Raw genomic sequence first — 55465 nt, 5'->3', positions numbered from 1 at the left:
AGCGTGTACGGCGTCCCGCTGGTCGGAGCGGCCTGCGCGGCCGGCACGGCGAGAGCGGAGAGGGCCAGGGCGCCGGAGACGGCGGCCACGGTGGCACGAATGCGCATGTGCGTTCCCCTGGGGGAGAAGTGATCGTGGAGTCGGTTGACTCGAGCGATCAGATCCGTGAGGGGTGCAACTGGTTGTACGGCAAGAGCGCTTCCCGGCCAGATTTTGGCCGTGCATTGCCAGGCCGTGACACAAGTGAGAGGAAACGTTCCGGCCCCGGAGGCACATGGCTCCGGGGCCGGAACGGCAGCGCTTACTGCACGTCGACGAAGTCACCCGTGGCGTTGACCGCCGGGGTGGTCGAGGTGCCCGCGAAGGAGTAGCGGTAGTAGCCGTCGACCGACGCGGTGGTCGTCGTCTTCAGGTTGCCGTACGAGTCCGACTTGATGGTCTTCAGCGTGGTGTAGGTGCTGGTGCCCTTCTTGCGGAACTGGAGCTTCACGTACTGGTTCGTGTAGCCGTGGTACGCGTGGTCCTCCCAGTTGGCCCGGGACAGCTTGCCGTAGACCGTGATGGTCTTGCCCTTCTTCACCGGCTCCGGGGTCGCGTTGACCGTCAGCTTGGAGTAGCGCTGGACCAGCGTGGTGCCAAGGGAGCCCTGGTCGGCGTAACCGACCTTGGAGATGTCGAAGTCGGCGCTGCTCGGGTCCTGGCCGTTGAGCGCCATGGCCAGAGCCGCACCGTGCCAGGTGCCGGCGTCGGAGTTGAACAGTTCGTCGTCACCCGGGTAGATGTCGATGAGGCCCTTGCAGGTCTCGGTGGTCGACGAAGTGGGGGCGCAGGTGGCCGGCTCGTTGCCGAACAGCATGTTGTCCGGCGCGTCGAAGGAGCCCTTGTAGATGTAGGGCCCGGTGAGGAAGTCATCGGCGGTGACGTCGACGTCGGCGCCGTGGGTCAGCGTGTAGGTGACCGCGGTGGAGACATGGTTGGTCGTACCGACCTTGACGGCCTTGGCGATCTTGAAGTCGGAGAAGGTGACGTCCATCGCGTACGGGGCGCCGTCGGCCGCGGTGGAGGCGCTGAACGCGGTCTTGCCCGACGTGGCGGCGTGCGCCGCCCGAAGAACCTTCGCGGTCTCCGCACGATAGGACGAACCGGCGTCGGCGGCCTGCGCGGCAGGCATGGCGAAGGCGGAGAGAGCCATGGCGCCGGAGACGGCGGCCACGGTTGCACGAATGCGCATGCGATCCCCTATGGAGAGTCGGGTCCAGCGGCGGTCGCACCGCACGGGTGCAACCGGCGCCGGACCCAAATGATCTTGGGAGCCTGCTGGCTCGCCTGATCAGATCCGCTACGCGCGGGAATGGTTGTACAGAATTTAATTATTTCGTGAGAGGTCGCGGGTGGTTCAGTCGAACCACCGGTCCCGCGCCAGCTCCGCCGTCCGCGACGGGTCCTCCAGCAGGGCCGCCACCTCGAAGCGGCGCGGCCACTGGCCCGCCGCCCAGGCGAGGCCCGCGGCGACGCCCTCCAGGGTGGCCGCGTGCAGGACGCCGTCGCCGGTCACCCGCCAGTCGATCTCCACGCCGTCCACGACCAGTTCCTCGTGCTCGACGTAGGTGCCGGGCGTGCGCGGCCCGAGCAGCACCCGCACCGGGTCCGGTACGTCGTGCTCGGAGCCCTCGGAGGTCACCTCGCCGGTGACGGACTCGCTCAGCCGCCGCACCTGGAACAGTTCGGCCAGCTCGGCGGCCCGGGACGGGCGCACCGGCAGCAGCGGGACGCCGGAGGTGAAGGGCAGCAGGTCGGGCGAGTCGACCACGACCGCGTCGGCCGCGTCCACCACCGTCACCCGCCCGTCGGCCACGGCCCGCAGCTCGTCCGGCAGGGTCACCTGCTCCGGGTCCAGCTCGGCCAACGCGCCGTACAGGGCGTGCAGTTGGGCCGCGCTGACCGGCCGCTCCGGGTCGGCGAGGCGGTCCAGCAGTTCGACGGCGCCGCCGGGCTCGTCCAGCAGGGCGGCCACGGAGGTCCGCACGCCCAGTGCGCGCAGCACCTGTTCGTCGTCGAAACCGGTCGCGTCGGCCTCGTCGTACAGCCCGCGCAGCAGCGGGTCGCCGCCGGCCGCGAGCAGACCGGCGGGCCGGCGCCCGTCGAGGACGGGGTGCCCGCGCAGCCACCACGCCGCGTACGGGCGCACGACCTCGTGGGTGCCGTCGGGCAGCAGGATCCGCACCGGCTGGGTGAGGGCGTCGCGCAGCGGCGGCCGGGCGAGCAGGGCGAGGGCCTCGGGCCAGTGGTCGTCGTCGACCAGGTCGAGGTCCCGTACGGCGACGAGTTCGGTGGCGACCGGGGGCACCGGGCTGTCGGGGAAGCGGTCGAGGATGTCCTCGCACCACACGTCGACGGCGTCCAGCAGGCCGGCGTCGTCCGGCTCGGCGAAGTCGCCCTCCCGGGGTTCCAGTTCGTCCGGGTCGAGGACCACGTCCGTGGCGCGCACCAGCGCGAAGTCCGCGAGGACACCGCAGGCGGTGAGGGGCTGTTCGCCCCATTTCTCCGCCAACTCGGTGTCCACCGCGGCCAGTTCGCCCTCGCGGATCACGCGGGCGAAGGGGCTGCCGGGGAAGACGAGTTCGCCCGCCGGGGCGAGTTCGCCGTCCTCGTCGGGCAGCGCGAGGGCACCCAGCCAGGGCTCGTCACCGGGCTCGAGACCCGCGTCGCGCACCAGGGCGAGGACGGTGTCGGCCAGCTCCTCCGCGTCGGGAGCGTCCTCCTCCCACAGCGCCCCGCCCTCGTCGTCCAGGGAGTTCGCCACGGCGGCCCGCACCTGCGGGGTGGTCAGCACCGCGCGCGGGGACGCGGGCAGCGCGCCCAGCTTCTCCAGCAGCGGGTGCGCGGCGTCCTCGTGGGCGACCTTGAGCCCCAGTCGGCCGAGGATGTCCGGGTCGAGGTGCGCGGCGTCCGGGGCGGGGAGCAGGACCTGCCGGGGACCGATGGTCGTACGGCCGTCCGCGAGGGGCACCGGAAGTCCCGAGAGCCGGTCGGGGTCGACCCCGGCGAGGCTGTCGTAGAGCCGCCACCACCAGTCGGGGTCCTTCTCCAGGCCGGCGAGGCGGTCGACGGCGTCGGCGAGCGGGATCCGGGCGACCCCGAGGGTGCGCAGCTCCACGCGCCGTTCGAGGCCCGCGGGAAGGAGCGTCGGCAGCACCTCCGCGAGGACCCGTACGGTGTCCGCCCCGGCGCCCTCCACCACCTCGGCGTCCCGCGGCCGCAGCGCCTCCGGAAGCTCGTCGTCACTCCTGGAGTCGACGGCCGGAGGCAGGAACGCGGTGCGCGGCAGCCGCTCCAGGACCGCCTGCCGCAGCGCGCCGTCCAGCTCGCCCTTGCCCAGCGGCCCCGGTACGAGGTCGATCACGCCGTCCGTCACCGGCCGCCACTCGGCGAGCAGTTCGGCGTAGGAGTCCGCCGCCCGCTGCACCAGGAAGTCGGTCAGCGGACCGGGGGCCGCGTGCCGGCGTGTGGTGTCCAGCGGGAAGGAGGCGATGAGCAGGGCGGGGACGCCGAGGGGCTCGTCGCTGGGGGTGGGGGCGTGCACGACCGGGCTGGTGCGCGGCCGGACCGGGCGGCCGTCGGCGTCCGTCGGCACGGCCCAGGTCAGCGACCAGTGCGGGCGCAGGCGCTCCTCGACCGGGCGGTCGGCGAGCAGGTCCGGGGTGAGCGGCCCGTGCGCGGAGACGGTACGCCAGCTGGTGGTCCCCTCCCGCGAGTCCTCCACGACGGTGACGGCGCCCTCGGTACGGCGGCGCAGGGTGCGCGGGGCGGCCCCGTCGATCTCCACCACCACTTCCTCCAGCCCGGGCAGGGCGAGGAGCAGGGCGTCGTCGACGGCGTCGAGGAGGCGTTCGGCGAGGTCGGCGGCGGCGGTGTCCCGCAGGGGCAGGATGACGGCGGTGTCGTACGGCTCCGGGGCGGAGCCCTCGGCGGCGAACGGGAGGCGGAGGAGCGGGACATGTCCGTCACGGCGGCGGATCTCGTCACCGAGGCCGGGGCTGTGCCGGGCCGTGTCGGCCGCCAGCTCGCGCGCCTCGGCCAGGGCCCAGCGGACGCCCCCGTGGCGGCCGACGATCGCGGGCTCGTCGGTGACGGAGAGTACGGCGGCGAAGCCGACACCGAACCGGCCGACGGCGCCGTGGGTGTCCTGCGCGTCGCGCTTGGCGGAGGCCCGCAGGGTGGACAGCGACTCGACACCGGTCGCGTCCAGGGGGGCGCCGGTGTTCGCCGCGACCAGGACGCCGTCACGGAGGGTGAGACGCAGCCGGCCCGGTGTCCGCGCACGGGCGGCGGCGTCGGCGGCGTTCTGGGCCAGCTCCACCACGAGCCGGTCCCGGTAGCCGCCGAGGACCAGGTCCTCCTCGGCGTTGGCGTCCTCACGGAACCGGGCGGGGCTGGTGGCCCAGGCGTCGAGCACACCGCGGCGCAGACGGGCGGTGCCGAAGGGGTCGGCGCCCTCGGCCGCCGGCCGCACGAACTTGCTCACGTTCACTCTCCTCATCGACGTGAGGACGAAGGTACAGCGAGTGCGGCAGGGAGACCGAAGGCACAGGTCAGGCCCGGAGGCGAACGAAAGGGGCGCCTGGACCGCCCGGGCTACGAGTGGCCGAGTTCCGCCGTCTCCGCGTCGCCGGCCTCCGGGACCGAGCCCGAGTCGCGGGCCGGGCGGAGCGGGAAGACGTCGACCTTCATCTCGTCGATCACCGGAGCAGGGGGCTGGGGCGGCTTCGGCATGACCGCCGCCTCCGAGTGGCCGCCGCAGCCGTACGCCAGCGAGACCACCCGGCCGTCGGCCGGGGAGAACTCGTTCGCGCAGACGCCGAAGGCCTGGCCCAGGGAGCCGCCGATCGGGCTGAGGAAGCCACAGGTCAGACAGGTCGCCGGGGCCGCCTGGGCCATCGGCGTCTTGGGGCCGAAGCCCTCCTCCCAGCGGTCGGCCGCGGTGTGCAGGCCGTAGCGGGACAGGACGCGGGCGCGGCGCAGGCCCAGCTCCTGGGCCACCGAGGCGATCGAACCACGTGCGGGGACCGTTGCCTGGGTGGCGGGCGTACCGGGCGTCACGTCGGCGTCCTCGGCGTCCGCCAGTTCGACCATCTCGTCCGACACCAGGGAGTTCGGCGGGGGCTGCTCCTCGCCCGTGTAGCCGGGCTCCAGGCGGAGGTCCTCCTGGTCGGTCGGGAGCAGGTCGCCGGGGCCGAGGTCGCCGGGGCGCAGGCGCTCGCTCCAGGGGACCCACTCGGGGGCGAGCAGGGCGTCGGGGCCGGGGAGGAGGACCACCTCGTCCAGGGTCACGATCTTCGCGCGGGAGGCACGGGCCACCGTCGCCGCCCAGCGCCAGCCGCGGTAGCCCAGTTCCTTGCACTCGAAGAAGTGCGTGACGACTCGGTCACCCTCCGACACCAGGCCGACGTGCTCACCGACAACTCCGGGCGCGGCTGCCTCCTCGGCGGCGGCACGGGCGAGGTCCACGGCCTCGGCGCACAGACGGTCGGGGGTGCGGCTTCGCGTTGTCGCTGCGCTCACAGGTATCGCTTCTCTCCTACGCCGTCTGCAATGAGTGCGGCTGCCTCCGGCGGTCAGGCGGGACGGAGCGGACCAGGGGACCGCATCGACGTCTGCATCCGACGCGCGCTCGGGCGCACCTCTGCCATCCATTCTGCGTTATGGCTGAGATACGCACGCTACCCCGTTGTCGGTGGTCGGGGACAGTCCGCCGCTTCGCGGCGATGTTTCCCACCCACCCACCCGTCTCGGTCGGCTACGAAGTCACCCCCCACGTTCCGCCTCGGTCGACTGCGACACGCCCCCCGGCGTTACGCCTCGACCGCCCCGCGAAGTCACCCCTGCATCCCCCCTCGATCCGCCACGAAACCCCCCGGCATCCCGCCTCCGCCCGCCACAAAGTCGCGCCGCCATCACGCCTCCGCCCGCCACAAAGTCGCGCCGCCATCACGCCTCCGCCCGCCACAAAGTCGCGCCGCCATCACGCCTCCGCCCGCCACAAAGTCGCCCGGGCATCCCCCTCGGCCCGCCACAAAGTCGCCCGGGCATCCCCCTCGGCCCGCCGCAAAGTCGCCCGGGCACCCTCTCGGCCCGCCACAAAACCGCCCCGGCATCCTGCCTCCGCCCGCCGCAAAGTGACCCCGCATCCCCCCTCGGCCCGCCATGAAGTGACCCCGGCATCTCCCTCCGCCCCCACGAAGTGACCCCGGCGTCCCCCTCCGCCCGCCACGAAACCGCCGCTGCGCCCGACTCGCTTGGGTTCAAACCGCACTATCGGGCGGCGTCTCGGGGCACTATGAAGCACGTGGCAGCCGGGGACAGGGGGAGCGTTCGAGGTGGCGGTTCGGGCCGGGTCGGCGGTGCCGTCCGCGCGGTGGGGCGTGCCCTGCACTTCCCGGTGACCGGTACCGCGCGCGGGATCCGGAGGGCCACGCACGCCCATGGTGCGGGCGAGTCGGGGCTGGGCAAGCTGATCGAGCTGCACGCGGTGAACGGCGCCGGTGACGTCATGATCACCATCGCGCTGGCCTCGACCGTGTTCTTCTCCGTGCCGACCGACGAGGCGCGCGGACGCGTCGCGCTCTATCTCGCCATCACCATGGCCCCCTTCACCGTCCTCGCCCCCGTCATCGGGCCGCTCCTCGACCGGCTGCCGCACGGGCGGCGGGCCGCGATGGCCGCGGCGATGCTGGCCCGGGCGCTGCTCGCGCTGATCATCTCGGGGGCCGTGGCCAGCGGGAGTCTGGAGCTGTATCCCGCCGCGCTGGGGGTGCTCGTGGCCTCCAAGGCGTACGGGGTGGTCCGCAGCGCCGTCGTACCGCGGCTGCTGCCGCCCGCCTTCTCGCTCGTGAAGGCCAACTCCCGGGTCACCCTCGCCGGCCTCCTGGCCACCGGCGTGGCCGCGCCGATCGGGGCGGGGCTGCATGCCATCGGGAATGCCTGGCCGCTGTACGGCGCCTTCGTGATCTTCGTTGCAGGGACGTTCCTGTCGTTCTCCCTGCCGCGCAAGGTGGACTCCGCCAAGGGCGAGGACGTGGCCCTGCTCGCCGCCGACGAGGAGCATCTGCACGGGCCGCACCGCAAGCAGACGATCAAGCGACGGCCGGGGCTGCGGACGGTCGGGCCCGCCGTCACCCATGCCCTCGGCGCCAACGCCTGTCTGCGCTGCCTGTCCGGCTTCCTGATCTTCTTCCTCGCGTTCCTGCTGCGCGAGCAGCCGCTGACCGGCGAGAGCGCGGCGGTCTCGCTGGGGATCGTGGGTGTCGCGGCGGGGGCGGGGAACGCGCTGGGTACGGCTGTGGGGGCCTGGCTGAGGTCCAGGGCCCCCGAGGTCATCATCGTGACCGTCGTCGCCGTGGTGCTGGGTACGGCGATCGTGGCCGCCCTGTTCTTCGGGGCCTTCCTGGTGGCCTGTCTGGCCGCCGTCGCCGGGTTCGCGCAGGCGCTGGCCAAGCTGTCCCTGGACGCGCTGATCCAGCGGGACGTGCCCGAACTGGTGCGCACGTCGGCGTTCGCGCGGTCGGAGACGCTGCTCCAGGTGGCCTGGGTCTTCGGCGGCGCCGTCGGCATCGTGATGCCCCTCAACGGTTCCCTCGGCCTCATGGTCGCCGCCGCCATCGTGGCCGTCGGATGGCTGACCACGCTGCGCGGACTGCTCTCCTCGGCACGCCACGGCAGCCGCTCGCGGGCGCGAGTGGCGTAACGAACCGGGCACGCCGCACCCCACATGGGCGGCGGACTCCGGGTGCCCGATAGCCTTCGGCCATGACCACGCTGCAATCCGTTGTGCGACGCCGCCGCGCCGTCGCCGCCGCCGTCGCCGTTTCCGCCGGACTGCTCGTCCTGTCCGCCTGCGAGAAGCCGACTCCCGTCGCGACGGTCACCGTAGGCCGGAACTCGGTCAACTCCGAGGCCCTCTGCTACAACGACGGCAATCCCCTGGACGCCAAGTCGCTGGCTAAGTGCGCCAAGAAGGCCGGCGACATCGAGTCGATCAAGGTGGACCCGGACCAGACGATCCGCTTCGGCGTCGACCCGAAGATCGCGGACGCCGGCTGGATCCTCCTGGTGAACGGCCGCCAGTTCACCGACGTGAGCAAGAAGACCTACACCACCATCCCCGGCAGCGCGTTCTTCAACGCCCAGTACGGGACCCAGGGCACCAGCAACACCGTCTCCATCCAGATGGGCCAGCAGCCGGCCAAGGGCCTGTGGTCCTTCAAGCTGAAGAAGGCCTGACCACGCCCTCCGTACGCGTACTCGTGGCCACCGCGGTCCCGGCCGAACGGGATGCGGTGGCCCGGGCGTTCCCGGATGCGGGTGCGGAGGTACGGCTGCCGGGGGTCTCCCTCGTGCGGACCGGTGCCGGGTACGACCTGCTGGCCGGCGGTGTCGGGCCCGCCCTCGCCGCCGCCTCCACCGCCACCGCGCTCACCGCGGCCGCCCTCGACGGCAGCCCCTACGGTCTCGTCGTCTCGGCCGGGATCGGCGGTGGCTTCCTGCCCGAGGCCCCGGTCGGCTCACTCGTCGTCGCCGACGCGATCACCGTGGCCGATCTGGGCGCCGAGACCGCCGACGGCTTCCTCCCGGTCACCGAACTGGGCTTCGGGACCGTCACCCACCGGCCGCCGCCCTCGCTCGTACGAGGCGTGTCCGAGGCCACCGGCGCCCGTCCCGGCGCCGTCCTGACCGTCTCCACCGTCACCGGCACCGCCGCCCGCGCCGCCGAGCTGCGCGCCCGCCACCCGCAGGCCCTCGCCGAGGGCATGGAGGGGTTCGGCGTGGCCGAGGCGGCCGCCGCGCACGGGGTACCCGTGCTGGAGATCCGGGCGGTGTCCAACCCGGTCGGCCCACGCGACCGCGCCGCCTGGCGCATCGGCGACGCGCTCGCCGCCCTCACCGAGGGCTTCGGGAAGCTCGCGCCCGCATTGGAGAGTTGGAACACGCATGACCAGTGATGCGATGCAGATCGCGTACTCGCCCTGTCCGAACGACACCTTCGTCTTCGACGCCCTCGCCCACGGCCGCGTCCCCGGCGCCCCCGCGCTGGACGTGACCTTCGCCGACATCGACATCACCAACGGCATGGCCGAGCGCGGCGAGTTCGACGTACTGAAGGTGTCGTACGCCGTGCTGCCCTACGTCCTGGACGAGTACGCGCTGCTGCCGTGCGGCGGTGCGCTGGGGCGGGGCTGCGGGCCGCTGGTGCTGACCCGGGAGACCGGGACCGACCTGACGGGCCGTACGGTCGCGGTGCCGAGCGAGAGGTCGACCGCCTACCTGCTGTTCCGGCTCTGGGCGGCGGACACGCTGCCGGACGGGGTCGGCGAGATCGTCGTCCTGCCGTTCCACGAGATCATGCCGGCCGTGCGGGACGGCAAGGTGGACGCCGGACTCGTCATCCACGAGGCACGCTTCACGTACCGGAACTACGGGCTGCACAAGCTCGCCGACATGGGCGAGCACTGGGAGCGCAGCACCGGGCTGCCGATCCCGCTCGGCGCGATCATCGCCAAGCGGTCGCTGGGCGCCGAGACCCTCGGCCGGCTCGCCGACTCCATCAAGGCGTCCGTCCGGGCCGCCTGGGACGACCCCGAGGCTTCCCGGCCGTACGTCATGGAGCACGCCCAGGAGATGGACCCGGCCGTCGCCGACCAGCACATCGGGCTGTACGTCAACGAGTTCACCGCCGACCTCGGCGAGGACGGCTACGCGGCGATCCGCGGGCTGCTCACACGCGCGGCGGCCGAGGGGCTGCTGCCGCCCCTCGGTCCGGATGCGCTCGCTTTCCCCTGAGGGTCACACGTCCAGCTGGTCGGCGACCGCGCGCAGAAGGCCGGCGATCTTCTTTCCGGCGGCCTTCTCCGGGTAACGGCCCCTCTCCAGCTGCGGCGTGATGTTCTCGAGGAGGGTCGTCAGGTCCTGCACGATCGAGGCCAGCTCGTCCGGCTTCTTGCGCTGCGCGGCCGCGACGGACGGCGTCGGGTCGAGCACGGTCACGGAGAGGGCCTGGTCACCGCGCTGACCGGCGACGACGCCGAACTCCACGCGCTGTCCCGGCTTGAGCACATCGACCCCGTCGGGGAGAACCGAGGAATGGACGAAGACGTCACCGCCGTCGTCGCGGGAGAGAAAGCCGAAGCCCTTCTCACTGTTGAACCACTTGACCTTGCCGGTAGGCACGTCTGTCCTCGTCCTCGTACTCGTCGGGAAAACTACTTCGGAAACGGCTCTTGATAGCACTAGAGCGGGTCGACCATGACCCGCCGACACCAAGGCTAATGGTCTTCGGGCGGGTGACAAGACGTCCTCGGGTTGTTCTCTTGCGCTGGGAACTACCCTGGTCCGGTGCGTGACAAAACCCAAACGAATTCCGCCGGGCCCGGTGACCGACTGATCCGCGCCGGTGCCGTGGTGTTCTTCATCGGGGCCGTGGCCACCCTTGTCACGGTGGCCCCGCTGTTCCTCGGTGCGAAGCCTTTTCCGACGTACATGTTCGGTCTGAGCATGCTCATGGCCGTCGGCTTCCTGGTGGCCGGGGCCGGTGTGCTGCGTTCCGTCGCCGCCGGGCGGCGTCAGGCGCGGGGCGCCTCGCGGTAGGCGGCCAGCCAGGCCGGGAAGGCGGAGAGGTCGTCGAGCACGACGTCCGCCCCCGCGGCGCGCAACTCGTCCCCGTCGCACGGTCCGGTGACCACGGCGACGGACAGCGCGCCCGCCGTACGGGCCCCGCGGACGTCTCCGACGTGGTCACCGACGTACACGGCCGCGCCGTACTCGCGCAGGGCCTCCGCCTTCCGCTCGGCCCACAGGTCGCCCACGACCACGTCGGGCGCGATGCCCAGGTGGTCCAGGTGCAGTTTGGCGTTCGGCTCGTACTTCGCCGTGACCACCATCGTCCGGCCGCCGGCGTCCCGCACCGCGTCCATCGCCTCCCGCGCGCCCGCCATCGCGGGAGTCGCGGCGATGGCGATCGAGGGGTACATCTCGCGGTACAGATCGGCCATGGCGGCGACCTGCTCCGCGGGGAACCAGTTGACCAGCTCCTCCGCGAGCGGCGGCCCCAGCCGGGTGATCGCCAGGTCGGCGTCGATGAACGTCCCTGTCCGCTCCGCCAGTGCCCGATAGCAGGCGTGGATGCCCGGCCGGGAGTCGATGAGCGTCATGTCGAGGTCGAAGCCGACGGTGAGGGCGGGGGCCGGGGTGACGGTCATGGGGGACATTCTGCCGGGTACCGATGACACCGGGTCCGGAGGGCTAGCGCTTTCTCTGTGACCGCCACACCAGGAACAGGGCCGAGGCGACCGCCGCGCCGCGCACCACCCAGGGCCAGGTCTCCGCCACGGCGTCGTTCATGTGGCCCTGGGCGACGGGGGCACCCCAGCGGCCGGTGTCACGGCCCCACAGCCAGAGCAGCCCGGACGCGAGGGCCAGGCCGGGGACACCCAGTACGGCCCACTTGGTCTCCGCGGGGCTGAGTCGGCGGGAGCCGTAGGCGATCAGCCAGCCGAGCAGGAGCGCGAACCAGTTCCCGAGCACGGCTCCGGCGACCAGCGCGGCGGCGGCCAGCAGGAGGAGGGGGTTGCTCCAGCCGGCGGCGGGGCCCGGGAGCAGGCGGCGGGCGGCCGCCGCGGGCGCGGGCGCCTTGCGGGCGAACAGGCGGCGGCGCGGGGCGACTGCCTGTTCCGCCGCCTCCGGCGGCTCTGCCTGCCCGGGCTCCGGCTCCTTCGCCTCCGTCTCCTTCTGCGGGCGTCTGAGCAGGTCGGGGATCTCCACCCCGCCCACGAACCCCGGGACGACGTCACCGGTGGGCGTACCGAACGGGCTGCCCTCCACCCGCCACCAGTCGGGGTGCGTCGCGCTGTCCCCCAGCTCGTCCGGGGCGGCGAGATGCGGCGGGGACGGGACGTCACGCGGCTTCGACTCCGGCTCGGCGGCACGCGGCCGCGGTACGACCCTGCGCAGCCCCTTCGGCCGTTCCTTCGGCTCCGGCTCCCGCTGTACGGGCACGGCGGCGGGCGCCGGCCGCGGCACCCCCGCGCTGTCGCCCGCGGCCTCGACCACCTCGTCCGGGGTGCCCAGCCGCTCCAGGATGCGGCGCACGGCGGCGGGGCTGTCCACCGCCGCCTTCGCCCGGTGCCGGTCGATCTCGTTGCGCAGCTCCGACACCAACCGCATTCGCGCGGACGACGGCAACTGCCGCTGGTGAGCGATGTCTCCGACGCGGCTCAGATACTCGTAGACGACCTGATCGCTTTCGATCCCCACGGAAACCCCTCCGGGGCAACGGCGATGACACCCCGTTGGACGACGGTACCGCGTGGGTGCGGGTGCCCGACGCCATGACCTCTCATCCTGAGCGTGACCTGCTCACCGGCCACCGCGGCTGCGAAGCGAAGAGAGGAAACCTGTCTTGACGACCAGACGGAGAGCGCGCCGCGTCGTGCCGGCCCTGCTGGCCGCGCTCGCGCTGAGCCTGGGCGTGGGCCTGCCCCAGGCGACCTGGGCGTCCGCCCACCCCCGGGCGGAGGGCAAGCCGCTCCCGGCGCCCCACAAGGTTCACCTGTCCGAACCGAAGGTGGTCAACCCTTCCGGGCACGCCGAGCCGAAGGTCCGGAAGAACCGGAGGAACCAAGGGCCGCTGCCCACCATCCCCCGCGAGAAGCTCGCCGAACTGAAGGCCGAGGCCGCGAAGCACCCGGCGCGGCAGCGGCCCGGGCGGACCGGCGGGAACAGGGCCGGGAAACTGGCGCCGCCACCCAGTCAGGGCAGCTTCGACGGGCTCGGCCAGCCCTGCTGCCTCATGCCTCCGGACACGCACGGCGCCGTCAGCAAGGGCTACTTCGTCGAGGTCACGAACGCCGGCATCGGCGTGTTCAACAAGTCGGACGGCGCCCTGATCAAGAACGTGTCGTTGGCGAGCTTCTTCGGCTACGACACGCAGGAGATCTTCGACCCCCGGGTCGTCTACGACAGGACGTGGAACCGCTGGGTCGTCTCGGCCGAGGCGTTCCCGGAGGACCAGGACGTCCAGAAGGTGTTCTACGCGGTGTCCACCAGCTCGAACCCGACCGGTTCGTTCTCCGTCTACACGTTCGACCCGCCGGAGGAGCCCGCCACCGGAGACTTCTACGACTTCCCGCAACTCGGGCTCGACCAGGACGCCGTGATCGTCACGGCGAACGTCTTCCGCCCCACGGAACTCGGGTACGACTACATCGGCTCCCGCGCCTTCGGCATGGCCAAGGCCGATCTGTACAACGGCCGCTTCACCGACTTCCGGTACTTCGACCTGGGCCTGTCGGGCACGGTCGCGCCTCCCGTCGTGGAGGACGACAACTCCAGCGCCTTCCTGGTGGCGGCCTACCCCATGGCCGACCGTCTGAGCCTGTTCAAGGCCACCGGTCTCGGCCGCAGCGACGACACCGTCGTGCGACAGCCCGACGTACCGGTGACCGCCTACACCGTGCCGCCGAGCGCCCGCCAGCCCGGTACGAACGCCGTGCTGGACACCCTGGACGCCCGGTTTCAGAACAACAGCACGCAGATCGGCAACCAGTTGCTCAACGTCCACACCGTCAACGACGGGGGGTTCCCGACCCCGAAGTGGTACCAGATCAACACCGACACCAGCACGGTCTCCGCCGGCGGTGAGGTGACCGAGTCCCCCGACTCGGACGACTTCAACCCCTCGGTGGCCGGCTCGGCCGTGGGCGGCACCCTGGACAACCCGATCGGCCGGATGTTCTTCACCTGGTCCTCGACGAACGTGACGAGCACCCCCCACCAGGTGCGGGTCAAGAGCGGCGGCCGCCTCGGCACCGACGCCCCGGACGTCCTCGGGGGCAACACCCACAGCACGGCCTCGACGTTCTACGCCCCGTTGGGCGAGAACCAGGTCCAGCGCTGGGGCGACTACTCCGCCGTCACGATCAACCCCTCCGCGACCGGCACCTGCGTCGCCGGCAGCCGCGCCTACGTCGTGAACGAGCGTCAGACCGGCACCGATTCATGGGGATCGCGCATCGGCAGGCTCGGCTTCTGTTAGCCGACGCGACCGGACACCACTCCAACGGCCGTTCAGGTGGACTTGGCTGAAATGTTCGTTACGTCGCCAAGTTCCCGAATGCGCTTTCCCACATGCTGTGGACGACCTTTCAGCCGGCCACCCAGGCCGCGGAGGCGAAGAGAGGAAATCTGTCTTGACGACCAGACGGAGGGCGCGTCGCGTGGTGCCGGCCATGCTGGCCGCGCTCGCGCTGAGCCTGGGCGTGGCTCAGGCGACCGGGGCGTCCGCTCACCCCCGGGCGGACGGCAAGCCGCTGCCGGCGCCCCACATGGTGCACGTGTCCAAGCCGAAGTTGATCAACCCGAGCGGACACGCCCAGCCGAAGGTCCGCAAGGACCAGGGCCCGCTGCCCACGGTCTCCCGCAAGAAGCTCGCCGAGTTGAAGGCCGCCGCCGCGAAGCACGCCACGAAGCAGCGGCCCAGGATGACCGGCGGGAACAGCGCCAGGATGGCGAAGCAGCCGTCCCAGGGCAGCTTCGAGGGGCTCAGCCAGCCCTGCTGCCTCCGGCCGCCGGACACGACCGGCGCCGTCGGCAAGAGCCAGTTCGTCGAGACCGTGAACGGCGCCGGCTTCGGCGTGTTCAGCAAGTCGGACGGCAGCCTGCTCAAGAACGTGTCGTTCGCCAGCTTCTTCGGCTACAGCGCGCAGACGATCTTCGACCCTCGCGTCGTCTACGACAGGACGTGGAACCGCTGGGTCATCTCGGCCGAGGCGTTCCCGGAGAGCAGCACGGTCCAGAAGGTGTTCTACGCGGTGTCCACCGGCTCGGACGCCACCGGCTCGTTCTACCTCTACACGTTCGACCCGCCGGAGAACCCGGGCGACTTCTACGACTTCCCGCAGCTGGGGCTCGACCAGGACGCCGTGATCGTCACGGCGAACATCTTCAACTCCGGGAACCTCTACGTCCGCTCGCGCGCCTTCGGTATCGCCAAGGCCGACCTGTACAACGGTCGCAACTTCAGCTTCCCGTACTTCAGCCTGGGCACGCCGGGCACGGTCGCGCCTCCCGTCGTGGAGGACAACAACGCGAACGACTTCCTGGTGGCGGCCGCCTCGTCCGACAACAAGCTGAGCCTGTTCAAGGCCACCGGCCTGGGCCGCAGCAACGCCACGATCGTGCAGCTGCCCAACGTCCCGGTGGCCGCCTACACGGTGCCGTCGAGCGCCCGCCAGCCCGGCACGGCCAGCCTGCTGGACAGTTCGGACTCCCGGTTCGTGAACAACAGCACGCAGATCGGCAACCAGCTGCTCAACATCCACACCATCGACGCCGGCGGGTTCCCGACCCCGACGTGGCGCCAGATCAACACCGACACCAGCTCGGTGACCGCCGGTGGTGTCGTGGTCGAGTCCGCCAACTCGGACGACTTCAACGCGTCGGTGGCCGGCTCCCCCGTGGGCGGCACCGCTGCGAACCCGATCGGCCGGATGTTCTTCACCTGGACCGCGACCAACATCACGGCCGGTTCCACCCACCAGGTGCGGGTGAAGAGCGGCGGCCGCCTCGCGGGCGACCCGCCCAACGTCATCGGCGGCAACACCCACAGCACGGCCTCGACGTTCTACGACCCGACGAGCGACGCCGTGGAGCGCTGGGGCGACTACTCCGCCGTCTCCATCAACCCGTCCGAGACCAGCACCTGCGCCGTCGGCAACCGTGCCTACGTCGTGAACGAGCGCCAGATCAGCACCACCTCGTGGGGCTCACGCATCGGCAAGCTCGGCTTCTGCAGCTAGCCGGCGGGACCGGACACCGCTGACACACCCCAGGGCGGAGGGAGTGGCCACCGTGCCACCCCCTCCGCCCTTTCGCGCTGCCTGTGCCCACGCCCCGCTGCCTACAGTGGAAACGTGCTCCCGCAACGCCGCCGCAACGCCCGGCGGCCGCCGGCCGGCCTGCTCCTCGCGCTCGTGGCGCTGACCGTGCCGGTGGCGCTCGCCGCGTGCTCCGCAGCGGCCCCGAACGGGTCGGGCGGCGCCCCTGCGGACGCCCGGTCCGGGGTGAAGGGCGTCGTCGTCCGGTGGCCGACCTGTCCCGTGGAGGGCGCTCCCGAGAGCCGGGACTGCAGCAGGCCCGCCGAGGCGACCGTGCGGGTGCGCGACCGGTCCTCGGACACCGAGGTGGCGAGCGTGCACACCGGTCCGGACGGCCGGTTCCGGGTGCCGCTGCGGACCGGCGTCTACGAGGTGCGGGCCCAGGCCTCCGGCACCAGCCACTGCAAGCCGGTCGACGTCACCGTCCGCCCCGACACGTACACGGAGATCACGGTCAGGTGCGACACGGGTCTGCGCTGACCGCGTAACGGCGGACCCCGTCCTGCACCGCTGCGTCCGGCCACCCTCCGGGTACCGTGGTCGGGATGAGCGCCCACACGCCCCCGTCGGCTCCACGCTCCCTCGCGGAAGCACTCCGCGCGCGCGACGACGCTTCCCTGGCCGCGCTCCTGCGCAGCCGGCCCGATCTCATCACGCCGGTTCCCACCGACCTCACGCAGCTCGCCACCCGCGCCGGCACCCGCGCCTCGGTCCTGCGTGCCCTGGAGCGGCTGGACCGGTTCGCGCTGCAGACCGCCGAGGCCCTGGCCGTGGCCCCGGAACCGACGTCGTACGAGATTCTGCTCGGCCTGATGGCCGGGTACGCCCGGGACGAGACCGTCGCCGCCGCGCTGCCTCGCGCGGTGGCCACCCTGCGCGAACAGGCCCTGGTGTGGGGCGACGACGAACGGCTGCGGCTGGTGCGGACCGCACGGGAGCTGCTCGCCCCGTCCGCGCAGCACCCCTCCCCGACCGGGCTCGGCCCGAGCGTGCAGGAGGCCACCGCGGGCATGTCCCCGGGGCGGATCCAGGAGATCGTCGGCGCCGCCGGGCTGGCCTCGACGCACGACTCGGTCTCCGCCGCGGCCGCGCTCACCGACCTGTTCACCCACCGGAAGAAGATGGCCGCCCTGCTCGCGAAGGCCCCGGAGGCCGCCCGTGAGGTGCTGTCCCGGCTGATGTGGGGGCCGCCGTACGGACAGGTCACCGCCGACCCGGCCACCCATCTGCGCTGGCTGCTGGACCGGGGCCTGCTGCTGCCCACCGCGCCGGGCACGGTCGTCCTGCCCCGCGAGGTCGCCCTGCACCTGCGCGAGGGCCGCGCGCACCGGGCGCCCGAGCCGCTGCCGCCCGCCGTCGAGCCGGCCGCGACCCACGCCCCGCAGATCGTGGACGCCACCGCGGCCGGGCAGGCGTACACCGCGCTGGCCACCGTCGAGGAGCTGCTGAAGGACTGGGACGAGGGCGGCCCGGCCGTGCTGCGGGCCGGCGGGCTGAGCGTGCGGGACCTGAAGCGGACCGCCGTCGCCCTCGACGTGTCCGAGCCGGTCGCCGCCTTCTGGGTCGAGCTGGCATACGCGGCCGGGCTGCTCGCCTCCGACGGCGAGGCCGACGAGCGGTACGCGGCCACCCCCGCCTACGACGAGTGGCTGGAGCGGCCACCCGCCGAGCGCTGGGCCCTGCTCGCCGAGGCCTGGCTGCAGGCCACCCGGACCGCGGGGCTGGTCGGCGGGCGGGACGCGAAGGACCGTACGTTGTCCACGCTGGGGCCGGGACTCGACCGGTCCGCCGCGCCCGAGGTACGGCAGCGGGTGCTGACCCTGCTGGCCGGGCTCCCGCAGGGCGCCGCCCCCGGCGCCGAGTCGGTGCTGGCCCGGCTGCTCTGGGAGCGGCCGCTGCGCGGTCCCCAGCGGGACGTCGACAGCGCCGACGATCTGCGCTCCCGGCTCGCCCGCTGGACCCTCTCGGAGGCGGAGCTGCTCGGCGTCACCGGGCGCGGGGCGCTGTCGGCACAGGGGCGGGCGCTGCTCGGCGCACCGGCGGCCGCGCACCCCTCGGCCGCCGTGGAACCCTCCGGGCCCGGTGACAAACTCCCCGTCCACCACCGCACGGGCGCCCTGCCGGAACCCCTCTCCCCCACCGAGCAGACCGTCGCCACGGCCGCCGCGGCCCGGCTCCTCGCACCTCTGCTGCCCGAACCCCTGGACCACGTCCTGCTCCAGGCGGACCTCACGGCGGTGGCCCCCGGCCCGCTCCGGCGTCCGCTCGCCGACATGCTCGGGATCCTCGCGGACGTCGAGTCCAAGGGCGGGGCGACCGTCTACCGCTTCACGCCGGCCTCGGTCCGCCGTGCCCTGGACGCCGGCCAGGCCGCTGCCGACCTGCACGCCTTCCTGACCGCGCACTCCCGCACGCCGGTCCCGCAGCCGCTGGCCTACCTGATCGACGACGTGGCACGCAAGCACGGCCATCTGCGGGTGGGCGCGGCCTCGGCGTACGTCCGCTGCGACGACGACGCCCTGCTGAACGAGATCCTCGCCGACAAGCGGGCGGCCGCCCTGCGCCTGCGCCGGCTGGCCCCGACCGTCCTGGCCGCCCCGACGGACCCGGCCACACTGCTGGAGGGCCTGCGCGCGATGGGCTACGCGCCCGCGGCCGAGTCCGCCGAGGGCGACGTCCTGATCACCCGCGCCGACGCCCACCGCACCCCGCCGCGCACCGCGCCCGAGCCGGTGCCGGACGGACCGCCGCCGCCCGACGGCACGCTGCTGGCGGCCGCGATCCGCGCGATCCGGGCCGGCGACCTGGCCGCCACCGCCCCGCGCAAGCCGTCGGGCAGCGCGCTCACGGGCGGCGAACTGCCCCGCACCAGCTCCGCCGAGACCCTGGCCACCATGCAGGCCGCCGTCCTGACCGGCGAGTCCCTGTGGATCGGCTACGTCAACGCCGAGGGCACCGCCAGCCAGCGCGTCATCGCCCCGATCCGGGTCGAGGGCGGTTTCGTGACGGCGTACGACCACACGGCCGACGAGGTACGGACGTATCCGCTGCACCGGGTCACGGGGGTCGCGGAGTTGGCGGAGGACTAGGCGCGGGCCCGGTCAGCAGTCCTTGACCGGAGCGTCCGCGGGCAGGCCGAAGTGCTTGCGGGCGGTGGCCTCCAGGTCGGCGGACCCACCCGTGCCCTCGGGGCCGGGCTCGTGAAAGAAGCTGAAGTGGTCCTCCACCCACTTCCCGCTGCCCTCGCCGTCCGGCCCCTCCTCCCGCGACGTCACGCGAAAGCCGCCGTGCGCACCCGCGTCCCGCTTCAGGCGCACCACCTGCGGGACGTCGGCTCCGGAGCACTCCAGAAGAGCGCCTTTCCGCACGCCGTACTCCATGCACAACGTGGTCACGCCCGCCCGGACGACGCCGTCGTGCTCGTCGAGGTCGCGTGCCTCGGCCCGGCAGAACCACTGCGCCCGCAGACCGGGCTGCGTCTCCCCGTACCCGCTGCCCTTCGAGTCCGCCACCAGCCGCGCCTCGATCAGGGGCCGCACCTCGCCCCACAGGTGCTGATCGACACCGGGCGGCCACAGCGCCCACGCCCCCGCCGCCGCCAGCACCGCCGTGGCCCCCAGGCCGGTCACCCACCTGCGTACCGACATCGCGCCCCGCTCCTCCCGGACCGCGCCCCGGCGCCGGTCCCGCGGTGGGAAGACCCGTGTCGGGGGCCCATGGTTGCGGCGTCCCGCCGCGATCATCCGCTGATAGGGCACACTGGACGTTTGGCCGCGCGGAAGGGAAGTGCGTTGGTGAACGGACCGCTGATCGTCCAGTCGGACAAGACCCTGCTCCTGGAAGTCGACCATGAGCGGGCCGACGACTGCCGGCGTGCCATCGCGCCCTTCGCCGAGCTGGAGCGGGCGCCGGAGCACATCCACACCTACCGGGTCACCCCGCTCGGCCTGTGGAACGCGCGGGCCGCCGGGCACGACGCCGAGCAGGTCGTGGACGCACTGGTGCAGTACAGCCGCTACCCGGTGCCGCACGCGCTGCTCGTGGACATCGCCGAGACGATGGACCGGTACGGACGGCTCACCCTGAGCAAGCACCCCACGCACGGACTCGTCCTCACCACCACCGACCGGCCGGTGCTGGAGGAGGTGCTGAAGTCCAAGCGGATCGCTCCGTTGGTCGGGGCGCGCATCGACCCGGACACCGTGGTCGTGCACCCCTCCGAGCGCGGGCAGATCAAGCAGACGCTGCTGAAGCTGGGCTGGCCGGCCGAGGACCTCGCCGGCTACGTGGACGGCGAGGCGCATCCGATCGAGCTGCTCGAGGACGGCTGGGCGCTGCGTCCGTACCAGAAGCAGGCCGTGGAGAACTTCTGGCACGGCGGCAGCGGCGTGGTCGTGCTCCCCTGCGGCGCCGGAAAGACGCTGGTCGGCGCCGGGTCGATGGCGCAGGCGAAGTCCACCACCCTCATCCTCGTCACCAACACCGTCTCGGCCCGGCAGTGGAAGCACGAGCTGGTGAAGCGGACCACGCTGACCGAGGACGAGATCGGCGAGTACAGCGGGACCCGGAAGGAGATCCGCCCGGTCACCATCGCCACCTACCAGGTGCTGACGACCAAGCGGAAGGGCGTCTACCCGCACCTGGAACTGTTCGACTCCCGTGACTGGGGTCTGATCGTCTACGACGAGGTGCACCTGCTGCCCGCGCCGGTCTTCAAGTTCACCGCGGACCTCCAGGCCCGCCGCCGCCTCGGCCTGACCGCGACCCTCGTGCGCGAGGACGGCCGCGAGTCCGACGTCTTCTCCCTCATCGGGCCGAAGCGGTTCGACGCGCCCTGGAAGGAGATCGAGGCGCAGGGCTACATCGCGCCCGCCGACTGTGTCGAGGTCCGGGTGAATCTCACCGACTCCGAGCGGCTCGCGTACGCCACCGCCGAGACCGAGGAGAAGTACCGCTTCTGCGCGACCACCGAGACCAAGCGGAAGGTCACGGAGGCGATCGTGCGCCGGTTCGCCGGGCAGCAGATCCTCGTCATCGGCCAGTACATCGACCAGCTGGACGAACTGGGCGAGCACCTGAACGCCCCGGTGATCAAGGGCGAGACGTCCAACGCGCAGCGCGAGAAGCTCTTCGACGCGTTCCGCGAGGGAGAGATCAGCGTGCTCGTGGTGTCGAAGGTCGCCAACTTCTCGATCGACCTGCCCGAGGCCACGGTCGCCGTCCAGGTGTCCGGCACCTTCGGCTCCCGCCAGGAGGAGGCCCAGCGCCTGGGCCGCGTGCTGCGCCCCAAGGCCGACGGCCACCAGGCCCACTTCTACTCGGTCGTCGCACGCGACACCATCGACCAGGACTTCGCCGCCCACCGCCAGCGCTTCCTGGCGGAGCAGGGGTACGCGTACCGGATCGTGGACGCGGACGAGATCCTGGCGGAGGGCTAGGCGGGGCGGCGAAGAACCGGCGGCCTGGAGGGGTACGGCCTAGAAGAACGCGTGCTCCTCCATCCAGCCGTAGGTCGAGCCGAACTTGCCGTAGTACCAGGAGCCGCCCTTGGCGGTGCAGTACACGCGGACCTTGTTGCCCATGTACACGGACTTCTTGACCCGGTAGTTGTTGCCGGGGCCGGTGTGCATGTCCGCGTGGTCGTACAGGACGACCGTGTAGGTCGCGTCCTTGATGTTCTTGGTGCAGCCGGAGGAGCCGACCGCCGAGGCGCTGGGAGCGGCCATGAGGGTGGCGCCGACGGCGAGCGCGGTGGCGGCGGTCAGTCCGCTCACCGCCCTGCGGAACGGAAGCTTCGAGAAGGACATGCCTGTTTCCCCGTTTGCTCGGTCGAATGGATCGGACAACGGCTGATCATGTTGGCACACGCCCCTGACAGCCCGAGCGCCAGGATCGGGTAAGGGGCCGCCAACAGCTCCTGCCACCAAGGAAGTTCGAGGTCCAGGGCGCCCTCGTGGGGCACCAGCCACATCGTGCGGGCGGTGAAGACGAGGGCCACGAGCCCGGCGGTGAGCGTGCGGCCCTCGGCCAGGAGTACCGCGAGGAGCGGCACGCACCACACCCAGTGGTGCGACCAGCTGATCGGGCAGACCAGCAGGGCCGCACAGGCGGCCAGCAGGATGCCGTGGCTCTCCTGGCAGGCACGGGCCGCCAGCAGGAGGACGATCACCGCCACCAGCGCCGCCGGAAGCGCCCAGGCGAGGCCCGGCGCCGGGTCGCCCAGGGCCCGCGCGACCAGCCCCCGTAAGGACTGGTTGTCCACGATCCACGCCTTGCCCACCCGGCCGGTCTCGTACAGGCGCCGGCTCCAGAAGTCGGCGCTCGCGGCGGGCAGCAGCAGGAACCCGAGCAGCGCCGTGGCCGCGAAGCCGGTCACCGCTGTGGCCGCCTCGCGTTTGCGTCCGCGCAGGAACAGATGGACCACGAACACGGCGGGCGTGAGCTTCACGCCGGTCGCGAGGCCGAGGGCGAGGCCCTTGGCGCGGGCGCCCGGAGGGCGGGTGAGGTCCCACAGGACGAGGCAGGCCACGGCGAGGTTGACCTGGCCGAACAGGAGCGTCTGGAAGACCGGCTCCAGCCAGAGGGCCAGGGCCGCGCACGTGCAGAGCAGGGGCAGGGGCAGGGGGCGGGCGGCCAGGCGTGCCGAGAGGATGACCAGGCCGGCGAGCAGGAGCGCGTTGCCCGCCAGGAAGGCCGCCTTCAGCGCCGGGACCGGGAGCCAGGTGGCCGGGACGAAGAGGATCGCCGCGAAGGGCGGGTAGGTCGCCGGGAGCCGCCACTCGGTGACCGTGAAGCCGTACAGGTCGCCGCCGTGGGACGCGGCAGCGCCCTCGGCACGGTAGACCAGCAGGTCGGCCATCGGGGCCCGCTGCAGGACGCACAGGGCGGTGAAGGAGCAGAGAGAGACCGCGAGCAGGATCAGGGACAACAGGGCAGGGCGGGACGCCACCGTCCGTTTCGGCACGGAGGTGACACTATGCCGCTACTTACGGCGTATGCCCGCTTCCTCGCCGTACTCGCCGAGGATCACCACGCTGAACGCGGCCTCGAAGAACACCTTGACGGCGCGCAGGGCATTGCCCAGCGGGTGGTGATGAGGGCCGTCCATGGCCGTGGCACCGGACGGGGGGCGGACAGAGGCTGGATGGATGGTTGCTGCGCTCATGTCTCCATGGTGGAACCTCGGCCCCAGGTCACGCATCGGTCTCGAGAGCCAATCCCGGAGGCCTCCGCGTAGGTCTCCGGGTGGACCCCCACCCCTACGCCGGACGGCCCGGTCCCCTAGGGGGCACGACCTCCGGGGGACGCCACGCGGAAATTCATTGGCCTCCTCCCGGCCACCCCACCTACAATCTCCGCTCTTGCCCGCCTCCCTACGGAGTGCCGCCGCCCGCACGGAAACCGGGCGGCCCCCAGTCATGCCACGAGCAGATCCGGAGGCACCCCCTTGTCCACGCCCGCCCACGAACCGCTCGACGACCCGCTCGCCCGGGAACGCAGCCACCTCGCCTTCTCCCGGTCCGCACTGCGCGCCATGCGCGAGGACGTCGAGGCACTGGACATCCGCGACGTCACCGCGAACTGGGTCAACGCCGAGGTGCTCGCCCGCCAGATCGACGAGCGCATCAAGGCGCTCGCCGACCTCAGCGACACCCCCCTCTTCTTCGGGCGGCTCGACTACCTGCACGCCCCGGGCGCCGGCCAGGCGGAAGGGGCCGAGGGCGAGAGGTTCTACATCGGGCGGCGGCATGTGCACGACGGCGACGGCGACCCCATGGTCATCGACTGGCGCGCCCCGGTCTCGCAGCCGTTCTACCGCGCGTCCAAGAAGGACCCGATGGACATCGGGCTGCGCCGCCGCTTCGGCTACACCGGCGGCGACCTGACCGCGTACGAGGACGAGCACCTGTCCGACCCGGCAGAGGCGGCCGCCACCAGCAAGCTGCTCCAGCAGGAGATCGAGCGGCCCCGCGTCGGCCCCATGCGGGACATCGTGGCGACCATCCAGCCCGAGCAGGACGAGATCGTCCGCAGCGGGCTGGGCGGAACCGTGTGCGTGCAGGGAGGCCCGGGCACCGGAAAGACCGCCGTCGGCCTGCACCGCGTCGCCTACCTCCTCTACGCCCACCGGGAGCGGCTCGCCCGCACCGGCACGCTCGTCATCGGCCCGAACAAGTCCTTCCTGCACTACATCGAGCAGGTCCTCCCGGCGCTCGGCGAGCTGACCGTGCAGCAGGCGACCGTGGACGACCTGGTCGCCCATGTGGAGGTGCGCGGCACGGACGACGCGATCGCAGCCGTCGTCAAGGGCGACGCCCGGATGGCCGAGGTGCTGCGCCGGGCCCTGTACTCGCACGTGACCATGCCCACCGAGCCGGTCGTCGTCGTACGCGGCTCGCGGCGCTGGCGGGTACCGGCGTACGAACTGGAGGAGCTCGTCCGCGAGTTGCTCGACCGGGACATCCGCTACGGCGCCGCCCGCGAGGCCCTGCCGCAGCGGATCGCGCACGCGGTGCTGGTGCAGATGGAGCGGGCCGGGGAGGCGCCGGACGACCGGGTGCAGGACGCGGTCGCCCGCAACAGCGCGGTGAAGGCGGCCGTGAAGGCGGTCTGGCCGGTCGTGGACCCGGCGAAACTGGTCCTGCGCCTGCTGACGGAGGCCGACTTCCTCGCCGAGCACGCCGAGGGGATCCTGGACGAGGACGAGCAGAAGACGATCCTCTGGGCGAAGCCCGTACGCAGCGTGAAGTCGGCCACGTGGTCGGCGGCGGACGCGGTGCTGATCGACGAGGCGGCCGACCTGACCCAGCGCACGCACTCGCTCGGGCACGTCGTCCTGGACGAGGCCCAGGACCTGTCCCCCATGCAGTACCGGGCCGTCGGCCGCCGCTGCACCACCGGCAGCGCGACCGTCCTGGGCGACCTCGCGCAGGGCACCACCCCCTGGGCGACACGGAGTTGGGACGAGGCGCTGGCCCACCTCGGCAAGCGGGAGGGGATCATCGAGGAGCTGACGGCGGGCTTCCGCGTCCCCACGGACGTCATCACCTACGCCTCCCGCCTCCTCCCCCACATCGCCCCCGGTCTCACCCCGGTCGCCTCGGTCCGTGAGAACCCGGGCTTCTTCGAGGTCCGTACCGCGACGGAGACGGCCGAAGTGATCGCCGCCTGCGCGGAGTTGCTGGGCAACGAGGGCTCGACCGGCCTGATCGCGGCCGACGCGCGCATCCCGGCGCTCGCCGAGGCCCTGACCGAGGCCGGGATCACCTACCTGGCCCCGGGCGAGGAGACCACCCGCGAGACCCGGCTGACCCTGGTCCCGGCTTCCCTCGCCAAGGGTCTGGAGTACGACTACGTGGTCCTGGACGAGCCCCAGGCGGTGGTGGACGGCGAGCCGGACGAACGCACGGGCCTGCGACGCCTGTACGTGGCCCTGACCCGAGCGGTGTCGGGCCTGATCGTGACGCACGCGGCGCCGCTGCCCCCGCAACTCGCCGAGCAGGCGCTCCCCGAAGTGCCCTAGGCGGCCTCGCCGTCCAGCATCTGCCGCCACTGCGTGACCGCGTCCACCGAGACCGGCCCCTCCCAGCCCCGCGGCCGGGCCGCGCCCCCGATGTGGAAGGCGTCGATGCCGGCGTGGCGCAGGGCCGGGACGTGGTCCAGGCGGAGGCCGCCGCCGACGAGGATCGTCTGGTCGTAACCGGGCTCGCCCCGTCGGCGTGTCTCGGCGACCAGGGTCGGCAGGCCCTCGTCGACGCCGGAGGCGGAGCCGGCGGTGAGGTACGTGTCCAGGCCGGGCAGGTCGGCGAGCTGCTTGCGCAGGGCGTCGCGGTCGGCGGCGCGGTCGATGGCCCGGTGGAAGGTCCAGCTGCAGCCGCCCAGCGCGGCGACGACCCGCTCCACCGCGTCCAGGTCGACGCCCCCGTCCGCATCGAGGAACCCGAGCACGAACTGGTCGGCACCGGCCTCCCGCAGCTCGCCCGCCACCCGGACCAGGCGGTCGACGTCCCCGGGGTCTCCGGCCGCGAACCCGTTCGCCAGCCGCAGCATCACGCGCAGGTCGATGTCGACGGCGGCCCGGATCCCGGCGACGGTGGCCGCCGACGGGGTGAGCCCGTCGGCCGCCATCTCGGTGACCAGCTCCAGACGATCCGCGCCTCCGGCCTGGGCGGCGACCGCGTCCTCGACGTCGAGGGCGATCACCTCCAGGACTGCACGCTTGCTCATGGCACCCCATTCATCGGCGACTACAGGTCTAGTCCAATTCAAGACTACGCCGGTTCCGTACCCGCCCGGGCCGCCCCTCATCCGAAGATGTTCAGATCCCCCTCCGCCGCGCCGGCCAGCGCGTACGCGGCTCCGTCCAGCGGCCGCCCCGCGTACAGCCGTACGAGCGTGGCGGCCGAGCCGATGTACCGGGCGGGCGGAGCCCCCGCGGCCAGGTCCCCCAGCCGCAGCGGATCGTCCACGTCGTCGAGGTCGGCGTGCAGCGGCACGTGCTTCTTCTCCCGGGTGACGCGGACCAGCAGCGTCAGCGCGTCCGGCAGACCGGCCCCCGCGTACGCCCCCGGCACCCCGAGCACGTCCCGCACGTCACCGGCGTGCACCCACTCCCCCAATGCGATCATGTCCAGCACCCCGCCCGCCTTGGCGATCACCGGCCCCGCCTCGGTCATCCCGCGCTCCAGCTCGTCCACGACCTGCGCGTTCGTCCACTGCGCGCGCTCGGCGACGTCCCGGTCGTTCGACTCGGGCGAGAACACCCCCTTCTCGAACCGGCTCTCCACGACCCGCATCAGCGCGGCGGAACAGTGCGCCAGCACATCCCGCACCGTCCACCCCGGACACGCGACGGTCGGCAGCGCGAAGTCGGCGTCCGCACGCGAACGCAGCAGCGGTACCAGCGCGTCCCGCTCGACCTCCAGCAGCCGACCGGGGAGTTCGGGATCCCGTGCTTCCTCTACGTGAGTCATGGGCCCACGCTAGGGGCGCCGCCCGCCGCACGTCACGGAAGAATGAGCACATGGCCGACCTCGACGCCCTGCGCCTCCGCTTCGCCCACGCCCTGGAGGGAGCCCGCGCCCCCGGCGACGGCCCCGACCCGGCCCCCTACGCCGACCACCTCCTCACCCGCTGGCAGGAACCCCAGCGCCATTACCACACGCTCGCCCACCTCACCGCGGTCCTGGACCACATCGACGTGCTCGAGACCTACGCGGCCGATCCGGACGTGGTCCGCCTGGCCGCCTGGTTCCACGACGCGGTGTACCTGCCGGACCGCTCCGAGAACGAGGAGCGGTCCGCGCACCTGGCCGAGCGCGCCCTGCGCGAGGCGGGTGTACCGGAGGCAAGGACGGCCGAGGCAGCCCGTCTCGTCCGCCTCACCATCACCCACGACCCCACCGACGACGACCGCAACGGCCAGGTCCTCTGCGACGCCGACCTCGCCATCCTCGCCGCACCCCCGTCGGCGTACGCCACCTACACCGCCGAGGTCCGCGAGGAGTACCACTTCGTCCCCAACGAGGCCTTCCGCGAGGGCCGTTCGGGAATCCTGCGCCAACTCCTGGATCTGCCCCGCCTGTTCCACACCCCGTACGGGCGGGAGCACTGGGAGGCGACGGCGCGCTACAACCTGGCGGGCGAGCTGGAAATGCTGTCGACCTGAGGGACACCGCACCCTAGGGTTCGCCCCATGCGACCGATTAACGGGGACGATGTGATCGCGGCCGTCGAGGGCAGCACGGCGGTGCTCGGCACGGCGGTGGAGCGGGACTGGAAGGGCGTCAGGGCCGGGCGGCTGGAGTGGAGTTGCCGGGAGACGGCCGACCACATCGTGACCGCCTTCATGGGCTACGCGAGCCGACTGGCCGTAGGCGCCCAGGACTGGCTCCTCTTCGACGTCACCGTGGACGAGGACGCCCACAACGCCGCTGTGCTGGACGTGATCCGGTCGACCGGCGCCCTGCTCGCGGCCGTCGTCCGCACCACCCCTCGCGGGGTCCGCGCCGTCCATCCGTACCCCTTCGGCAGCGCCGACCGCGAAGGCTTCGCCGCGATGGGTGTCGCCGAGGTGCTGCTGCACACGCATGACATCGCCGAGGGACTCGGGCTCGCCTACGAGCCGGCCGAGGAACTGGCCGAGGCCGTCCTCACCTGGCTCTTCCCGCACGTCCAGCCCGGCCCGGCGCCCTGGCCGACCCTGCTGTGGGCGACCGGCCGCGGTGAGCTGCCCGGCCGTGCCCCGGTCACCGAGTGGCGCTGGCAGAACAACCTCGTCATACCCGCCGAGCGCCTCGCCCTGGTCGGGGTCCGCCCGGCCGCCGCCCGCGACCTCCGCCTCGGCGGCGACGGCGGCTTCGAGTGGCTCGAGGGCGGGCCCTTCGAGGGCACGCGAGTGGCCTCGACCTACATGATGAAGGCCTATGAATCGGGCGTGCATCGGCCCGAGTTCGGCGTCTTCGCCCTCGTACGCCATGAGGACGGCCGCGCCATCGGCGGCATGGGCTTCCACGGCGTCCCGGACGAGGAGGGCCGGGTGGAGGTCGGCTACGACCTGGTCGAGGGCGCCCGCGGCCAGGGCTACGCGACCGAGGCCCTGCGCATGCTGACGGAGTGGGCGCTGGCCCGGGACGACGTCGACACGGTGTTCGCGACCATCGAGGGCGACAATCTCCCCTCGCAGCGCGTGGTGTCCCGGGCGGGGTTCACCCGGGCCACCGTGGAGGAGGAGCGGGCGGCGCAGGAGGAGAACGGCGCGGACAGCGATCTGCAGCTCCACATCCGGCGGCGGTGAGCACCCACTCGCGTCCCCGAACCCGGTTCAGTCCCGCACCGAAGGAGCCGGCCGGCCCTTGGGCCGCCGCAACCCCGCTTCCGTGAGCCTGCGGACCAGTTCCTTGGAGCCGATCTCCACCGCCCCGGCGGCCACCGCGTCCGCGTAGTGGTGCGACGGGATGTCGTAGTGGTCGCGTTCGAAGGCTCGACGGGGTACGCCCAATTCCGCCGCGAACACATGCAGTTCGTCGAAGGACGCATCGCTCACCAGGTGCGACCACATGCGTCCGTGGCCGGGCCAGGACGGCGGGTCGATGTACACCGTCACGGCAACCTCACGAGGACTGCGTCCCGCCCGTGGCCCACCCCAGCGAACCCACCGCTGCCACCTTCACGCCCGCCTTGCTGCACACCCAGTACGGGTCGGGCCCCAGTTCCGGCTCCACGTCCAGCGCGTGCGGGTCGCCCGAGCCGCACACCGGGCACAGCGGCCAGCGGCCGTACCGCTCCAGCAGCGCGTCCTGGACGTCCTGCGCGACCAGCCCGGCCACGTACTCGACGCCGTCCGGCCACTGCTCGACCCACCAGCGGCGCTGGGTGACGGAGTCCTCGACCAGGGAGACCACGTCGGCCTCGGCGACGTCGCCCGCGACCAGGTCGGCGAGCACCAGCGCGCGGGCGGCGTGCAGCGCCTGCTCAAGCGGGGACAGCGACTCCATGGTCCCATTGTGCGCACTCTTGACCGGGAGACCGAAACGAAAATATCTTTCATTGGTGACCCAGGACCTGAAGGAAATTTTCGGAAGTCCGGGCGGCTCGCTCGCCGCCAAGGTGCGCACCCTCGCCCCTTCCATGACCCGGTCCATGCAGCGTGTCGCCGAGGCGGTCGCGGGCGACCCGGCGGGGTGCGCGGCCCTCACGGTCACCGGTCTGGCCGAACTGACCGGCACCAGCGAGGCGACGGTCGTACGCACCGCCCGGCTGCTCGGCTATCCCGGTTACCGCGATCTGCGCCTCGCCCTGGCCGGGCTGGCCGCGCAGCAGCAGTCCGGCCGGGCGCCCGCGATCACGACGGACATCGCGGTGGACGACCCCATCGCCGACGTCGTCGCCAAGCTCGCCTACGAGGAGCAGCAGACCCTCGCCGACACCGCCGCCGGACTCGACACCGCCCAGCTGGGCGCGGCCGTCACCGCGCTCGCCGGCGCCCGCCGCACCGACGTGTACGGCATAGGGGCGTCCGGTCTGGTCGCCCAGGACCTCACGCAGAAGCTGCTGCGGATCGGGCTCATAGCCCACGCGCACAGCGATCCGCATCTGGCCGTGACCAACGCGGTGCAGCTGCGTTCTGGTGATGTGGCCCTAGCGATCACACACTCCGGGTCGACCGGGGACGTCATCGAACCGCTCCGGGTCGCCTTCGAGCACGGGGCGACGACGGTGGCCATCACCGGCCGCCCGGACTCGCCGGTCACCCAGTACGCCGACCACGTCCTGACCACGTCGACCTCCCGGGAGACCGAGCTGCGGCCGGCCGCGATGTCCTCGCGGACGAGTCAACTGCTGGTGGTGGACTGCCTGTTCGTGGGGGTGGCACAGCGGACGTACGAGAGTGCGGCGCCCGCGCTCGCCGCGTCCTACGAGGCGTTGGCGCACCGGCACCGCACCCATCCCAGGTGAGTGAAGAGCACGCGAATCGGAGAGAGCCACCCCCCATGACCTCCCATGACCTGCGCAACGAGCTGGAGTACCTCACCACCGAAGCCTTCCGGCCGGAACTCGCCGAGATCGACCGGTTGCCCACCCTCGACATCGCCCGTCTGATGAACCGCGAGGACACCGGCGTGCCCGACGCCGTCGGTGCGCGGCTGCCGGAGATCGCCGCCGCCGTCGACGCCGTGTCCGAGCGGATGGCCCGGGGCGGACGTCTCGTCTACGCCGGTGCCGGCACCGCCGGACGCCTCGGCGTGCTGGACGCCTCCGAGTGCCCGCCCACCTTCAACACCGACCCCGCCCAGGTCGTCGGCCTGATCGCGGGCGGCCCCGAGGCCCTGGTCACCTCGATCGAGGGCGCCGAGGACTCCAAGGAGCTGGCCCGCAGGGACCTGGACGCGCTGAAGGTCGGTGCGGAGGACGCCGTCGTCGGCATCTCGGCCTCCGGCCGCACCCCGTACGCCGTCGGCGCCGTCGAGCACGCCCGAGCGCTCGGGGCGCTGACCATCGGGCTGGCCTGCAACGAGCACAGTGCGCTCGCGGCCGCCGCCGAGCACGGCATCGAGGTCGTCGTCGGGCCCGAGCTGATCACCGGCTCGACGCGGCTGAAGGCGGGCACGGCCCAGAAGCTGGTGCTCAACATGCTGTCGACGATCACGATGATCCGCCTGGGCAAGACCTACGGGAACCTGATGGTCGACGTGCGCGCCTCCAACGACAAGCTCCGGGCCCGATCCCGACGCATCGTCGCGCTGGCCACGGGAGCCTCGGCGGAGGAGATCGAGAAGGCGCTCACCGAGTCCGGCGGCGAGGTGAAGAACGCCGTCCTGACCATCCTCGCCGGCGTCGACGGCCCGACGGCCGCCCGCCTTCTGGAGGACTCCGGCGGTCATCTGCGTGCCGCGCTGGCGGTCGCGGGCACCTGAGCCGCACGCTCGGGGCGTGCGCAACGACCCCGCCTCCCTCGCAGCCGCCGTCCTCACCCGGGTCGGCGGCCCCGCCAACGTCACCTCCGTCGCCCACTGCATGACCCGGCTCCGACTGTGCGTCGCCGATCCGGCGGCGGTGGACGGGGAAGGGCTGCGGGGGCTGCCCGGAGTGCTGGGGGTCGTCGCGGACGGGGAGTCGTCCTTGCAGGTCGTGCTGGGGCCGGGGGTCGTCGTCGAGGTCACGGCGGCGGTGCGGATCCAGGTCGACGAGGTCACCGCGACGGCCGCGACCGCGGGTGCCGTGGCCGCGCACACGCGGGTCGGCGAGAGCACGGCGGCTGTGCAGCCGCACGTCGGTGATCTGCCGGCCGGTGATCCACCGACCGGTGCGGCCGGCCGCCGGTTGAAGGAGCAGCTCCGGCAGCGCAACGCCACCCCCTTCAAGACCGCCCTCCGCCGTGTCGCCGCCGTCTTCGTGCCGCTCATCCCCGCCCTGATCGGCTGCGGCATCCTCGCCGGGATCAACGGGCTGCTGGTGAACGCCGGCTGGCTGCCCGGGCTGACCCCCGCCCTGGCCGCCGTCGCCTCCGCGTTCATGGCGCTGATCGCGGTGTTCGTCGGGTACAACACCGCGAAGGAGTTCGGCGGCACGCCGGTGCTGGGCGGCGCCGTGGCCGCCGTGGTCGTCTACCCGGGCGTGGCGAAGGTGACGGCGTTCGGGGTGCAGCTGGTGCCCGGCCAGGGCGGGGTGCTCGGCGCGCTCGCGGCGGCGCTGCTGGCGACACGGGTGGAGAAGTGGTGCCGGGGCCGGGTGCCGGGAGCGCTGGACGTGCTGCTGACCCCGACCGTGACCGTCCTCGTCTCCGGCCTGGTCACGCTGTACGGCCTGATGTACGCGGCCGGCGTGGTCGCCTCGGCGATCGGTACGGCGGCGAACTGGCTGCTGGCCACGACCGGAGCCCTGGCCGGACTGGTCCTCGGCGGCCTGTTCCTCCCCCTCGTCATGCTGGGTCTGCACCAGGCCCTGATCCCCATCCACACCACCCTCATCGAGCAGCAGGGCTACACCGTCCTGCTCCCGCTGCTGGCCATGGCGGGCGCGGGCCAGGTGGGCGCGGCGCTGGCGGTGTACGTCCGCCTGCGCCACGACGTCTCCCTGCGTACGACGATCAGGTCCGCGCTCCCGGCGGGTCTGCTGGGCGTGGGCGAGCCGCTGATCTACGGGGTGTCCCTGCCGCTGGGCCGCCCGTTCGTGACGGCCTGCGCGGGCGGCGCGGCCGGAGGAGCCTTCATCGGGTTCTTCGCGATGCTCGGGGACAAGGTGGGGGCCACGGCCATCGGCCCGTCGGGCTGGGCCCTGTTCCCACTGCTGGCGGGGAACAGAGGGCCGGGGATGACCGCCGCCGTCTACGGGGGCGGACTGCTCACCGGTTACGCGGTGGGGTTCGCGGCGACGTACTTCTTCGGCTTCCCCCGCGGCTCCCGGGTGGCCGCACCGGCGTGACGCACCGTCGGGACCGGTCGTTGCGCCGGGCATGATGAAGAAGCTTCTGGCCACCGCCGCCCTGACCGCCTGCGGCGCCGCCCTGGCCACCCCCGCCCACGCCGACGACCACTGGACCGCCACCGCGACCGCCCTGTGTGCCAGCGACCTCGTCGTGACCCCGGCGGTCACATCCGTCTCGCCGCTGCCCCTGGCCGACGCCGCCCCCGCCTGCGGCAAGGGAAGCCTGATCCGCAACGACGGCTGACCGGCCGGCACGGCAGCGACCACCCACCACAGGCCGCCGCAGGCGAATCCCCCTGGCGCACAAGAACCGCCCGCACCCGCCGACGACGAATCCGCCCCACAAAGACCGCCCGCACCCGCCGACGACGAATCCGCCCCGCAAGGGCCACCCGCACCCGACCACGAAACCCGCACGGGTGGTGCGGGTGGGAACACGAAACCCGGCCGGAGGCCGGGTGCCCACCCACCGGCCGCAAGCCGTCCCGCGTTACCGTCGACACCATGAACCACGCCCAGCTCACCGCCCTCGGTCGCGCCCTTCGGCTGCTCGGGGAGCACGGGGAGGCGCTCACCGGGGACACCCCGGATGCCCGGCTGTACGAGGTCAAGGCCGATCTACGGCGAGCTCTCGACCTGCTGGAGGAGAGCGTCACGGCCGGTGCCCCCTCCACCCGGTGCCCCGAGCATCCGCACGGGCCCGTCGACGAGAGCGCCCCCGATCTCTGCCTGCTCTGCGAGACCCGGCGCCGGGCCGCCCGGCGCTCGGAGTTCCAGGGCAGGCCCGGCGCGGCCGAGCCGGTCGCCACCGCCCCCTCCCGTTACGGCGTCCGGGCCGACCGCCCCCAGCCCCAGCAGCGGTGGCTGCCGGAGGCCTGGAACGGGCGCGAGTGGGAGCTGTGCGGGACGCCCCGGCGGGACCGGCACGAGGCCGAGGCGTATCTGGCCGCCCAGCGACGCGGATCCCGGCCCGCCATGGCGTACCGGCTCGTGCACGAGTTCACCGACTACGAGGTGCTGCGGATCTGGGGGACGCCGGTGCACGTCGACATCGAACCCCTGGGCAACCTCTAACCGAGCAGCGGCAGGGGCTGGAAGTCGTAGCCCTCCCAGAGGCGCCTGCTGCGCTCCTCCGGGTAGGCCGCGATCGTCGGCTCGGCGTCCAGGATCTGCACCGGGCGGGCCTCGGTGTCGTACGCCGGCCAGCCCGGGTCTCCGGTGCGGGCGAACGACGTCCACGCGCGGCGGAAGCGGGCGGACAGCTGCTCCGCCTCGGCCGGTATGTCCGCCCCGGCGAAGAGCAGACCGCCCAGGACGCCGCGGTACGTGCCGAAGAGCAGGGCGACGTCCAGGGCGTGGCACGCGCCCAGGACACCGCCGCTGCCCGGCGCCTCCCAGGTCAGTTCGTAGACGTGGGCCCTGCCGCCGCCCGCCAGCTGGGCCTGGGCGAGATGCAGGCTCGGCATCCCGAACAGCCAGTCCGTCTGGACCCGTTCGAACAGGTCGCTCGGCGAGGCGTCCGGGAAGGCCGAGCGGTAGGCCTGTTCGCCCGCCGCGCCGCCCGGGGCGAACATCCGCAGCGCCGCTGTCGCCCGGTCCTCCGTGATCTTGCCGAGCATGCCGCCCATGGCCAGGAACAGACGGAACTCGTCCCGGTTGTGGCCCACCAGAAGGTCGACGTCCCTTGCCGCGCCCGCCGCCAGGGCCTGCCAGGGGGCGGCGGGCAGGATGTCTCCGTCGACGACCGGGGAGAAGGGCGTGACCGTCGGTGCCGCCTGACCCCATCTGTCCGTGTACTGGAGCATCTTGGCGCTCAACGCCTGTCCGGCGCCGACGAGTTCACGGGGGTCGACCGCGGCCAGATCCGCCGCCGTCGGCTGCCGCCCCGCCTCCGCCGCCAGCGCCCCGGCCATGTCACGCGCCAGCTCGGCGGAGAAGAACGTGCCCGGCAGGCTCTGCACCACCGCCCGCCGGAGCAGTCCGCGGGCCCTCGGCATCGCCAGCAGCGAGGCCACCGAGCCCGCGCCGGCCGACTCGCCGAAGACCGTGACCTGGCCGGGGTCGCCGCCGAACGCCGCGATGTTCTCCCGCACCCACTCCAGGGCCGCCACCTGGTCCAGCAGGCCCCGGTTGGCCGGCGCACCGTCCAGGAGGGTGAAGCCCTCCATGCCCACGCGGTAGTTGAAGGTGACCACGACGACGTCGCCGTCCCGGGCGATGCGCTGTGCGTCGTAGCCGGGCTGACCGGCGTGGCCCATCTTGTACGAGCCGCCGTAGATCCACACCATGACCGGGCGGCCGGCGGACGGGTCCGGGCCGGGCGTCCACACGTTCACGGTCAGCCAGTCGTCACCGGTGGGGCCGGTCACCCCACCCGCCTGGACCCCCAAGTCCTGCGGAGGCGGGGGCCCGAAGGCGTACGCCTCCCGGGTGCCGTCCCAGGGCCGGGCCGGGCGCGGGGCCTGGAACCTGGCCTCGCCGACCGGGGGTTCGGCGAAGGGGATGCCTCGGAAGACCGCCAGACCGTCCTCGTGGCGGCCGCGCACCGCGCCGGAGGCGGTGCGCACCACAGGTCCGGCGGTCTCCGCCGCCCGGGCCCCGGACTCGCTCGTCGTCATGCTCGCTCCTCACTGGTCATCAGGGGAACGGACGGGAACGATCACAAGTGCCCGGCGAACTCGGCCACTTCGGCCCAGGTCAGCTGAGGGTCTTCAGCGCGGCCGCGTCGTACGGCTTCAGTTCGTCGACGCGGTCCGCGAGCACCTTGGCCGCCCACTCCGGGTCCTGGAGCAGTGCGCGGCCGACGGCGACCATGTCGAACTCGTCGGCCTCCAGGCGGTCGAGCAGGTTGTCGATGCCCTTGACCGGGGAGCCCTCGCCCTGGAAGGCGTTGATGAAGTCGCCGTCGAGGCCGACCGAGCCGACGCTGATGACCTGCCTGCCGGTGAGCTTCTTGGTCCAGCCCGCGAGGTTCAGGTCGGAGCCGTCGAACTCGGGCAGCCAGTAGCGGCGGGTGGAGGCGTGGAAGACGTCGACGCCGGCGGCGGCCAGCGGGGTGAGGATCGCCTCCAGCTCCTCGGGGGTCTCGGCGAGACGGGCGCCGTAGTCCTGCTGCTTCCACTGCGAGTAGCGGAAGAGGATCGGGAACTCGGGGGAGACGGCCGCGCGGACCGCGGCGACGATCTCCGCCGAGAACTTGGTGCGGGCGACCGGGTCGCCGCCGTAGGCGTCGGTGCGGCGGTTGGTGCCGGCCCACAGGAACTGGTCGAGGAGGTAGCCGTGGGCGCCGTGGAGCTCGACGCCGTCGAAGCCGATGCGCTCGGCGTCGGCGGCGGCCTGGGCGAACGCGGCGACGACGTCGTCCAGGTCCTGCTGGGTCATGGCCTTGCCGGTGGGCTCGGCACCCTCGGTGACCAGCCCGGACGGGCCGACGGCGGGAGCGTCCGCGATCGGCGGCTCGCCCTGCTTGCGGACCATGCCGATGTGCCACAGCTGCGGCACGATCGTGCCGCCCGCCGCGTGCACGTCCTCGGCGACCTTCGCCCAGCCGGCCAGCTGCTCCTCGCCGTGGAACCGGGGCACACGGTCGCTCTGCCCGGCCGACTCGTGCCCGACGTACGTCCCCTCGGTGACGATGAGACCGACACCGGCGGCGGCACGGCGTGAGTAGTACGACCGCACGTCCTCGCCGGGGATGCCGCCCGGGGAGAACATGCGGGTCATCGGCGCCATCACGATCCGGTTGGGAACCGTGAGCCCGTTGAGGCTGATCGGACGGGCGAGGATCTGGGCCGCGCGGGAGGCGGGAGGCGTCGTGTCGGTCACGTGGGGGCTCCTCGAGTGTTGCTCGGTCTGACCAGCTGGTATGTGCACACGCATTGTTGCACCTCCTCAAAGAACCACCTATGCGGTGCGGCACATTCCAAGTCCGGCCCGACCACTTTGTGATCCCGGCCACGCCCGCCGGCCCTCAGGGCAGCTCGGTCGCTGCGCGCGAGCGGGCGTCCCGGTTCAGCCGCCGCACCTTTTCACGCAGCACCTCGTCCGGCGCCGCCTCTCCCAGCTCCGCGGGCGGACAGTCCCACTCCCGCCCGCCGCCCCCGGGCCGGAGCTGCACATAACCTCCTACGCGCGCCATGACCTCACCGATCCGCCCGCTCCGTACGTCGACGGCGTACGTCCCGATCTCCCCGGTCACGCATCCCCGCCCGGCCGCCGCAGCACCGCCGCCAGCCGCGAGGCCACACCCAGGTTGCAGCGGCCCAGGTCGACGAGGGCGTAGGGGTGGCCGTGGGCGCCGGTGACCTGGTCGATCCGCAGCCAGGGCAGGATGATCCCGACCTCGTACAGGGCCGCGCGCAGCCGCTCGACGGCTTCCGCCGCGGAGCGGGCGGGCCGGTCGTCCGCCGCCATTTCCTTCGTGTTCATTGCGCCAATCCCTCCACGCTGGGTGTTCACGTTCACTACACAGCGTGTCCATCAGCGCTCTAGCCTGGCTAGACACAGCGTCCCAACAACCCTGCTTGTACGACCCGGGAGTTGCCATGGCAGGACCGAAGGACCTCGATCCGTCGTCGTCGCCCCGCGCCTTGCTGGGTGCCGAGTTACGGCATGCACGCGAGCGGAAGGGACTGAGTCAGGAGCAGCTGGGCCAGCGGCTGTTCGTGAGCGGGTCGTTCATCGGGCAGCTGGAGGCGGGGACTCGGCGGATGCAGCCCGAATACGCGGCGCTGCTGGACGAAGTTCTGGAGATGGGGGGCTTCTTCAGCAGGAACTGCAATGCGGCGGCCAAGACGAAGTACCCGCAGCACTTCGCGGAGGTGGCGGAGTCGGAGGCTCAGGCCACGGCGATCAGGGAGTACGCGCCACTTCTCATCCCCGGGCTGCTCCAGACGGCCGAGTACGCGCGGGCCGTGAACCGCGCGTACGACCCGACGACGCCGGAGGAGACCATCGAGGAGTGGGTGGAGGGACGGATGGCGCGAGCCCGTCTCCTCGACCACCCAACAAAGCCGCTGTTGTGGGCGGTGCTTGACGAGGCGGCCTTGCGCCGGGAGACCGGTGGCCGGGCAGTGATGGCGGAGGCCCTGCGCCACATCGCCGGCCTGGCCCGTCGGAGCCGGGTCATCGTGCAGGTGCTGCCGCTCAGCGCGGGGGCTCACACGGCGATGGAGGGTGCCCTCAAGCTGATGGACTTCGAGGGCGCCCCTCCGCTGGTCTACCTTGAGGGAGTACGCAGCGGGCGGCTGGAGGACGACCCGGCCGCTGTCGCCCGACTCAGGTTCGTGTACGACCTCCTCGTGGCCTCCGCGCTCTCGCAAGAGAAGTCCCTGGCCCTGATCGAGGCGTTGGCGGAGGATTACGCCCATGAGGAACATCGCTGACTACGACCTGAGCACGGCTGCATGGATCAAGTCGAGCTACAGCGGTGGTGGCGGCGGCAACTGCCTCGAAGTTGCGGTCAGCCACCCCGCCCTCATCCCCATCCGCGACTCCAAGACCCCCCAGGGCCCGAAGCTCGCGTTCCGGGCCGAGGCGTGGTCGGCGTTCGTCGAAGACCTGAAGCGGGCCTAGCCGAGGCTCAAGCGCCAAGCCCCGAGCCCTCTTTGCATGGAAGGGGAGGTGGGTTCAACCCACCCTCCCACCCTGCGCGTTGACTTGGCGCGACCGACTTGCGACGGACAGTCACGAGGCTCTAGCGTGCCCGCATAACGAACAGCCCCCGTCAGGTGCTACCAACACCTGCGGGGGCTTGACCAACGAGACCGGACGGAACCCGATCCCGTGGCTGAAGCCAACTTTAGTCCTGCCCCCCTGCCCGCGCACGCGTCCCCGCACCCGATGGCCAATCCGGGTTACGGCAAGCGCTCCACACCGGACCAACTCACCCGCACCAACCACGACTTCGCGCACTTACCGCCTCGCGAAGCCGCCATCGCCGCGTACGTCGACCGCCTTCCCGAAGGCGCCGACATCTCCGTGAAGACACTGGCCAAGCAGCTCCCGTACGGCCAGTGCGCGCTCAGAACCGCCCTCAACAGCCTCCAGCGGGCAGGGCACTTGAGGCGAGGGAGGGAGCGGCTGGAGAGCGACTCGGGCGGCTCGCGCTGGATCACCCGATCGTGGTGGTCCCGTACCGCGCGCGACGACGCCTGGTGGGCGGCCTTCACGCGAGGCGACGTACCGGAACCGGAGCAGCCGCCGGACGAACGCGCCCGCCCCACCCGCTCCCGCGCCCACATCCTCCTCGCCGCCCTGGGGCGTACGGCCCCGGTCCTGTCCCTCTCCGCCGCCGACTGCGCGGCGCTCGCCCCGCTGGTGGAGGAGTGGTTCGCGCGCGGGGCCACCGAGGAGATGCTCCAGACCGCGCTGACCGCAGGGCTGCCGACGCCCGTGCACAGCCCGGCGGCCCTGCTCCGCCGCCGGTTGACCGACAAACTTCCGCCGGAACCACCACCCGCCCCGCGCCTGCCCCGCCGGTTCCTGGAGTGCGCCGAGTGCGGGGTGCCGGGGCGGCCGGAAGCGCTGCCGGGGGGCGTGTGCGGCGGGTGCCGAGGCGAACGCGCTCCCGCGCACCCCCGTACGCCCCTGCCCGCCCCCGCAGTGCTCGCCCGCGCGGGCGAGATCCGGGCTGCGATGTCCCTGAAGCGACGAGAGAGGACACCCGCATGACCGCTCCTACGGTCCGACGACACCACCCGGGGCACGATGGAGGGGAGGAGGCGACGCCATGACCCCCAGCACCGCTGAACGCCCGCAGATGCCCATCGAGGACTTCGAGGAACTCGCCAGCGTGGCCCCGGAGGGTGTGCAGCTCGAATTCGTCGACGGGCGCGTCCGCACCAAGGATCCGCTCAGCGTCGAGGACTTCGAGGAACTCGCACGCCGGGCGCCGGAGACCGTCCGGCTCGAGTACAGCCACGGAAAGCTAGAGGTCAAGGCAATGCCGGACGGCAACCACTGCGAGATCTTCATGTGGCTGCTCCGTCAGTGCATGCAACAGCGCCCCGAGCTGAACCTCGTGCCCGAACGAGGTGTCAAGACCGAGGCATACCGTAAGGGTCGCGCCATCACGGACGGCTTTCTCGCGCCCAGGGGCCACTTCAAGGGACACGGCAACTGGTCCCCGGCCGACGGCGCCCTCATGGCCGTGGAGATCACCTCCCACGACCGCGACACCAACCAGCGCGACCGCGTCGACAAGCCCGTCGGCTACGGAGCAGTCGACATCCCCGTCTGTCACCTCATCGACCGCGACAACAACACGGTCACCGTCTACAGCGAGCCCAAGGACGGCCGCTACCAGCAGTCCCCGTCCCACCCCTGGGGCGCCGCCGTCGAGCTCCCACCGCCGGTGAGCATCACCCTGGAGACCGAGGAGCTCAAGGACTACGCAGACTGACCGTATGCCGAAACCCCCACTGATCTCCGCGAGCGACGAGCTGGAGCGGTCCTCCGTCGTGGCCAACAACTCCATGAACCGGGAACGCGGGCTCACCGGAGTCAACAGCTACGCCCGCGAGTTGGGCTTCGATCCCCTCGCCCGGCTGGCCGGTCGTCCCGCTCCCTCCTGGCTGGACCTGTGCAGTGGTGAGGGCCGGGCCTTGCGTGAGGCGGCCGGTGCCCTGTCGAGCGACGCCGTGCTCACCGCCGTGGACCTCGTGGGGCCGCTCGCGCCCGGGGCGCCGACGCCGCCCGTCCTGGAGGAGATCGTCGCCTCCGTTTCCTCTTGGGCGCCCTCACGGACGTACGACCTCATCACCTGCGTACACGGTCTCCACTACATCGGCGATCAGCTGGGGCTTCTGTGCCGGGCCGCCTCATGGCTCACCCCCGACGGACTGTTCATCACCCACTTCGACCCCGACTCCGTCCGCTGGGCCGACGGCTCACCCGCCGGGCGGGCCGCCCTCTCCGCCCTCCGCGCCGCCGGGTTCCGCTACAGCTCCCGGCACCACCGCCTCACCCTCGATGGCGCCCGTGACATCCGACCGCCGTTCCGCTACGTCGGTGCCGATCCCGCCGCCGGGCCGAACTACACGGGTCAGCCCGCAGTGGGCTCCTATTACTCTCAGGAACCGACTGATCAGGACACCTGAGCCCTGAAAACGCCCGAGGGCGGCACCCCCAGCCAGAAGCTGGAAGCACCGCCCTCGGTCCGTAGGACAGGCGATCAACCGTCAGGTCGATCAGAAGTCCATGTCACCGCCCGGCATGCCGCCCGGAGCGGCCGCGGCGGCCTTCTCCGGCTTGTCGGCGATGACGGCCTCGGTGGTGAGGAACAGCGCGGCGATGGAGGCGGCGTTCTGCAGAGCAGAGCGGGTCACCTTCGCCGGGTCGATGATGCCCTCGGCGACCAGGTCGACGTACTCGCCGGTCGCGGCGTTCAGGCCGTGGCCCGGGGTCAGGTTGCGCACCTTCTCCACCACGACACCGCCCTCGAGGCCGGCGTTGACGGCGATCTGCTTCAGCGGGGCCTCCAGGGCCAGCTTCACAGCGGCGGCACCGGTGGCCTCGTCGCCCTCGAGCTCCAGCTTCTCGAAGACACCGGAGGTCTGCAGCAGGGCCACGCCACCACCGGCGACGATGCCCTCCTCGACGGCCGCCTTCGCGTTGCGGACGGCGTCCTCGATGCGGTGCTTGCGCTCCTTGAGCTCCACCTCGGTGGCGGCACCGGCCTTGATGACCGCGACACCGCCGGCGAGCTTCGCCAGGCGCTCCTGCAGCTTCTCGCGGTCGTAGTCGGAGTCGCTGTTCTCGATCTCGGCGCGGATCTGGTTGACCCGGCCGCCGACCTGCTCCGAGGAGCCGGCACCGTCGACGATGGTGGTCTCGTCCTTGGTGATGACGACCTTGCGGGCGCGGCCCAGGAGGTCCAGGGTCGCGTTCTCCAGCTTGAGGCCGACCTCCTCGGAGATGACCTCGCCGCCCGTGAGGATGGCGATGTCGCCGAGCATGGCCTTGCGGCGGTCACCGAAGCCCGGGGCCTTGACGGCGACGGACTTGAAGGTGCCACGGATCTTGTTGACCACCAGGGTCGACAGGGCCTCGCCCTCGACGTCCTCGGCGATGATCAGCAGCGGCTTGCCCGACTGCATGACCTTCTCCAGGAGCGGGAGCAGGTCCTTGACGGAGCCGATCTTGGAGTTCGCGATGAGGATGTACGGGTCCTCGAGCGACGCCTCCATGCGCTCCATGTCGGTCGCGAAGTAGGCGGAGATGTAGCCCTTGTCGAAGCGCATGCCCTCGGTGAGCTCGAGCTCCAGACCGAAGGTGTTGCTCTCCTCGACGGTGATGACGCCTTCCTTGCCGACCTTGTCCATGGCCTCGGCGATCAGCTCGCCGATCTGGGTGTCGGCGGCGGAGATGGACGCGGTGGAGGCGATCTGCTCCTTGGTCTCGACGTCCTTCGCCTGCTCCAGCAGGGCGGCGGAGACGGCCTCGACGGCCTTCTCGATACCGCGCTTCAGGGCCATCGGGTTGGCACCGGCGGCGACGTTGCGCAGGCCTTCCTTGACCAGGGCCTGGGCCAGGACGGTCGCGGTCGTCGTGCCGTCACCGGCTACGTCGTCCGTCTTCTTCGCGACTTCCTTGACCAGCTCGGCGCCGATCTTCTCGTACGGGTCCTCGAGCTCGATCTCCTTGGCGATGGAGACACCATCGTTGGTGATCGTGGGGGCGCCCCACTTCTTCTCGAGGACGACGTTGCGGCCCTTGGGGCCGAGCGTCACCTTGACGGCGTCCGCGAGCTGGTTCATGCCGCGCTCGAGGCCGCGCCGCGCCTCCTCGTCGAACGCGATGATCTTGGCCATGTGAAGTGGTCCCTCCAGGACTGGGGGTGATTCCTTCGGACCGCGCCCGCGCCCGCGACGGACGGCTCGCCGACCTGTGGTTCCTTGCCCCACCTGGCCTGCGGGCCTCACCGACCCGGTCCTTCTTTGTCACTCTCACCTTCAGAGTGCTAACGCCAATGATTAGCACTCGGCACCCCCGAGTGCAAGCGCCTCGGGGGTGCCGGAGGGTGCACTCAGCCGCACGCGAACAGGGGAGCGCCGGGCATGACGAAGGGCCCGCACCCCGGGAGGTGCGGGCCCTTCGAAGATGAAACAGAAGAACGTCGCTGTTCAGTCGACGCGTGCTTCAGCTGGTCGCCAGCCGGACCATGTCCGCCTGCGGGCCCTTCTGGCCCTGCGAGATCTCGAAGTCGACCCGCTGTCCCTCTTCCAGGGTGCGGTAACCGTCCATCTGGATCGCGCTGTAGTGGACGAAAACATCCGCACCACCGTCGACCGCGATGAAGCCGTACCCCTTCTCCGCGTTGAACCACTTGACGGTGCCCTGAGCCATGCCTAACTCCCCTATTACTGGCCCTTGCACAGATCCACACTTCGCGGACCCGGGTCAGACCTCACCCCCCATTGGTCGGGGGCGTGCGCCGGAACGCGTCGACCGCGGCTGAATGTATCTGTCCAACTGCCCTCTGCAACAGGTCAATCGGACGAGAATTCTGGACGCGCCCGATCCGGAATCTGCCGAGAATTCGTCCGAATTCAGGGCAAGTCGGGCTCCATGAAAGGCGCAAAAAGGCGCATATAGCCCGGGCACTTTGGCCACTTCTCACCGGGCGTAACGCATGATTCCGGGGCTTGCGACCCGCAGCCCCAGCACGCGTTCCCCAACTGTACCGCGCTCAATCACGCAGAATGGCCCCCTCCGCTTCTCTCACGGAGGAGGCCATTCGATGAACAATCGGTAACCACGGTTACCGAAGGTAATGCTCCACTTTTGATCAGCCGCCGGCGACGGCCGGAATGATGGAGACACCGGCGCCGTCCGGGGTCGCCGTCTCCAGCCCCTGCTCGAAGCGGACGTCGTCGTCGTTGACGTACACGTTGACGAAGCGGCGCAGCTTGCCCTGGTCGTCGAGAACGCGGGCCGCGATGCCCGTGTGATTCTTCTCCAGGTCCTGGATGACCTCGGCGAGGGTCCCGCCCTCGGCGGCGACCTCGGCCCGGCCACCGGTGTAGGTGCGCAGGATGGTGGGGATGCGGACGGTGACGCTCACGTTGAAACCTCCGGTCGGGGTGGAACTGCGTGACCAGCCCCCACCGGCCCGCAGACGGAAACGAAAGGACGAGGCCCTCAGACGAGCCCCGCGTCGCGGAACGACTCGAGGGTGGGACGGATCGTCGCGGTGAGCCCCGTACCCGCCACCGCGTCCAGCGTCTTGAGGCCGTCACCGGTGTTGAGGACGACCGTCGTCAGGGTCGGGTCGAGCACACCGTCCTCGATCAGCTTCTTCGTCACGCCGACCGTCACACCGCCGGCGGTCTCCGCGAAGATGCCCTCGGTCCGGGCCAGCAGCTTGATCGCGTCCACGACCTGCTCGTCCGTCACGTCCTCCACCGCGCCACCGGTACGGCGGGCGATGTCGAGGACGTACGGGCCGTCGGCCGGGTTGCCGATCGCCAGCGACTTGGCGATGGTGTTCGGCTTCTGCGGGCGGACCACGTCGTGACCGGCCTTGAAGGCGGTGGACACCGGCGAGCAGCCCTCGGCCTGCGCACCGAAGATCTTGTACGGCTTGTCCTCGACGAGCCCGAGCTTGATCAGCTCCTGCAGACCCTTGTCGATCTTCGTCAGCTGGGAGCCGGAGGCGATCGGGACCACGATCTGGTCCGGGAGCCGCCAGCCGAGCTGCTCGCAGATCTCGTACGCCAGGGTCTTCGAGCCCTCCGCGTAGTACGGCCGCAGGTTGACGTTGACGAAGCCCCAGCCCTCGCCGGCCGGGTCACCGATCAGCTCGGAGCAGAACCGGTTCACGTCGTCGTAGTTGCCCTCGATGCCGACCAGCTCGCCGCCGTAGACCGCGGCCATGACGACCTTGCCCTGCTCCAGGTCGTGCGGGATGAACACGCAGGAGCGGAAGCCGGCGCGGGCGGCGGCGGCGCCGACGGCACCGGCGAGGTTGCCGGTCGAGGAGCAGGAGAGCGTGGTGAAGCCGAAGGCACGCGCGGCCTCCAGGGCCTGGGCCACCACCCGGTCCTTGAAGGAGTGCGTCGGGTTGCCGGAGTCGTCCTTCACGTACAGCCCGCCGGTGACGCCCAGCTCGCGGGCCAGGTTGTCGGCCTTGACGAGCTTGGTCCAGCCCGGGTTGATGTTGGGCTTGTCGGCCACGTCGGCGGGGACGGGCAGCAGCGGCGCGTAACGCCAGATGTTCGCGGGGCCGGACTCGATGCGCTTACGCAGTTCTTCGGTGTCGTAGGCGGAGAAGTCGTAGGCGATCTCCAGCGGACCGAAACACTCCTCGCAGGCGAACACCGGCCCGAGGGGCACCCGGTGACCGCACTCGCGACAGCTCAGCGCCGCGGCGGGGCCGAGGTCTACGGTGGGATTGCTGGTGCTTGCAACTGTCTGCACAGCCATGGAGGCGAGGCCCTTTCTCCTCATCTTCCTCACGACGCATCTCGCCGTGAGACGGATTTGGCACCTTCCCTAGCCGGGAGCCTCGCTGGAGAACGAGAACCGACTGGAGGGTTGCCGGGGCTTCATCGGGCCGTTTCCCTCTGCCCCTCTGGATGAGCTGTATGTGGTTGTCAACGCTCGTTGACCCTGACATGCGATGGTCACCGGCGTTGTTCAAGACTGTAACCGAAGGCCAGGACAGTTGAGATAGTCGTCCGAACCGCGAGATGGATCACACGGTCACGCCCTGTGATCACGACAGTGAGGAGCCGCAGACCGTGCTGGAAGAAGTCGAGCGCTGGCTGGCCGCCCGCTCCTGGTCCGTGACCGATCGTCCGCTCCACCGGATACTCGCCGCCAAACAGCGCACCGGTCAGTCCGTCTCCGTCGTCCTGCCCGCGCTGAACGAGGAGAAGACGGTCGGCGACATCGTCGCGATCATCCGTCACGACCTCATGCAGCAGGTCCCGCTCGTCGACGAGATCGTCGTCGTCGACTCCGGGTCCACCGACCGCACCTCCGAGGTGGCCGCGTCGGCGGGCGCGCGGGTCGTCCACCGCGACGAGATCCTCCCGCGCATCCCGGCCGTCCCCGGCAAGGGCGAGGTGCTGTGGCGCTCGCTGCTGGTGACCAGCGGGGACGTCATCTGCTTCATCGACGCCGACCTGAAGGAGTTCTCCTCCGACTTCGTCTCCGGCATCGTCGGCCCGCTGCTCACCGAGCCGGGCGTCGACCTGGTCAAGGCGATGTACGACCGCCCGCTCGGCGGCGCAGCAGGGCAGGGCGGCCGGGTCACCGAACTCATGGCCCGCCCGCTGCTGAACATGCACTGGCCGCAGCTGGCCGGTTTCGTGCAGCCGCTCGGCGGCGAGTACGCGGCCCGCCGCTCGCTGCTGGAACAGCTCCCCTTCCCCGTCGGCTACGGCGTCGAGCTGGGCATGCTGGTCGACGCCCTGCACCTGGTGGGCCTGGACGCCCTCGCCCAGGTCGACGTCGGCGTGCGCAAGCACCGCCACCAGGACGGCCAGGCGCTGGGCCGGATGGCCGCGGCGATCTACCGCACCGCACAGCTCAGGCTCGCCCGCGGACACCTCGTCCGGCCGTCCCTCACCCAGTTCGAGCGGGGCGAGGACGGGTTCGAGCCACGCACCTACTCGGTGGACACCGAGGAACGGCCACCGATGGCGGAGATCGCGGAGTACGCGGCGCGCCGGGTGGCGTGAGGGGCGCACGAGAACGGCTGTATACAGCCCCCTTCCGGGGCAGACCGTACGTTTGAGCGTTTCCGGGCCGGGCTAGGTTGAGGACCATGGCTTCCGCGCACACTGCTGATGTGCTGGTCGCGTCCAACCGCGGCCCGGTTTCGTACGAGGTGCACGAGGACGGTTCGCTGCTCGCCAAGCGGGGCGGCGGCGGGCTGGTCTCGGGGCTGTCGGCCATCGGGCCGAACCACAATGCGGTGTGGGTGTGCGCCGCGCTGGGCGGCGGCGACCGCGAGGCGGTACGGCGCGCGGACGGCGGGCTGCTGCCGGCCGAGGAGACCGGCGGGCAGCGGGTGCGGATGCTCGACATCGACGCGACCGTGTTCACCGACGCGTACAACGGCATCGCCAACTCGGTGCTCTGGTTCGTCCACCACATGCTGTACCAGACCCCGCTGGAGCCGGTCTTCGACGCGGAGTTCCGGCGGCAGTGGGCGTCGTACGAGGCGTACAACCGCGCCTTCGCCGAGGCGCTGGCCGAGGAGGCGGCGGACGGCGCCGCGGTGCTCGTCCAGGACTACCACCTGGCCCTCACCCCCCGGATGCTCCGCCGGCTCCGCCCCGACCTGCGCATCGGCCACTTCTCGCACACTCCCTGGGCCCCGCCGGACTACTTCCGTCTGCTGCCCGACGACATCGCGGCCGAGCTGCTGACCGGCATCCTGGGCGCGGACCGGGCCGCGTTCCTGACCCGGCGCTGGGCGGACGCGTTCACCGACTGCTGTCACGCGGTGCTGGGCCCCGGCATCCCGTCCGGGACCCGGATCGGTGTGCACGGGCTCGGCGCGGACGCGGACTTCCTGCGCGAGCGGGCGCACCGGACGGACGTGGACGAGCGGATGGCCGCGCTGCGGGAGGAGATCGGCGAGGGGCGCCGGACGATCGTCCGGGTGGACCGCACCGAGCTGTCCAAGAACATCGTGCGCGGCCTGCTGGCGTACCGGCAGCTGCTGGAGGACCACCCCGAGTGGCGCGAACGGGTGGTCCACCTCGCCTTCGCCTACCCGTCCCGGCAGGACCTCGGCATCTACCGGGAGTACACGGCCGAGGTGCAGCGGGTCGCGGAGACGATCAACTCCGTGTACGGGACCGAGGACTGGACGCCGGTCGTGCTGCACGTCAAGGACGACTTCGCCCGCTCCCTGGCCGCGTACCGGCTCGCGGACGTGGCGCTGGTCAACCCGATCCGGGACGGCATGAACCTGGTCGCCAAGGAGGTGCCGGTCGTCTCCGACGAGGGGTGCGCACTGGTGCTGTCGCGGGAGGCGGGGGCGTACGAGGAGCTGGGCGAGGACGCGATCGTGGTGAACCCGTACGACATCGGGGGCACGGCGAGCGCGTTGCACGAGGCGCTCGCGCTGCCGGCGGGTGAGCGGGCGGAGCGGTCCAAGAGGCTGGCTGCCGCGGCTACTGCGTTGCCGCCGGCTCAGTGGTTCCTGGATCAGCTCGGTGCACTTGAGCGGTGATTTCCGGGCACCCGGAACGGGCTGATCACGCCATGTGTGCCGCCAGTGCCCGCAGCAGTGCTACGACTCCCTCCGGGCCGTCCACCACCACGTCCGCCCGCTCCGCCAGTTCCGTGACCTCGGTGCTGCCGCTGCAGACCAGGAGGCCGGGGACGCCGTCGGAGCGGAGCTTGTCGACGGCGGCGTAGGCGGGGAGGTCGCCGAGGTCGTCGCCGGCATAGAGGACGGACTCGGCGCCGGTGGCGCGGACGTGGTCGAGGAGGGCGACGCCCTTGTCCATGCCGGGCGGGCGGAGTTCGAGGACCAGCCGGCCGGGCTCGACGATCAGGCCGTGCCGGGTGGCGAGGTCGGCGAGGGGGCCGCGCAGGGCCTCGAACACGGCCTGCGGGTCGTCGGCGCGGCGCGTGTGGACGGCGACGGCGCGCCCCTTCTCCTCGATCCAGGTGCCGTGGCCGGCGCCGACGCGGTCCAGGAGGCCCGGCAGCTCGGCGCGGACCGCGGCCACACCCGGGTGGGGTGGGGGTGCGGTGACCGTGTTCGTCGCGGCGTCCCAGCGTTCGGCGCCGTAGTGGCCGAGGACGACGAGGTGCTCCAGGCCGGGGGTGCCCGCGAAGCCGCCGTGCCGGACCGCCACCTCGGCGGGTCTGCCGGTGATCACGGCGACCGAGGCGACCTTGGGGGCGAGGATGGCCAGTGCGGGGACGGCATCCGGGTGGGCTCGGGCCTGCTCGGGGTCTTCGACGATCGGGGAGAGTGTGCCGTCGAAGTCGAGTCCGATCACTGCTGAGCGGGGCTTCGCGAGCAGCGCCTGCAGTCCATCCCGTCCGGCCTTGGTCGCCGGGGTCGGCAGAAGGTCCATACGGCGACAGTATCCAGGGCGGGCCGTGGTCACTCCTGGGGCTCCGCCCCGGACCCTGCCAGGGGCTCGGGGCTCAGCGCTCGGAGCGGCGTGCCTCCCGGACCCGGCGCAGGCGGTTCACCGTCACCGGGTCCAGGGACAGGGCCCGCTCGTCGTCCAGGAGGGCGTTGAGAAGCTGGTAGTAGCGGACCGGGGACAGGCCCAGTTCCTCGCGGACGGCTCGTTCCTTCGCGCCGGGGCCGGGGAAGGTCCGGCGCTCCAGCGCGAGGATGGCCTTTTCGCGGGTGCCCAGTTCCATGGGGGTCACCGTAACGCCGGGCAGTGACAGCCGGGTCAGTTCACGTCGCTGCTGTCCGCCTCGGTCGCCGTCGCCTGGAGGCGGGTCAGGATGCCGATGGGGCTGCCGCCGGGGGTGACCGCCTGGCCGATCTCCTTCTTCACGGACGCGCTGACCGTCGCCCAGGAGGTCTTGCCGACGGGATACAGCTCGGAGATCGGGAGCTGGTCGAGGAAGGGGCGCAGATCCTTGTCGGGGGCGGAGTTCGACTCGGTCATGGTGTTGGAGGCGGAGCCCGTGACCGGGAGGAGTCCGTACTCGCGGGAGAAGGCGAGGACGTTCTTCTGCGCGTAGACGAAGTCGAGGAAGTCGCCTATCTGCTCGGCGTGCCCGTGCTGCCTGAAACCCATCATCCAGTCGGTGACACCCATCGCGGCCTTGGCCTTGCCGGTGCGGCCCGGCATCGGGACCATGCCGAACTGCACACCCTTCTTGGCGGCCTGCTGGATCAGTGTGGGATGCCCGTTGAGCATGCCGACCTGGCCGTCGGCGAAGGCGGCGAAGGCGTCCGCGCGGTTGAGCCTGCCCGGGGCGACCGGACCGGTCAGGCCCTTGCCGACCAGGTCGTCCTTGAGCCAGGTGAAGGTCTCGACGTTCTGCGCCGAGTCGATGGTGTAGGTGCCGACGTCGTCGGTGTAGCCGTCACCGCCGCTCAGCAGCCACTGCATGGTCTCGGCCTGCGCCTCCTCGGAGCCGAGCGGCAGTGCGTAGGGGTACTTCACCCCCTTGTCCTTGAGCGCCTTCGCGTCGGCGGCCAGCTCGCTCCAGGTGGTGGGCGGGGTGATGCCGGCGTCGGCGAAGAGGGTCTTGTTGTAGAAGAGCACCCGGGTGGAGGCGGCGAACGGGATGCCGTACTGCACGTGCTTCCACTCGCCCGCGTCGGAGAGCTGGGAGAGGAAGTCGGCCTGGGTGCGGATGGAGAGCAGGTCGGAGGCCTGGTACAGCTTGCCCGCGGCCGCGTAGTCGGCGTAGGCGCCGATCTGGGCCAGGTCGGGCGCGTCCCCGGCGTCGACCATCTCCTTGACCTTGCGGTCGACGTCGTTCCAGGAGTAGACGCTGACCTCGACCTTCACACCGGGGTGCTGGGACTCGTACGCCTCGGCCAGCTTGTCCCAGTACTTCTTCGAGCTGTTCGCCGCGGAGTCGCCGTAGTCGGCCGCGACCAGTCTGAGGGTCACGTCGGAGGAGCCCGTACTCCCGCAGCCGCCGAGGACCGCCGTCATGCCCAGTGCGGACACCACCGCGATCGTTCCTGCCGTACGCCGACGCACCCTCAAAGCCCCAACCCTGCTGTCTGACCGTTCAATATGTGGACACGTAAGGTCTACACCACGTGAGTGGACTAGACCTCTTGTGGGTCCGCGGGCCACACTGTCCCCCGTGAGACATGTCATCGCCCTGGACGTGGGCGGTACCGGGATGAAGGCGGCCCTCGTCGGAGACGACGGCGCGCTTCTGCACCGCGCCCGCCGCGCGACCGGCCGCGAGCGCGGGCCCGACGCGGTGGTCGAGACCATCCTCGGCTTCGCCACGGAGCTGCGCGCGTACGGCGTGGAGCACTACGGCGAAGCGGCCGCCGCGGCCGGCCTCGCGGTCCCCGGCATCGTCGACGAGGAGCACGGCATCGCCGTCTACGCGGCCAACCTCGGCTGGCGGGACGTACCCCTGCGCGCCCTGCTCGCCGACCGGCTCGGCGTGCCCGTGGCTCTCGGCCACGACGTGCGCACCGGCGGGCTCGCCGAGGGCCGGATCGGCGCGGGCAGGGGCGCCGACCGCTTCCTGTTCGTGCCGCTGGGCACCGGCATCGCCGGCGCCATCGGCGTGGACGGGCGGGTGGAGGCCGGCGCGCACGGCTTCGCCGGCGAGATCGGCCACGTCGTCGTACGGCCCGGCGGGGCCCCCTGCCCCTGCGGGCAGCACGGCTGCCTGGAGCGGTACGCCTCCGCGTCCGCCGTCAGCGAGGCGTGGGCGGCGGCCTGCGGGGACCCGGAAGCGGACGCGGCCGACTGCGCGAAGGCCGTCGCGTCCGGTGACCCGAACGCCGTCCGGGTCTGGCAGGAGGCGGTGGACGCGCTGGCCGACGGGCTGGTCACCGCACTCACCCTGCTGGACCCGCGCACGCTGATCATCGGTGGCGGCCTGGCCGAGGCGGGGGAAGTGTTGTTCCAACCGCTGCGGGACGCCGTCCGCCGGCGGGTCACCTTTCAGAAACTCCCGTCCATCGTCCCCGCCGCCCTCGGCGACACGGCCGGCTGCCTGGGCGCGGGACTCCTCGCCCGGGATCTCCTCGACTCCACCGACCCTACGGAGGTAACCGCCTGATGGCTCCCAGCTTGGTTCTCACAGGTGCTCGGGTGGTGCTGCCCACCGGTGTGGTGGACGACGGGCGTGTGGCCGTGGAGGGCACGAAGATCGCGGGCGAGGCTCCCTCGAACGCCGACGTGCTGGACGTGACCGGCCACTGGGTAGTCCCCGGCTTCGTCGACATCCACAACCACGGCGGCGGCGGAGCCTCCTTCTCCGGCACGGTGGACGACGTGCTGAAAGCCATCCGCACGCACCGCCTGCACGGCACCACCACCCTGGTCGCCTCCACCGTCACCGACGAGATGGATCTGCTGGTGCAGCAGGCAGGGCTGCTGAGCGAGCTGGCCGAGCAGGGCGACATCGCGGGTATCCACTTCGAGGGGCCGTTCATCTCGCCGTGCCGCAAGGGCGCGCACTCCGAGGAGCTGCTGCGCAACCCGGACCCGGCCGAGGTGCGCAAGCTGATCGACGCGGGGCGCGGCAAGGCGAAGATGGTCACCCTCGCCACCGAGCTGCCGGGCGGCATCGACTCCGTACGGCTGCTCGCGGAGCACGGCGTGATCGCGGCGATCGGGCACACGGACGCCACCTACGAGCAGACGGTCGAGGCCATCGACGCGGGCGCCACGGTCGCCACCCACCTCTTCAACGCCATGCCGACCCTCGGCCACCGCTCCCCCGGCCCGATCGCCGCCCTGCTGGAGGACGAGCGGGTCACGGTCGAGCTGATCAACGACGGCACCCATCTCCACCCCGCCGCGCTGGAGCTGGCGTTCCATCACGCGGGCGCCTCCCGGGTGGCGTTCATCACCGACGCGATGGACGCGGCCGGCATCGGCGACGGCCGCTACATGCTCGGCCCGCTGGAGGTCGAGGTCAGCGAGGGTGTGGCCCGTCTGGTGGAGGGCGGCTCGATCGCGGGCTCCACGCTCACCCAGGACCGTGCGTTCAAGCGGGCGGTGACGGTCGACAAGCTGCCGGTCAAGGACGCGGTCGCCGCTCTTTCGGCCAACCCGGCCCGTCTCCTGGGCCTCTCCGACCGCATCGGCTCCCTGGAGCCCGGCAAGGACGCCGACCTGGTGCTGCTGGACGCGAACTTCGACCTGAAGGGCGTGATGCGCAGGGGTGAATGGGTGGTGACGCCCCAACTGCCCTGATCCGTTCCCCTCTTCGCCAGCCGGCGGCCGATCCTCGCACTGGGCCGGCCGCCGTCTCTTTGGCATGATCGGGGCCCCGGTACCGATGGCACACGGACTTCGAGGGAGGTCGGCCCGGGTGATCCTCACGGTCACACTGAACACCGCTCTCGACATCACCTATCGCGTACGGTCCCTGCGGCCGCACGCCTCGCACCGCGTCTCGGACGTCATCGAGCGGCCGGGCGGCAAGGGCGTGAACGTGGCGCGGGTGCTGGCGGCCCTCGGACACGAGGTGACGGCCACCGGTTTCGTGGGCGGTGCCACGGGCCAGGTACTGCGCGAGCACCTGGCGGCCACGCCCGGTGTGACGGACGCCTTCGTCCCGGTCGCCGGGCCGTCCCGCCGCACGATCGCCGTGGTCGACGAACTGTCGGGCGACACGACCCAGTTGAACGAGCCGGGCCCGCAGATATCCCCCACCGAGTGGGGCGTCTTCCTGGACCGCTACGAGGAGTTGCTGGTCCCCGCCTCTGCGGTGGCCCTCTCCGGCAGCCTGCCGCCGGGGGTACCGGTGGGCGCGTATGCGGGCCTGATCCGCGCCGCCCGCGCCGCCGGCGTCCCCGTGCTCCTGGACACCAGCGGCGAGCCGCTGCGCCGTGGGGTCGCGGCCCGTCCGGACATCATCAAGCCCAACACCGAGGAACTCGCCGAACTCACCGGCTCCCACGAGCCGTTGCGCGCCACCCAGGACGCCCGCCGCCGCGGCGCCCACGCGGTGGTCGCCTCCCTCGGCCCGGAAGGCCTGCTCGCGGCAACCCCCGAGGGCCGCTGGCGCGCCGCCCCTCCGGCCCACATCCGCGGCAACCCGACCGGCGCGGGCGACTCGGCGGTCGCGGGCCTGCTGTCGGGGCTGGTGGAACGGCTCCCCTGGCCGGAGCGGCTGGCCCGCGCGGTCGCCTTGTCGACGGCGACCGTACAGGCGGCTGCGGCGGGAGAGTTCGACTGGGGGGCGTACGAGGCACTGCTGACGCGAGTGGCAGGACAGGGCGGTGCAAGTTCCGGGGTCGTGTGGCTGGTCGGGTTGTGACCGGTTGGGGCGCATAACAGGGCGGGCACGGGCTTCGTGATCATTGTGGTGTCTAAGCCAGATGATCATGAGATGGCCCGTGCCTGCTGCTGCATCCACTCCCATCCCTGCCGTGCTGGTGAAACTGGGTCCGCTGGACACCGGCCGGATCGGCGACCTGCGCCCCTACTTCGACTCGGTACCCGACCCGCGCGCACGGCGGGGCCGGTGGTACTCGCTGACAGCGATCCTGCTGGTGTGTGCCTGCGCGGTCGTCTTGGGAACGGGGAGCATTGACGAACTCGCCGAGTGGGGCCAGCGTGCCCCGAACGCACTCCTGACAGTGATCGGGATCCGGCGCCACCTGCTCAGATGGCGGCGCACTCCGTCGCCGGCCACGATCGGCCGTGTGCTGGTGGCTGTTGACGGTGACGCTCTGGACCGGGCGGTGGGCGCCTACCTGGCCGACCGGCACCGCGCCGCCACCGAGCTCGCCCAGGCGCCGTCACCCTACGCGTCCGGGCGGCCGCGCGTGATTGCTGTCGACAGCAAAGCACTCAAAGGATCAGCCCGTCTCACCGCGACGCGCCGGCATCTGCTCTCCGCGGTCACTCACGGCACCGTCGTGACCCTCGCTCAGGTGGAGGTCGGCGCGAAGACGAACGAAACCACACACTTTCGTCCACTGCTGGCGCCGCTGGACCTGATCGGCACCGTCGTCACCTTCGACGCCCTGCACTCGGTCAAGGCGAACATCTCCTGGCCGGTCGAGACCAAGAAGGCCCACTACATCGCCGGGATCAAGACCAACCGGCCCACCACCCACCGTCAACTCGCGGCCCTGCCGTGGCGGGGCATCCTTGTCCAGCACACCGCCTCCGGGGCCGGACACGGACGCCGCGAGTCCCGCTCGATCAAAACCTGCGGGATCGCCGGCGAACTCGGCGGAATCGCCTTTCCCCACGCCCGCCTGGCCATCCGCGTCCACCACCGCCGCAAGCAGACCGGCACACGCGAGACCCGTGAGAGTGTCTACGCCGTCACCAGCCTCGACGCCCACCAAGCCGGCCCCGCCGACCTGGCCGCCGCGATTCGCGGGCACTGGGGAGTGGAGAACTCCTCGCACCACATCAGGGATGTCACCTTCGCCGAGGACGCCTCCACCGTCCACGCCGGGACCGCACCACGGGCCAAGGCGACCCTCCACAACCTCACCATCGGCATGCTGAAAACCCTCGGAGCCGACAACATCGCCAAGACCACCCGGGCGATCCGAGACGAGCCCCAACGAGCACTCCCCATCCTGGGTATCACCAAGGATCCGGACGCCTACGGAACTTGATCAAGCCCTGGCTCCGTGCGCGGCTGTTGGTGTCAGGCGTTGATGTCAGACATCAGTGAGCGCTTGACCCGAAGGGCACGCCGGTGCACACGACTTGTCCATCGATGCGTACGAGTGCGGCCCGCACTGCCTGAAGCGCCCGGTAGAAGTCGAACCCGAGTAAGTACCGGTCTACCCCCGTGACCATCGATACCACCGACCGGTAAGGGCCCGAATACACGCCACGAGGAGAGCTTGACCGCGCGGCCCGCAACCTAGAAGCGGGGGGGCGCGGCCACGGGGGGGGGGGGGGGTTGGGGGGTTTTGGGGGGGGGGGGGGGGGGGGCCAGGCAAATAACAATCCCCCCCAGGGGAGGGGGGGGGGGGTATT

The 55465-nt window shown here is 71.8% G+C and carries 55 protein-coding genes and 1 riboswitch (1 of these 56 cut by a window edge); of the genes, 29 read left to right on the top strand and 26 right to left on the bottom strand.

The features are described from left to right. The 4 genes from ACIRVH_RS24790 to ACIRVH_RS24775 form a co-directional block, all read right to left on the bottom strand. Window positions 1-107, bottom strand: the 5' end (the start) of a protein-coding gene (locus ACIRVH_RS24790) for a hypothetical protein (RefSeq protein ID WP_403956757.1). 724 nt of this gene lie to the left of the window's left edge; only the first 107 of its 831 coding nucleotides appear in the window; its start codon is at window positions 105-107; its stop codon lies off the left edge, out of view. A gap of 194 nt (window positions 108-301) precedes the next feature. Continuing rightward, window positions 302-1231, bottom strand: a complete 930-nt coding sequence (locus ACIRVH_RS24785; protein ID WP_403956755.1) for a hypothetical protein — start codon at window positions 1229-1231, stop codon at window positions 302-304. 165 nt (window positions 1232-1396) lie between these two features. Beyond that, window positions 1397-4540 (bottom strand): sacsin N-terminal ATP-binding-like domain-containing protein, encoded by a 3144-nt coding sequence (locus ACIRVH_RS24780; RefSeq protein WP_403956753.1) that lies wholly within the window; start codon window positions 4538-4540, stop codon window positions 1397-1399. A gap of 95 nt (window positions 4541-4635) precedes the next feature. Then, entirely contained in the window at window positions 4636-5562 is a 927-nt protein-coding gene (locus tag ACIRVH_RS24775) for a DUF3027 domain-containing protein (protein ID WP_403956751.1), read from the bottom strand. A 775-nt stretch (window positions 5563-6337) separates the two neighbouring features. On the opposite strand from ACIRVH_RS24775, the gene ACIRVH_RS24770 reads away from it, so the two are divergent. From ACIRVH_RS24770 to ACIRVH_RS24755, 4 genes are all read left to right on the top strand, one after another. Beyond that, window positions 6338-7744 (top strand): MFS transporter, encoded by a 1407-nt coding sequence (locus ACIRVH_RS24770; protein ID WP_403956749.1) that lies wholly within the window; start codon window positions 6338-6340, stop codon window positions 7742-7744. 62 nt (window positions 7745-7806) lie between these two features. After that, complete coding sequence (locus ACIRVH_RS24765; protein ID WP_403956747.1) at window positions 7807-8280, top strand: DUF2771 domain-containing protein; 474 nt, start codon at window positions 7807-7809, stop codon at window positions 8278-8280. Between the two features lie 23 nt (window positions 8281-8303). Continuing rightward, a complete protein-coding gene (locus tag ACIRVH_RS24760) occupies window positions 8304-8999 on the top strand; it encodes a futalosine hydrolase (RefSeq protein WP_403956745.1) in 696 nt (231 codons plus the stop codon). Then, a complete protein-coding gene (locus ACIRVH_RS24755) occupies window positions 8989-9837 on the top strand; it encodes a 1,4-dihydroxy-6-naphthoate synthase (RefSeq protein WP_403956743.1) in 849 nt (282 codons plus the stop codon). Before ACIRVH_RS24760 ends, ACIRVH_RS24755 begins: the two co-directional genes overlap by 11 nt. A gap of 3 nt (window positions 9838-9840) precedes the next feature. Here ACIRVH_RS24755 and ACIRVH_RS24750 read toward each other — a convergent pair whose 3' ends face one another. After that, window positions 9841-10224 carry a cold-shock protein gene (locus ACIRVH_RS24750; protein ID WP_403956741.1) on the bottom strand — a complete coding sequence of 128 codons (384 nt, stop codon included), beginning with the start codon at window positions 10222-10224 and terminating at the stop codon, window positions 9841-9843. A 165-nt stretch (window positions 10225-10389) separates the two neighbouring features. On the opposite strand from ACIRVH_RS24750, the gene ACIRVH_RS24745 reads away from it, so the two are divergent. After that, window positions 10390-10641, top strand: a complete 252-nt coding sequence (locus ACIRVH_RS24745; RefSeq protein ID WP_094217163.1) for a hypothetical protein — start codon at window positions 10390-10392, stop codon at window positions 10639-10641. On the opposite strand, the gene ACIRVH_RS24740 is transcribed toward ACIRVH_RS24745, so the two are convergent. Together ACIRVH_RS24740 and ACIRVH_RS24735 are read right to left on the bottom strand one after the other, a co-directional pair. Continuing rightward, a complete protein-coding gene (locus ACIRVH_RS24740; RefSeq protein WP_403956738.1) occupies window positions 10617-11252 on the bottom strand; it encodes an HAD family hydrolase in 636 nt (211 codons plus the stop codon). The two genes, ACIRVH_RS24745 and ACIRVH_RS24740, sit on opposite strands and share 25 nt — an antisense overlap. Window positions 11253-11295: 43 nt before the next feature. Beyond that, entirely contained in the window at window positions 11296-12306 is a 1011-nt protein-coding gene (locus ACIRVH_RS24735; protein WP_403956737.1) for a hypothetical protein, read from the bottom strand. Window positions 12307-12451: 145 nt separating this feature from the next. On the opposite strand from ACIRVH_RS24735, the gene ACIRVH_RS24730 reads away from it, so the two are divergent. The 4 genes from ACIRVH_RS24730 (at window position 12452) to ACIRVH_RS24715 (ending at window position 19015) form a co-directional block, all read left to right on the top strand. Continuing rightward, complete coding sequence (locus tag ACIRVH_RS24730; RefSeq protein ID WP_403956735.1) at window positions 12452-14086, top strand: hypothetical protein; 1635 nt, start codon at window positions 12452-12454, stop codon at window positions 14084-14086. A 154-nt stretch (window positions 14087-14240) separates the two neighbouring features. Further along, window positions 14241-15848 carry a hypothetical protein gene (locus ACIRVH_RS24725; RefSeq protein ID WP_403956733.1) on the top strand — a complete coding sequence of 536 codons (1608 nt, stop codon included), beginning with the start codon at window positions 14241-14243 and terminating at the stop codon, window positions 15846-15848. A gap of 114 nt (window positions 15849-15962) precedes the next feature. Beyond that, window positions 15963-16406, top strand: a complete 444-nt coding sequence (locus tag ACIRVH_RS24720) for a carboxypeptidase-like regulatory domain-containing protein (RefSeq protein ID WP_403956731.1) — start codon at window positions 15963-15965, stop codon at window positions 16404-16406. A gap of 65 nt (window positions 16407-16471) precedes the next feature. After that, the gene (locus ACIRVH_RS24715) at window positions 16472-19015 is read left to right on the top strand and encodes a helicase-associated domain-containing protein (protein ID WP_403956729.1); all 2544 of its coding nucleotides are present in this window, start codon (window positions 16472-16474) and stop codon (window positions 19013-19015) included. Between the two features lie 12 nt (window positions 19016-19027). Here ACIRVH_RS24715 and ACIRVH_RS24710 read toward each other — a convergent pair whose 3' ends face one another. Continuing rightward, window positions 19028-19573, bottom strand: a complete 546-nt coding sequence (locus ACIRVH_RS24710; protein WP_403956727.1) for a hypothetical protein — start codon at window positions 19571-19573, stop codon at window positions 19028-19030. A 147-nt stretch (window positions 19574-19720) separates the two neighbouring features. Here ACIRVH_RS24710 and ACIRVH_RS24705 point away from each other — a divergent pair, with 147 nt between their 5' ends. Further along, window positions 19721-21364: a DNA repair helicase XPB gene (locus ACIRVH_RS24705; protein WP_403956725.1), complete on the top strand. Its 1644-nt coding sequence runs from the start codon at window positions 19721-19723 to the stop codon at window positions 21362-21364. Window positions 21365-21403: 39 nt separating this feature from the next. Here ACIRVH_RS24705 and ACIRVH_RS24700 read toward each other — a convergent pair whose 3' ends face one another. From ACIRVH_RS24700 to ACIRVH_RS24690, 3 genes are read right to left on the bottom strand one after another with little or no spacing between them, the layout of a single operon-like run. Beyond that, complete coding sequence (locus ACIRVH_RS24700; protein WP_403956723.1) at window positions 21404-21733, bottom strand: hypothetical protein; 330 nt, start codon at window positions 21731-21733, stop codon at window positions 21404-21406. Further along, window positions 21697-22890 (bottom strand): glycosyltransferase 87 family protein, encoded by a 1194-nt coding sequence (locus ACIRVH_RS24695; protein ID WP_403956722.1) that lies wholly within the window; start codon window positions 22888-22890, stop codon window positions 21697-21699. The genes ACIRVH_RS24700 and ACIRVH_RS24695 overlap by 37 nt, the downstream gene beginning before the upstream one ends. A gap of 18 nt (window positions 22891-22908) precedes the next feature. After that, a complete protein-coding gene (locus tag ACIRVH_RS24690) occupies window positions 22909-23091 on the bottom strand; it encodes a hypothetical protein (RefSeq protein ID WP_403956720.1) in 183 nt (60 codons plus the stop codon). Between the two features lie 282 nt (window positions 23092-23373). Between ACIRVH_RS24690 and ACIRVH_RS24685 the strand changes: the two genes are divergently transcribed. After that, the gene (locus tag ACIRVH_RS24685) at window positions 23374-25449 is read left to right on the top strand and encodes a HelD family protein (RefSeq protein WP_403956718.1); all 2076 of its coding nucleotides are present in this window, start codon (window positions 23374-23376) and stop codon (window positions 25447-25449) included. On the opposite strand, the gene ACIRVH_RS24680 is transcribed toward ACIRVH_RS24685, so the two are convergent. Continuing rightward, window positions 25446-26153 (bottom strand): copper homeostasis protein CutC, encoded by a 708-nt coding sequence (locus ACIRVH_RS24680; RefSeq protein ID WP_403956716.1) that lies wholly within the window; start codon window positions 26151-26153, stop codon window positions 25446-25448. The genes ACIRVH_RS24685 and ACIRVH_RS24680 overlap by 4 nt on opposite strands. Before the next feature lie 77 nt (window positions 26154-26230). Continuing rightward, complete coding sequence (locus tag ACIRVH_RS24675) at window positions 26231-26899, bottom strand: maleylpyruvate isomerase family mycothiol-dependent enzyme (RefSeq protein WP_403956714.1); 669 nt, start codon at window positions 26897-26899, stop codon at window positions 26231-26233. 50 nt (window positions 26900-26949) lie between these two features. Here ACIRVH_RS24675 and ACIRVH_RS24670 point away from each other — a divergent pair, with 50 nt between their 5' ends. Continuing rightward, a complete protein-coding gene (locus ACIRVH_RS24670) occupies window positions 26950-27594 on the top strand; it encodes a hypothetical protein (RefSeq protein ID WP_403956712.1) in 645 nt (214 codons plus the stop codon). Between the two features lie 27 nt (window positions 27595-27621). Next, window positions 27622-28722 carry a GNAT family N-acetyltransferase gene (locus tag ACIRVH_RS24665; RefSeq protein WP_403956710.1) on the top strand — a complete coding sequence of 367 codons (1101 nt, stop codon included), beginning with the start codon at window positions 27622-27624 and terminating at the stop codon, window positions 28720-28722. A gap of 27 nt (window positions 28723-28749) precedes the next feature. Here ACIRVH_RS24665 and ACIRVH_RS24660 read toward each other — a convergent pair whose 3' ends face one another. Further along, window positions 28750-29031, bottom strand: a complete 282-nt coding sequence (locus ACIRVH_RS24660) for a DUF4031 domain-containing protein (protein WP_403956708.1) — start codon at window positions 29029-29031, stop codon at window positions 28750-28752. A gap of 7 nt (window positions 29032-29038) precedes the next feature. Beyond that, on the bottom strand, window positions 29039-29422 hold the full coding sequence (locus ACIRVH_RS24655; protein WP_403956706.1) for a hypothetical protein: 384 nt from the start codon (window positions 29420-29422) through the stop codon (window positions 29039-29041). Between the two features lie 55 nt (window positions 29423-29477). On the opposite strand from ACIRVH_RS24655, the gene ACIRVH_RS24650 reads away from it, so the two are divergent. From ACIRVH_RS24650 to ACIRVH_RS24630, 5 genes are all read left to right on the top strand, one after another. After that, window positions 29478-30383, top strand: coding sequence for a MurR/RpiR family transcriptional regulator (locus ACIRVH_RS24650; protein ID WP_403956704.1), 906 nt, complete (start codon window positions 29478-29480; stop codon window positions 30381-30383). Window positions 30384-30418: 35 nt separating this feature from the next. Next, on the top strand, window positions 30419-31342 hold the full coding sequence (gene murQ, locus ACIRVH_RS24645) for an N-acetylmuramic acid 6-phosphate etherase (RefSeq protein WP_403956702.1): 924 nt from the start codon (window positions 30419-30421) through the stop codon (window positions 31340-31342). Between the two features lie 16 nt (window positions 31343-31358). Next, the gene (locus ACIRVH_RS24640) at window positions 31359-32849 is read left to right on the top strand and encodes a PTS transporter subunit EIIC (protein WP_403956700.1); all 1491 of its coding nucleotides are present in this window, start codon (window positions 31359-31361) and stop codon (window positions 32847-32849) included. Between the two features lie 31 nt (window positions 32850-32880). Further along, window positions 32881-33096, top strand: a complete 216-nt coding sequence (locus ACIRVH_RS24635) for a hypothetical protein (protein WP_403956698.1) — start codon at window positions 32881-32883, stop codon at window positions 33094-33096. Window positions 33097-33356: 260 nt separating this feature from the next. Then, window positions 33357-33926: a hypothetical protein gene (locus ACIRVH_RS24630; protein ID WP_403956696.1), complete on the top strand. Its 570-nt coding sequence runs from the start codon at window positions 33357-33359 to the stop codon at window positions 33924-33926. On the opposite strand, the gene ACIRVH_RS24625 is transcribed toward ACIRVH_RS24630, so the two are convergent. From ACIRVH_RS24625 to ACIRVH_RS24610, 4 genes are all read right to left on the bottom strand, one after another. After that, window positions 33923-35470 carry a carboxylesterase/lipase family protein gene (locus ACIRVH_RS24625; protein ID WP_403956694.1) on the bottom strand — a complete coding sequence of 516 codons (1548 nt, stop codon included), beginning with the start codon at window positions 35468-35470 and terminating at the stop codon, window positions 33923-33925. The two genes, ACIRVH_RS24630 and ACIRVH_RS24625, sit on opposite strands and share 4 nt — an antisense overlap. A 79-nt stretch (window positions 35471-35549) precedes the next feature. Further along, on the bottom strand, window positions 35550-36677 hold the full coding sequence (locus tag ACIRVH_RS24620) for an NADH:flavin oxidoreductase (protein WP_403956692.1): 1128 nt from the start codon (window positions 36675-36677) through the stop codon (window positions 35550-35552). 145 nt (window positions 36678-36822) lie between these two features. Continuing rightward, on the bottom strand, window positions 36823-37050 hold the full coding sequence (locus ACIRVH_RS24615; RefSeq protein ID WP_403956690.1) for a hypothetical protein: 228 nt from the start codon (window positions 37048-37050) through the stop codon (window positions 36823-36825). Next, the gene (locus ACIRVH_RS24610) at window positions 37047-37280 is read right to left on the bottom strand and encodes a hypothetical protein (RefSeq protein WP_403956688.1); all 234 of its coding nucleotides are present in this window, start codon (window positions 37278-37280) and stop codon (window positions 37047-37049) included. The genes ACIRVH_RS24615 and ACIRVH_RS24610 overlap by 4 nt, the downstream gene beginning before the upstream one ends. Window positions 37281-37396: 116 nt before the next feature. Here ACIRVH_RS24610 and ACIRVH_RS24605 point away from each other — a divergent pair, with 116 nt between their 5' ends. The 5 genes from ACIRVH_RS24605 to ACIRVH_RS24585 all read left to right on the top strand — a co-directional run bounded on the left by ACIRVH_RS24605 (window position 37397) and on the right by ACIRVH_RS24585 (window position 40951). Beyond that, window positions 37397-38236, top strand: a complete 840-nt coding sequence (locus ACIRVH_RS24605) for a helix-turn-helix domain-containing protein (protein ID WP_403956686.1) — start codon at window positions 37397-37399, stop codon at window positions 38234-38236. Next, on the top strand, window positions 38220-38426 hold the full coding sequence (locus ACIRVH_RS24600; protein ID WP_403956684.1) for a DUF397 domain-containing protein: 207 nt from the start codon (window positions 38220-38222) through the stop codon (window positions 38424-38426). The genes ACIRVH_RS24605 and ACIRVH_RS24600 overlap by 17 nt, the downstream gene beginning before the upstream one ends. Before the next feature lie 267 nt (window positions 38427-38693). Then, window positions 38694-39524: a hypothetical protein gene (locus ACIRVH_RS24595; RefSeq protein WP_403957143.1), complete on the top strand. Its 831-nt coding sequence runs from the start codon at window positions 38694-38696 to the stop codon at window positions 39522-39524. 58 nt (window positions 39525-39582) lie between these two features. Continuing rightward, window positions 39583-40254, top strand: coding sequence for a Uma2 family endonuclease (locus ACIRVH_RS24590; protein WP_403956682.1), 672 nt, complete (start codon window positions 39583-39585; stop codon window positions 40252-40254). Window positions 40255-40258: 4 nt separating this feature from the next. Beyond that, window positions 40259-40951 carry a class I SAM-dependent methyltransferase gene (locus tag ACIRVH_RS24585; protein ID WP_403956680.1) on the top strand — a complete coding sequence of 231 codons (693 nt, stop codon included), beginning with the start codon at window positions 40259-40261 and terminating at the stop codon, window positions 40949-40951. 90 nt (window positions 40952-41041) lie between these two features. Here the strand turns inward: ACIRVH_RS24585 and groL are convergent, their stop codons facing one another. The 4 genes from groL to thrC form a co-directional block, all read right to left on the bottom strand. Further along, on the bottom strand, window positions 41042-42664 hold the full coding sequence (gene groL, locus ACIRVH_RS24580) for a chaperonin GroEL (protein WP_145876015.1): 1623 nt from the start codon (window positions 42662-42664) through the stop codon (window positions 41042-41044). 328 nt (window positions 42665-42992) lie between these two features. Further along, window positions 42993-43199 (bottom strand): cold-shock protein, encoded by a 207-nt coding sequence (locus ACIRVH_RS24575; protein ID WP_019057200.1) that lies wholly within the window; start codon window positions 43197-43199, stop codon window positions 42993-42995. Window positions 43200-43641: 442 nt separating this feature from the next. Continuing rightward, a complete protein-coding gene (locus ACIRVH_RS24570) occupies window positions 43642-43917 on the bottom strand; it encodes a MoaD/ThiS family protein (RefSeq protein WP_145876013.1) in 276 nt (91 codons plus the stop codon). Window positions 43918-43994: 77 nt separating this feature from the next. Then, entirely contained in the window at window positions 43995-45278 is a 1284-nt protein-coding gene (gene thrC / locus ACIRVH_RS24565; protein WP_403956677.1) for a threonine synthase, read from the bottom strand. Between the two features lie 17 nt (window positions 45279-45295). Continuing rightward, a riboswitch (SAM riboswitch) is annotated at window positions 45296-45437 on the bottom strand. 158 nt (window positions 45438-45595) lie between these two features. On the opposite strand from thrC, the gene ACIRVH_RS24560 reads away from it, so the two are divergent. Together ACIRVH_RS24560 and ACIRVH_RS24555 are read left to right on the top strand one after the other, a co-directional pair. Continuing rightward, a complete protein-coding gene (locus tag ACIRVH_RS24560) occupies window positions 45596-46540 on the top strand; it encodes a glucosyl-3-phosphoglycerate synthase (protein WP_403956675.1) in 945 nt (314 codons plus the stop codon). A gap of 86 nt (window positions 46541-46626) precedes the next feature. Continuing rightward, on the top strand, window positions 46627-48045 hold the full coding sequence (locus ACIRVH_RS24555; RefSeq protein WP_403956673.1) for a trehalose-6-phosphate synthase: 1419 nt from the start codon (window positions 46627-46629) through the stop codon (window positions 48043-48045). 25 nt (window positions 48046-48070) lie between these two features. Here the strand turns inward: ACIRVH_RS24555 and otsB are convergent, their stop codons facing one another. The 3 genes from otsB to ACIRVH_RS24540 form a co-directional block, all read right to left on the bottom strand. Beyond that, the gene (gene otsB, locus ACIRVH_RS24550) at window positions 48071-48904 is read right to left on the bottom strand and encodes a trehalose-phosphatase (protein ID WP_403956672.1); all 834 of its coding nucleotides are present in this window, start codon (window positions 48902-48904) and stop codon (window positions 48071-48073) included. A 73-nt stretch (window positions 48905-48977) separates the two neighbouring features. Continuing rightward, on the bottom strand, window positions 48978-49202 hold the full coding sequence (locus ACIRVH_RS24545) for a DUF3263 domain-containing protein (RefSeq protein ID WP_403956670.1): 225 nt from the start codon (window positions 49200-49202) through the stop codon (window positions 48978-48980). A gap of 35 nt (window positions 49203-49237) precedes the next feature. Further along, entirely contained in the window at window positions 49238-50482 is a 1245-nt protein-coding gene (locus ACIRVH_RS24540; RefSeq protein WP_403956668.1) for an extracellular solute-binding protein, read from the bottom strand. Window positions 50483-50621: 139 nt separating this feature from the next. Between ACIRVH_RS24540 and ACIRVH_RS24535 the strand changes: the two genes are divergently transcribed. The 4 genes from ACIRVH_RS24535 to ACIRVH_RS24520 all read left to right on the top strand — a co-directional run bounded on the left by ACIRVH_RS24535 (window position 50622) and on the right by ACIRVH_RS24520 (window position 55095). Beyond that, complete coding sequence (locus ACIRVH_RS24535) at window positions 50622-51563, top strand: ROK family protein (RefSeq protein ID WP_403956666.1); 942 nt, start codon at window positions 50622-50624, stop codon at window positions 51561-51563. After that, window positions 51563-52705, top strand: a complete 1143-nt coding sequence (gene nagA, locus ACIRVH_RS24530) for an N-acetylglucosamine-6-phosphate deacetylase (RefSeq protein WP_403956664.1) — start codon at window positions 51563-51565, stop codon at window positions 52703-52705. The genes ACIRVH_RS24535 and nagA overlap by 1 nt, the downstream gene beginning before the upstream one ends. A gap of 118 nt (window positions 52706-52823) precedes the next feature. Further along, on the top strand, window positions 52824-53774 hold the full coding sequence (locus ACIRVH_RS24525; protein WP_403956662.1) for a 1-phosphofructokinase family hexose kinase: 951 nt from the start codon (window positions 52824-52826) through the stop codon (window positions 53772-53774). A gap of 112 nt (window positions 53775-53886) precedes the next feature. Continuing rightward, window positions 53887-55095 carry an ISAs1 family transposase gene (locus tag ACIRVH_RS24520; protein ID WP_403956661.1) on the top strand — a complete coding sequence of 403 codons (1209 nt, stop codon included), beginning with the start codon at window positions 53887-53889 and terminating at the stop codon, window positions 55093-55095. Window positions 55096-55465 lie beyond the last annotated feature (370 nt).

It is taken from the genome of Streptomyces sp. NPDC101165, from assembly GCF_044768135.1.
Classification (GTDB): domain Bacteria; phylum Actinomycetota; class Actinomycetes; order Streptomycetales; family Streptomycetaceae; genus Streptomyces.
The sequence above is the reverse complement of the archived record's forward strand: the minus strand, read 5'-3'. Positions and strand labels throughout refer to the sequence as shown.

What these genes read in the sequence shown, in the direction of transcription:
- ACIRVH_RS24785 (WP_403956755.1), bottom strand. Translation starts at nt 1,231, where the DNA reads ATGCGCATTCGTGCAACCGTGGCCGCCGTCTCCGGCGCCATGGCTCTC.
- ACIRVH_RS24780 (WP_403956753.1), bottom strand. Translation starts at nt 4,540, where the DNA reads ATGAGGAGAGTGAACGTGAGCAAGTTCGTGCGGCCGGCGGCCGAGGGC.
- ACIRVH_RS24770 (WP_403956749.1), top strand. Translation starts at nt 6,338, where the DNA reads ATGAAGCACGTGGCAGCCGGGGACAGGGGGAGCGTTCGAGGTGGCGGT.
- ACIRVH_RS24765 (WP_403956747.1), top strand. Translation starts at nt 7,807, where the DNA reads ATGACCACGCTGCAATCCGTTGTGCGACGCCGCCGCGCCGTCGCCGCC.
- ACIRVH_RS24755 (WP_403956743.1), top strand. Translation starts at nt 8,989, where the DNA reads ATGACCAGTGATGCGATGCAGATCGCGTACTCGCCCTGTCCGAACGAC.
- ACIRVH_RS24740 (WP_403956738.1), bottom strand. Translation starts at nt 11,252, where the DNA reads ATGACCGTCACCCCGGCCCCCGCCCTCACCGTCGGCTTCGACCTCGAC.
- ACIRVH_RS24715 (WP_403956729.1), top strand. Translation starts at nt 16,472, where the DNA reads ATGAGCGCCCACACGCCCCCGTCGGCTCCACGCTCCCTCGCGGAAGCA.
- ACIRVH_RS24710 (WP_403956727.1), bottom strand. Translation starts at nt 19,573, where the DNA reads ATGTCGGTACGCAGGTGGGTGACCGGCCTGGGGGCCACGGCGGTGCTG.
- ACIRVH_RS24700 (WP_403956723.1), bottom strand. Translation starts at nt 21,733, where the DNA reads ATGTCCTTCTCGAAGCTTCCGTTCCGCAGGGCGGTGAGCGGACTGACC.
- ACIRVH_RS24690 (WP_403956720.1), bottom strand. Translation starts at nt 23,091, where the DNA reads ATGAGCGCAGCAACCATCCATCCAGCCTCTGTCCGCCCCCCGTCCGGT.
- ACIRVH_RS24680 (WP_403956716.1), bottom strand. Translation starts at nt 26,153, where the DNA reads ATGAGCAAGCGTGCAGTCCTGGAGGTGATCGCCCTCGACGTCGAGGAC.
- ACIRVH_RS24675 (WP_403956714.1), bottom strand. Translation starts at nt 26,899, where the DNA reads ATGACTCACGTAGAGGAAGCACGGGATCCCGAACTCCCCGGTCGGCTG.
- ACIRVH_RS24670 (WP_403956712.1), top strand. Translation starts at nt 26,950, where the DNA reads ATGGCCGACCTCGACGCCCTGCGCCTCCGCTTCGCCCACGCCCTGGAG.
- ACIRVH_RS24665 (WP_403956710.1), top strand. Translation starts at nt 27,622, where the DNA reads ATGCGACCGATTAACGGGGACGATGTGATCGCGGCCGTCGAGGGCAGC.
- ACIRVH_RS24655 (WP_403956706.1), bottom strand. Translation starts at nt 29,422, where the DNA reads ATGGAGTCGCTGTCCCCGCTTGAGCAGGCGCTGCACGCCGCCCGCGCG.
- murQ (WP_403956702.1), top strand. Translation starts at nt 30,419, where the DNA reads ATGACCTCCCATGACCTGCGCAACGAGCTGGAGTACCTCACCACCGAA.
- ACIRVH_RS24635 (WP_403956698.1), top strand. Translation starts at nt 32,881, where the DNA reads ATGATGAAGAAGCTTCTGGCCACCGCCGCCCTGACCGCCTGCGGCGCC.
- ACIRVH_RS24630 (WP_403956696.1), top strand. Translation starts at nt 33,357, where the DNA reads ATGAACCACGCCCAGCTCACCGCCCTCGGTCGCGCCCTTCGGCTGCTC.
- ACIRVH_RS24625 (WP_403956694.1), bottom strand. Translation starts at nt 35,470, where the DNA reads ATGACGACGAGCGAGTCCGGGGCCCGGGCGGCGGAGACCGCCGGACCT.
- ACIRVH_RS24610 (WP_403956688.1), bottom strand. Translation starts at nt 37,280, where the DNA reads ATGAACACGAAGGAAATGGCGGCGGACGACCGGCCCGCCCGCTCCGCG.
- ACIRVH_RS24605 (WP_403956686.1), top strand. Translation starts at nt 37,397, where the DNA reads ATGGCAGGACCGAAGGACCTCGATCCGTCGTCGTCGCCCCGCGCCTTG.
- ACIRVH_RS24600 (WP_403956684.1), top strand. Translation starts at nt 38,220, where the DNA reads ATGAGGAACATCGCTGACTACGACCTGAGCACGGCTGCATGGATCAAG.
- ACIRVH_RS24595 (WP_403957143.1), top strand. Translation starts at nt 38,694, where the DNA reads ATGGCCAATCCGGGTTACGGCAAGCGCTCCACACCGGACCAACTCACC.
- ACIRVH_RS24590 (WP_403956682.1), top strand. Translation starts at nt 39,583, where the DNA reads ATGACCCCCAGCACCGCTGAACGCCCGCAGATGCCCATCGAGGACTTC.
- ACIRVH_RS24585 (WP_403956680.1), top strand. Translation starts at nt 40,259, where the DNA reads ATGCCGAAACCCCCACTGATCTCCGCGAGCGACGAGCTGGAGCGGTCC.
- groL (WP_145876015.1), bottom strand. Translation starts at nt 42,664, where the DNA reads ATGGCCAAGATCATCGCGTTCGACGAGGAGGCGCGGCGCGGCCTCGAG.
- ACIRVH_RS24575 (WP_019057200.1), bottom strand. Translation starts at nt 43,199, where the DNA reads ATGGCTCAGGGCACCGTCAAGTGGTTCAACGCGGAGAAGGGGTACGGC.
- thrC (WP_403956677.1), bottom strand. Translation starts at nt 45,278, where the DNA reads ATGGCTGTGCAGACAGTTGCAAGCACCAGCAATCCCACCGTAGACCTC.
- ACIRVH_RS24555 (WP_403956673.1), top strand. Translation starts at nt 46,627, where the DNA reads ATGGCTTCCGCGCACACTGCTGATGTGCTGGTCGCGTCCAACCGCGGC.
- otsB (WP_403956672.1), bottom strand. Translation starts at nt 48,904, where the DNA reads ATGGACCTTCTGCCGACCCCGGCGACCAAGGCCGGACGGGATGGACTG.
- ACIRVH_RS24545 (WP_403956670.1), bottom strand. Translation starts at nt 49,202, where the DNA reads ATGGAACTGGGCACCCGCGAAAAGGCCATCCTCGCGCTGGAGCGCCGG.
- nagA (WP_403956664.1), top strand. Translation starts at nt 51,563, where the DNA reads ATGGCTCCCAGCTTGGTTCTCACAGGTGCTCGGGTGGTGCTGCCCACC.